The organism is Mesorhizobium sp. M1334, assembly GCF_040317995.1.
GTDB lineage: Bacteria > Pseudomonadota > Alphaproteobacteria > Rhizobiales > Rhizobiaceae > Mesorhizobium.
The window spans coordinates 164,321-219,290 of sequence record NZ_JAMYLM010000005.1 but is presented as its reverse complement, the minus strand read 5'-3'; the positions used below and the strand labels follow the sequence as shown (position 1 = coordinate 219,290).

62 protein-coding genes are annotated in these 54,970 nt (G+C 62.3%); 46 read left to right on the top strand and 16 right to left on the bottom strand.

Translation table 11 applies throughout. The annotated features are described in order from the left end of the window. The first annotated feature begins 61 nt into the window (after positions 1–61). From NKH17_RS12605 to NKH17_RS12450, 32 genes are all read left to right on the top strand, one after another. Positions 62–433 (top strand): hypothetical protein, encoded by a 372-nt coding sequence (locus NKH17_RS12605; RefSeq protein WP_352970946.1) that lies wholly within the window; start codon positions 62–64, stop codon positions 431–433. Continuing rightward, positions 430–762, top strand: a complete 333-nt coding sequence (locus tag NKH17_RS12600; RefSeq protein ID WP_352970943.1) for a GIY-YIG nuclease family protein — start codon at positions 430–432, stop codon at positions 760–762. The genes NKH17_RS12605 and NKH17_RS12600 overlap by 4 nt, the downstream gene beginning before the upstream one ends. Beyond that, a complete protein-coding gene (locus tag NKH17_RS12595) occupies positions 759–2,045 on the top strand; it encodes a helix-turn-helix domain-containing protein (RefSeq protein WP_352970940.1) in 1,287 nt (428 codons plus the stop codon). Before NKH17_RS12600 ends, NKH17_RS12595 begins: the two co-directional genes overlap by 4 nt. Then, on the top strand, positions 2,014–2,670 hold the full coding sequence (nusG, locus tag NKH17_RS12590) for a transcription termination/antitermination protein NusG (RefSeq protein ID WP_352970937.1): 657 nt from the start codon (positions 2,014–2,016) through the stop codon (positions 2,668–2,670). The genes NKH17_RS12595 and nusG overlap by 32 nt, the downstream gene beginning before the upstream one ends. A 123-nt stretch (positions 2,671–2,793) precedes the next feature. Continuing rightward, positions 2,794–3,126 (top strand): HNH endonuclease family protein, encoded by a 333-nt coding sequence (locus tag NKH17_RS12585; protein ID WP_352970934.1) that lies wholly within the window; start codon positions 2,794–2,796, stop codon positions 3,124–3,126. 90 nt (positions 3,127–3,216) lie between these two features. After that, on the top strand, positions 3,217–3,678 hold the full coding sequence (locus NKH17_RS12580; RefSeq protein ID WP_352970931.1) for a hypothetical protein: 462 nt from the start codon (positions 3,217–3,219) through the stop codon (positions 3,676–3,678). Between the two features lie 106 nt (positions 3,679–3,784). Beyond that, positions 3,785–5,449: a terminase large subunit domain-containing protein gene (locus NKH17_RS12575; RefSeq protein ID WP_352970928.1), complete on the top strand. Its 1,665-nt coding sequence runs from the start codon at positions 3,785–3,787 to the stop codon at positions 5,447–5,449. Beyond that, a complete protein-coding gene (locus NKH17_RS12570) occupies positions 5,449–5,667 on the top strand; it encodes a hypothetical protein (RefSeq protein WP_352970926.1) in 219 nt (72 codons plus the stop codon). Before NKH17_RS12575 ends, NKH17_RS12570 begins: the two co-directional genes overlap by 1 nt. Next, positions 5,568–6,950, top strand: a complete 1,383-nt coding sequence (locus NKH17_RS12565) for a phage portal protein (RefSeq protein WP_352970923.1) — start codon at positions 5,568–5,570, stop codon at positions 6,948–6,950. The genes NKH17_RS12570 and NKH17_RS12565 overlap by 100 nt, the downstream gene beginning before the upstream one ends. Next, on the top strand, positions 6,943–7,641 hold the full coding sequence (locus NKH17_RS12560; protein WP_352970920.1) for an HK97 family phage prohead protease: 699 nt from the start codon (positions 6,943–6,945) through the stop codon (positions 7,639–7,641). The genes NKH17_RS12565 and NKH17_RS12560 overlap by 8 nt, the downstream gene beginning before the upstream one ends. 14 nt (positions 7,642–7,655) lie before the next feature. Continuing rightward, the gene (locus NKH17_RS12555; RefSeq protein ID WP_352970918.1) at positions 7,656–9,041 is read left to right on the top strand and encodes a phage major capsid protein; all 1,386 of its coding nucleotides are present in this window, start codon (positions 7,656–7,658) and stop codon (positions 9,039–9,041) included. Positions 9,042–9,124: 83 nt separating this feature from the next. Continuing rightward, entirely contained in the window at positions 9,125–9,565 is a 441-nt protein-coding gene (locus NKH17_RS12550; protein ID WP_352970916.1) for a hypothetical protein, read from the top strand. Positions 9,566–9,652: 87 nt separating this feature from the next. Next, positions 9,653–10,168 (top strand): hypothetical protein, encoded by a 516-nt coding sequence (locus NKH17_RS12545; protein WP_352640703.1) that lies wholly within the window; start codon positions 9,653–9,655, stop codon positions 10,166–10,168. A 12-nt stretch (positions 10,169–10,180) separates the two neighbouring features. Beyond that, complete coding sequence (locus tag NKH17_RS12540; RefSeq protein ID WP_352640704.1) at positions 10,181–10,552, top strand: hypothetical protein; 372 nt, start codon at positions 10,181–10,183, stop codon at positions 10,550–10,552. 6 nt (positions 10,553–10,558) lie between these two features. Then, on the top strand, positions 10,559–11,065 hold the full coding sequence (locus NKH17_RS12535) for a hypothetical protein (protein ID WP_352970914.1): 507 nt from the start codon (positions 10,559–10,561) through the stop codon (positions 11,063–11,065). 3 nt (positions 11,066–11,068) lie between these two features. Beyond that, positions 11,069–11,719, top strand: a complete 651-nt coding sequence (locus tag NKH17_RS12530; RefSeq protein ID WP_352970911.1) for a hypothetical protein — start codon at positions 11,069–11,071, stop codon at positions 11,717–11,719. Beyond that, positions 11,716–12,129, top strand: a complete 414-nt coding sequence (locus NKH17_RS12525) for a hypothetical protein (protein WP_352970909.1) — start codon at positions 11,716–11,718, stop codon at positions 12,127–12,129. The genes NKH17_RS12530 and NKH17_RS12525 overlap by 4 nt, the downstream gene beginning before the upstream one ends. Beyond that, positions 12,126–12,479: a hypothetical protein gene (locus NKH17_RS12520; RefSeq protein WP_352970907.1), complete on the top strand. Its 354-nt coding sequence runs from the start codon at positions 12,126–12,128 to the stop codon at positions 12,477–12,479. Before NKH17_RS12525 ends, NKH17_RS12520 begins: the two co-directional genes overlap by 4 nt. After that, entirely contained in the window at positions 12,479–13,273 is a 795-nt protein-coding gene (locus NKH17_RS12515) for a hypothetical protein (protein WP_352970905.1), read from the top strand. Before NKH17_RS12520 ends, NKH17_RS12515 begins: the two co-directional genes overlap by 1 nt. Next, entirely contained in the window at positions 13,273–13,683 is a 411-nt protein-coding gene (locus tag NKH17_RS12510; RefSeq protein WP_352970902.1) for a phage tail terminator-like protein, read from the top strand. Before NKH17_RS12515 ends, NKH17_RS12510 begins: the two co-directional genes overlap by 1 nt. After that, a complete protein-coding gene (locus NKH17_RS12505; RefSeq protein WP_352970899.1) occupies positions 13,680–13,874 on the top strand; it encodes a hypothetical protein in 195 nt (64 codons plus the stop codon). The genes NKH17_RS12510 and NKH17_RS12505 overlap by 4 nt, the downstream gene beginning before the upstream one ends. A gap of 71 nt (positions 13,875–13,945) precedes the next feature. Beyond that, complete coding sequence (locus NKH17_RS12500) at positions 13,946–15,412, top strand: phage tail tube protein (protein WP_352970896.1); 1,467 nt, start codon at positions 13,946–13,948, stop codon at positions 15,410–15,412. A 91-nt stretch (positions 15,413–15,503) separates the two neighbouring features. Continuing rightward, a complete protein-coding gene (locus NKH17_RS12495) occupies positions 15,504–15,941 on the top strand; it encodes a hypothetical protein (protein ID WP_352970893.1) in 438 nt (145 codons plus the stop codon). Positions 15,942–16,036: 95 nt separating this feature from the next. Then, a complete protein-coding gene (locus NKH17_RS12490; protein ID WP_352970890.1) occupies positions 16,037–16,294 on the top strand; it encodes a phage tail assembly chaperone in 258 nt (85 codons plus the stop codon). Positions 16,295–16,298: 4 nt separating this feature from the next. Further along, positions 16,299–20,261, top strand: a complete 3,963-nt coding sequence (locus NKH17_RS12485; RefSeq protein WP_352970888.1) for a phage tail length tape measure family protein — start codon at positions 16,299–16,301, stop codon at positions 20,259–20,261. 5 nt (positions 20,262–20,266) lie between these two features. Beyond that, entirely contained in the window at positions 20,267–21,019 is a 753-nt protein-coding gene (locus NKH17_RS12480; protein WP_352970885.1) for a hypothetical protein, read from the top strand. Positions 21,020–21,022: 3 nt separating this feature from the next. Beyond that, positions 21,023–21,655, top strand: coding sequence for a hypothetical protein (locus NKH17_RS12475; RefSeq protein WP_352970882.1), 633 nt, complete (start codon positions 21,023–21,025; stop codon positions 21,653–21,655). Positions 21,656–21,661: 6 nt separating this feature from the next. After that, on the top strand, positions 21,662–22,078 hold the full coding sequence (locus tag NKH17_RS12470) for a DUF6950 family protein (RefSeq protein WP_352970880.1): 417 nt from the start codon (positions 21,662–21,664) through the stop codon (positions 22,076–22,078). Then, the gene (locus NKH17_RS12465; RefSeq protein ID WP_352970877.1) at positions 22,063–24,087 is read left to right on the top strand and encodes a hypothetical protein; all 2,025 of its coding nucleotides are present in this window, start codon (positions 22,063–22,065) and stop codon (positions 24,085–24,087) included. The genes NKH17_RS12470 and NKH17_RS12465 overlap by 16 nt, the downstream gene beginning before the upstream one ends. A gap of 8 nt (positions 24,088–24,095) precedes the next feature. Continuing rightward, entirely contained in the window at positions 24,096–24,788 is a 693-nt protein-coding gene (locus NKH17_RS12460; protein ID WP_352970876.1) for a hypothetical protein, read from the top strand. 104 nt (positions 24,789–24,892) lie between these two features. Further along, positions 24,893–25,711, top strand: coding sequence for a hypothetical protein (locus NKH17_RS12455; protein ID WP_352970874.1), 819 nt, complete (start codon positions 24,893–24,895; stop codon positions 25,709–25,711). Positions 25,712–25,769: 58 nt separating this feature from the next. After that, positions 25,770–28,598, top strand: a complete 2,829-nt coding sequence (locus NKH17_RS12450) for an SGNH/GDSL hydrolase family protein (protein WP_352970872.1) — start codon at positions 25,770–25,772, stop codon at positions 28,596–28,598. On the opposite strand, the gene NKH17_RS12445 is transcribed toward NKH17_RS12450, so the two are convergent. After that, positions 28,595–29,656, bottom strand: coding sequence for an acyltransferase family protein (locus NKH17_RS12445; RefSeq protein ID WP_352970870.1), 1,062 nt, complete (start codon positions 29,654–29,656; stop codon positions 28,595–28,597). The two genes, NKH17_RS12450 and NKH17_RS12445, sit on opposite strands and share 4 nt — an antisense overlap. A gap of 8 nt (positions 29,657–29,664) precedes the next feature. After that, positions 29,665–30,306, bottom strand: coding sequence for a GDSL-type esterase/lipase family protein (locus NKH17_RS12440; RefSeq protein WP_352970868.1), 642 nt, complete (start codon positions 30,304–30,306; stop codon positions 29,665–29,667). 112 nt (positions 30,307–30,418) lie between these two features. Here NKH17_RS12440 and NKH17_RS12435 point away from each other — a divergent pair, with 112 nt between their 5' ends. The 8 genes from NKH17_RS12435 (at position 30,419) to NKH17_RS12400 (ending at position 35,080) form a co-directional block, all read left to right on the top strand. Continuing rightward, complete coding sequence (locus NKH17_RS12435) at positions 30,419–31,126, top strand: hypothetical protein (RefSeq protein ID WP_352970866.1); 708 nt, start codon at positions 30,419–30,421, stop codon at positions 31,124–31,126. Between the two features lie 237 nt (positions 31,127–31,363). Then, complete coding sequence (locus tag NKH17_RS12430) at positions 31,364–32,497, top strand: peptidoglycan-binding protein (RefSeq protein WP_352970864.1); 1,134 nt, start codon at positions 31,364–31,366, stop codon at positions 32,495–32,497. Beyond that, positions 32,494–32,904, top strand: a complete 411-nt coding sequence (locus NKH17_RS12425) for a hypothetical protein (RefSeq protein ID WP_352970862.1) — start codon at positions 32,494–32,496, stop codon at positions 32,902–32,904. The genes NKH17_RS12430 and NKH17_RS12425 overlap by 4 nt, the downstream gene beginning before the upstream one ends. Continuing rightward, the gene (locus NKH17_RS12420; protein WP_352970860.1) at positions 32,904–33,197 is read left to right on the top strand and encodes a hypothetical protein; all 294 of its coding nucleotides are present in this window, start codon (positions 32,904–32,906) and stop codon (positions 33,195–33,197) included. The genes NKH17_RS12425 and NKH17_RS12420 overlap by 1 nt, the downstream gene beginning before the upstream one ends. Then, the gene (locus NKH17_RS12415) at positions 33,184–33,351 is read left to right on the top strand and encodes a hypothetical protein (RefSeq protein WP_352970858.1); all 168 of its coding nucleotides are present in this window, start codon (positions 33,184–33,186) and stop codon (positions 33,349–33,351) included. The genes NKH17_RS12420 and NKH17_RS12415 overlap by 14 nt, the downstream gene beginning before the upstream one ends. Before the next feature lie 26 nt (positions 33,352–33,377). Then, entirely contained in the window at positions 33,378–33,707 is a 330-nt protein-coding gene (locus tag NKH17_RS12410; protein WP_352970855.1) for a hypothetical protein, read from the top strand. After that, entirely contained in the window at positions 33,704–34,219 is a 516-nt protein-coding gene (locus tag NKH17_RS12405) for a hypothetical protein (protein WP_352970853.1), read from the top strand. Before NKH17_RS12410 ends, NKH17_RS12405 begins: the two co-directional genes overlap by 4 nt. 144 nt (positions 34,220–34,363) lie before the next feature. Next, on the top strand, positions 34,364–35,080 hold the full coding sequence (locus NKH17_RS12400) for an ATP-dependent DNA ligase (protein ID WP_352970850.1): 717 nt from the start codon (positions 34,364–34,366) through the stop codon (positions 35,078–35,080). A 164-nt stretch (positions 35,081–35,244) separates the two neighbouring features. Here NKH17_RS12400 and NKH17_RS12395 read toward each other — a convergent pair whose 3' ends face one another. Next, positions 35,245–35,448, bottom strand: a complete 204-nt coding sequence (locus tag NKH17_RS12395) for a hypothetical protein (protein WP_352970848.1) — start codon at positions 35,446–35,448, stop codon at positions 35,245–35,247. A 97-nt stretch (positions 35,449–35,545) separates the two neighbouring features. Here NKH17_RS12395 and NKH17_RS12390 point away from each other — a divergent pair, with 97 nt between their 5' ends. After that, on the top strand, positions 35,546–35,761 hold the full coding sequence (locus tag NKH17_RS12390; protein ID WP_352970846.1) for a hypothetical protein: 216 nt from the start codon (positions 35,546–35,548) through the stop codon (positions 35,759–35,761). A 23-nt stretch (positions 35,762–35,784) separates the two neighbouring features. Here the strand turns inward: NKH17_RS12390 and NKH17_RS12385 are convergent, their stop codons facing one another. Next, positions 35,785–35,967 carry a hypothetical protein gene (locus tag NKH17_RS12385; RefSeq protein ID WP_352970844.1) on the bottom strand — a complete coding sequence of 61 codons (183 nt, stop codon included), beginning with the start codon at positions 35,965–35,967 and terminating at the stop codon, positions 35,785–35,787. Positions 35,968–36,983: 1,016 nt separating this feature from the next. Here NKH17_RS12385 and NKH17_RS12380 point away from each other — a divergent pair. After that, complete coding sequence (locus NKH17_RS12380; RefSeq protein ID WP_254817609.1) at positions 36,984–37,310, top strand: hypothetical protein; 327 nt, start codon at positions 36,984–36,986, stop codon at positions 37,308–37,310. Between the two features lie 201 nt (positions 37,311–37,511). On the opposite strand, the gene NKH17_RS12375 is transcribed toward NKH17_RS12380, so the two are convergent. The 8 genes from NKH17_RS12375 to NKH17_RS12340 form a co-directional block, all read right to left on the bottom strand. Next, positions 37,512–38,168: a GNAT family N-acetyltransferase gene (locus tag NKH17_RS12375; RefSeq protein WP_352477325.1), complete on the bottom strand. Its 657-nt coding sequence runs from the start codon at positions 38,166–38,168 to the stop codon at positions 37,512–37,514. Then, a complete protein-coding gene (locus tag NKH17_RS12370) occupies positions 38,165–38,935 on the bottom strand; it encodes an SDR family oxidoreductase (protein WP_352477327.1) in 771 nt (256 codons plus the stop codon). The genes NKH17_RS12375 and NKH17_RS12370 overlap by 4 nt, the downstream gene beginning before the upstream one ends. Next, the gene (locus NKH17_RS12365) at positions 38,932–39,927 is read right to left on the bottom strand and encodes an ABC transporter permease (protein ID WP_352477328.1); all 996 of its coding nucleotides are present in this window, start codon (positions 39,925–39,927) and stop codon (positions 38,932–38,934) included. The genes NKH17_RS12370 and NKH17_RS12365 overlap by 4 nt, the downstream gene beginning before the upstream one ends. A 162-nt stretch (positions 39,928–40,089) precedes the next feature. Continuing rightward, positions 40,090–41,130 carry a sugar ABC transporter substrate-binding protein gene (locus NKH17_RS12360; RefSeq protein ID WP_352477329.1) on the bottom strand — a complete coding sequence of 347 codons (1,041 nt, stop codon included), beginning with the start codon at positions 41,128–41,130 and terminating at the stop codon, positions 40,090–40,092. Between the two features lie 39 nt (positions 41,131–41,169). After that, on the bottom strand, positions 41,170–41,934 hold the full coding sequence (locus NKH17_RS12355; protein ID WP_352477330.1) for an ATP-binding cassette domain-containing protein: 765 nt from the start codon (positions 41,932–41,934) through the stop codon (positions 41,170–41,172). After that, a complete protein-coding gene (locus NKH17_RS12350) occupies positions 41,931–43,097 on the bottom strand; it encodes an ROK family transcriptional regulator (RefSeq protein WP_352477331.1) in 1,167 nt (388 codons plus the stop codon). The genes NKH17_RS12355 and NKH17_RS12350 overlap by 4 nt, the downstream gene beginning before the upstream one ends. Positions 43,098–43,231: 134 nt before the next feature. Beyond that, positions 43,232–44,512, bottom strand: a complete 1,281-nt coding sequence (locus NKH17_RS12345) for a M23 family metallopeptidase (RefSeq protein WP_352896642.1) — start codon at positions 44,510–44,512, stop codon at positions 43,232–43,234. A gap of 137 nt (positions 44,513–44,649) precedes the next feature. After that, complete coding sequence (locus NKH17_RS12340; RefSeq protein WP_352649106.1) at positions 44,650–45,117, bottom strand: peroxiredoxin; 468 nt, start codon at positions 45,115–45,117, stop codon at positions 44,650–44,652. A gap of 96 nt (positions 45,118–45,213) precedes the next feature. Between NKH17_RS12340 and NKH17_RS12335 the strand changes: the two genes are divergently transcribed. Next, positions 45,214–48,591, top strand: coding sequence for an AsmA-like C-terminal region-containing protein (locus tag NKH17_RS12335; protein WP_352896644.1), 3,378 nt, complete (start codon positions 45,214–45,216; stop codon positions 48,589–48,591). Between the two features lie 263 nt (positions 48,592–48,854). Here NKH17_RS12335 and NKH17_RS12330 read toward each other — a convergent pair whose 3' ends face one another. Beyond that, positions 48,855–49,718, bottom strand: a complete 864-nt coding sequence (locus NKH17_RS12330; protein WP_352896646.1) for a LysR family transcriptional regulator — start codon at positions 49,716–49,718, stop codon at positions 48,855–48,857. A 98-nt stretch (positions 49,719–49,816) separates the two neighbouring features. On the opposite strand from NKH17_RS12330, the gene NKH17_RS12325 reads away from it, so the two are divergent. Continuing rightward, positions 49,817–50,479: an FMN-dependent NADH-azoreductase gene (locus tag NKH17_RS12325; protein ID WP_352896648.1), complete on the top strand. Its 663-nt coding sequence runs from the start codon at positions 49,817–49,819 to the stop codon at positions 50,477–50,479. A 478-nt stretch (positions 50,480–50,957) separates the two neighbouring features. Here NKH17_RS12325 and tyrS read toward each other — a convergent pair whose 3' ends face one another. Continuing rightward, on the bottom strand, positions 50,958–52,211 hold the full coding sequence (gene tyrS / locus NKH17_RS12320) for a tyrosine--tRNA ligase (RefSeq protein WP_352896650.1): 1,254 nt from the start codon (positions 52,209–52,211) through the stop codon (positions 50,958–50,960). A gap of 231 nt (positions 52,212–52,442) precedes the next feature. On the opposite strand from tyrS, the gene NKH17_RS12315 reads away from it, so the two are divergent. Both NKH17_RS12315 and NKH17_RS12310 read left to right on the top strand, forming a co-directional pair. After that, entirely contained in the window at positions 52,443–53,171 is a 729-nt protein-coding gene (locus tag NKH17_RS12315; protein WP_352477338.1) for a glycosyltransferase family 2 protein, read from the top strand. Next, positions 53,164–53,496, top strand: coding sequence for a lipid-A-disaccharide synthase N-terminal domain-containing protein (locus NKH17_RS12310; RefSeq protein ID WP_023674681.1), 333 nt, complete (start codon positions 53,164–53,166; stop codon positions 53,494–53,496). The genes NKH17_RS12315 and NKH17_RS12310 overlap by 8 nt, the downstream gene beginning before the upstream one ends. Before the next feature lie 39 nt (positions 53,497–53,535). Here NKH17_RS12310 and NKH17_RS12305 read toward each other — a convergent pair whose 3' ends face one another. Beyond that, positions 53,536–54,204, bottom strand: coding sequence for an FMN-binding negative transcriptional regulator (locus NKH17_RS12305; protein ID WP_352896652.1), 669 nt, complete (start codon positions 54,202–54,204; stop codon positions 53,536–53,538). Positions 54,205–54,210: 6 nt separating this feature from the next. Next, positions 54,211–54,885: an alpha/beta hydrolase gene (locus NKH17_RS12300; RefSeq protein ID WP_023674683.1), complete on the bottom strand. Its 675-nt coding sequence runs from the start codon at positions 54,883–54,885 to the stop codon at positions 54,211–54,213. Positions 54,886–54,970: the final 85 nt, after the last annotated feature.

Below are 54,970 nucleotides of genomic sequence, written 5' to 3'. Positions count from 1 at the left end.
TTCCCCTCATTGTCGCCTGTAGGGCAATGTCTCCGGCAGCGGCAATCGTGCCGCTGTCAAGATGGAGATGGTCATGACCATAGGCTCAACAGCAAACATCGCCTTCGCGTTCGAGACGATCCGTAAAACAGGTCGTCCTTTTCTTCTCGGTCCAGAGCATCGGCTCGCCTTGATCCTGTTGTCCGACCGGTTCGGCATGGGAGCGTCAATGATCGACATCGGCGAGATGCACCGACTGCTCGGCACCGAGGATCCATCGCATGTGAAAGGCATTCTTGCGCGTCTTGCAGTCGCTGGGGTCATACGCCTCACTCAATTCGTAGACGACACGGTCTTTGCCGGATCGTCGATCGCGACCGAGGCGGAAATAGCGGACGTCCGACGGCATCTGCGCTGCGACTGGCCATTCCACAATTGGGCGGGGGAAACGTGACGGAAGCAACAAAGTCATTCATTTACATTGCTACCGCTGAGCATGGGGGCCTGAAGGTAGGCTACTCGACGAATCCGGTTCGGCGACTTGTTGCCATAAACCGCCGCCGGCATATCGGCGCAAAAATCGCGCATGTGGTGGAAACTGATCACCCCCAGCAGTGTGAGTTTCTCGCTCACCGGGCGCTAAAGACGTATCGGTTGGACGGTGAATGGTTCAGTTGCCCATTGGCCGTTGCGATCGAAGCTGTGGAATCTGCGAGCAGAGCCGTCCTGATTCCGGACACCCGCGTGCCCGTGCGGGTTTTCAGGAGTGGAAAACCCGAATGAGCCGCGAAGCCTCCATAGCTTGGTCGTGGCGCCATGCCTTCGCGTTGTCGGGCCTGCCGGCAACGACGAAAGCGGTCCTGCATACGGTCGGCATGTTCATGAACGAGGTGGGAGAGAGCTGCTACCCATCTGTGGCCGATCTCTGCCGCTACAGCGGCCTCGACAAGAAGACTGTGCTGAAGCACCTCGCTGTGGCGAGCGAGGCTGGCTGGCTGGCGATCTCGCAGCATGGGTTCCGGGGCCAGAAATGGAAGCGCAACCAATATGCGCCGCGATGGCCGGAGCGCGACCTGGTTTCGCCGTGCCCGCCGGATGACGATGAAAAAGGTGGTGGAACTGCTCCACCACCTTCCGAGGCCGAAAAGGTGGTGGATTCCGCACCTGAAGGTGGTGGACCTGAGGGGTCGAAGGTGGTGGAGCACGTCCACCAGGATAAGACCAGTCCAGTAAACACTCCAAACACCAGTCCAGTCGAGAGAGAGCGCGAGCGCGAGGAAACGGGTGAAGAGACGCCATCCGGTGATGCAGCGCCAGTCATCGGCGAGGACACGCCTGGCACCGCGGCCTTCGAGAAGCGGGTTATGCGGTTCTGCAACGGCCGGGGCTTCATGGCTGGCCCTTGGCCAGATTGGGATACCTCGTCGCCGGGGTGGATTGCGGCCCGGTTCGCCTCGCTGAGCAGCGAGGAACGGCTGGAGGCCGAACGCTGGCGTGATCCGTATCTGCTCGACCTCGTTGCCCGGAAAAAGACGCCGGTGCCCGTCGGTGTGTTCTTCAAGGGGAAGACGTGGACAGGGCTCGACGCCGGTGTGCTGGAGCGCGCCGAAAAGCAGCGGATTGCACGTCTGCCACCGGATGAGCGGGCTCGGCCGGAAGGCTGGGCCAAGTGCCTCGGGCCGGTTGGAATGGCCCGCCTGTTCGCTGAATTGCTGGACGGTCAGGCCAAAGGCCTCGCGTTGTCGAAGCCATTCGTTTCCGACGCCGAGTTGCGCGAGGCATGGCCATTCCTTTGGACCTTCCGCGCCCTCTTGCGGCAAAAGGGCGGCGCCGAATTCGGGCCACGCTGGCATGTACTGAAAGCGGCCATGGAGCCGGTGCCGCAGGGCACAGACACGCTGGCAGCATGGAAAGCGGAGTTCCTTGAGCGCGGATGGCTATGGCTGGCCGAGTTCGATCGGATCGACGTGGTGTATTGCCCGGCTGGCGGGCCGGCAGGACTGGAAGCATTCGAACAAGCGGTGCGAGGGAACCATGATGCGGGCGGACGTGAAGCGGCTGAGTGAGGCGGAAGCAATCGGCCCGACAGACAGGCAGTTGGACGCGGTCGACAAGGTGCGGGCCATGTCACGCCGCAGCCAGGCGCTTCTAGCGGCGGCTGGTCAGAGCGAATCGGCGTTGCACTGGTATGTGATCCGAACCGATGCTCATGCCGAAATGGCTGTGGATAACCTTCTGGTCGAGGCCAATGTAGAGCATTGGCTTCCGTTCATGAAGGTGGCGGATCGGCGTCGTGGCGGTCGCAAGCGGACCAGCCGCGAGGCGGTGGAGATGCTCGCCTGGCCCGGCTACATGTTCGTTCGCGTGGTCCCTAAAGCGGAGGCTTGGGCCGGTCTGCGGACGGTCAGAGGCATCATCGGCGTGCTTGGTGCGGACGAGAAACCTTTCCCGGTAAAGCACGAGAAAGTCTTGCAATTAAAGGTTTTCCTCGAAGGCAACGTGATTGCCATTGGTGAGATAGCGAAGGGGCTTAAGGTCGGCGAGATGGTGAGGGTGAACCAAGGGCCATTCGCAAGCTTCCCGGGCACTGTGAGCGAGCTCTGTGATGACGGACGTGCGCGCGTCGAGGTGATGATCTTTGGGCGTGCGGTGCCCGTCACCCTCGGTCTTGATCAAATCGACAAAGGATAGTAGCGAGTCCCACCCAGGATGACCTGACAGAGTCGCACGCCGTAGATGGTGGCAGCGCCAGCAGGACCCAGGTGAAGCGAAGGGCGCGGCCCGGCATGCTTCCCCGCAATGGAAAAGATTCCCTTGGCAAAGCTGAAGATGATGGTTCCGGGTATCCGGACCATGGACACGCGCACGGTCAAGGTCGCACCCAAGACGGCGGAGCCGTTCTACCTGTCGCCTGAGTGGCGCAAGCTGATGGCAGAGATCGTTGCCGAGCGAGGTCGCAGATGCGAGGACCCGCACTGCGATGGCAGGACGCACCGGCCAGGCATGCGCGTGTTCGGTGATCACGTGGTCGAGCTCAGGGACGGCGGCGCGCCGCTCGACAAGCGCAACATCATGCTCCGCTGCGGGGCATCGCACACCAAGAAGACGCTGGCCGAGCGGGCCAAGAGGATGGCCGCCCGACCCTGACCAAGGGGGGGCGGGTCAAATCTCTGGGGGTCGATGGGGCCCCTAACCGCTTGGGGCTCATTCAGAGGTTTTTTTTCGATGAGTGAGATTTTGGACCTCTTTGGCGAGGCCGTTCCGGCGAACTGGGGTGAGCGCGGTCGACCGCAGCACATCGCCAGCCAGAAAAACCGGAATCGAGTCAGCATGTTAGTGTCGCTTGGCTGGTCGAATGCACGGATCGCCTCGGCGCTATTCGTGACACTGCCGACTTTGCGGAAGCATTATTTTTCCGAGCTCAAGTTCCGGGATGTGGCTCGGGATCGTCTCAATGCGACCATGGCGACCAAGCTGTGGGAACTGTTCATGGCGGGCAATGTCGCAGCCGGGAAAGAGTTCCGGGACTTCGTCGAGAAGAACGATCTCATGCTGTATGGCCAGGCCGGGCAGCCGGTGAAGCCCACCAAGACGCCCAAGCTCGGCAAAAAGGAAGCGGAGGCGGCGGCGGCTCATCAGCCGGATCGGGGCAACCGCCTTGGCGACCTGATGGCGCGCCGGCAGGATCCAGTGAACTGATGCGTCGCGGCAAATGTGGGATTTAAGCTGCCCGGACTGGGAAGAGCGGATCCGTACTGGACGGTCGCTCATACCGGACCTGCCGTTGATCCGATCCGAGGCCGACATGGGCCTCGCATTCTTCGACGAGCTGAAGCTTCCCGACGTTCCTGGCAAGCCGCGGCTCGCCGATGCTGCTGGGCAGTGGTTCCGCGATATCGTCGCGACATCGTTTGGATCGTGGGACCCGGTCTCGCAGCAGAACTTCATCCGTGACATCTTCGTCCTGGCACCCAAGGGCTCTTCGAAGACTTCATACGGTGCCGGCCTGGCATTGGCGGTGATGCTGATGAACCGCCGGCCCCGGGCAGAGGCCCTGTTCATCGGGCCAACTCAGGCGATTTCCGATCGCGCTTACGAGCAGGCGGTCGGCATGATCGAGGAATCGCCGGACCTCAAGCGGCGCTTTCGGCCGCGCGATCACCTCAAGACGATCGAGGATCTGGTCAATCGCTCTGAAATGAAGGTCAAGACGTTCGACCTGAATATTCTGACCGGGGCGATCCTGATCTTCGCGCACCTGGACGAAATTCACTTGCTCGGCAAATCATCCTACGCCGGCAAGGTGATCCGGCAAATTCGCGGCGGCATCGACAAGACGCCCGAAGGCAAGTTCTTGATTACGACCACCGAGAGCGACGACATCCCGGCCGGCGCGTTCAAGGATGAACTGCACAGCGCGCGCAAACATCGCGACGGTGAATTCCGCGGCAAGGAAGCAAGGCCGACGCTGTCGGTGATGTTCGAATTTCCGCAGGACATCGCCAAGGACCCGGCACAATGGCGTGATCCAGCCAACTGGCCGATGGTGCAGCCGAACCTAGGGCGGTCGGTTCACCTGAAGGACCTGGTCCAGGGCTGGAATTCCGACAAAGAGAAGGGCGAGCGCTCGATCCGTGAGTGGGCGTCACAATATCTCAACATCGAAATGGGCGTTGGCCATAAGACCGACGGCTGGCCCGGCGCCGAGTTCTGGGCCGGAGCTGAAGAACCGGAGCTGGATCTCGACAGCTTGATTGAACGCTCGGAAGCAATTGTCGTCGGCATTGACGGCGGCGGCCTCGATGACTTGTTCGGCGCTAGCGCGCTCGGCCGCGAGAAGGCGACGAAGACCTGGTTGTCGATCTCGAAAGCGTGGTGCCACAAAAGCGTGCTGGAACGGCGGCTGACGATCGCCGCACAGCTGCTGGACTTCGCCAACCTCGGCGAGATCGAGATCATCGACGATGAGTTCGTCGATGTCGCCGGCACTGTGCCGCTGCTCGAACCTTGCGATGCTCTGCTGCTGCCGAAGGACGTCGCCGGAGTCCTAATCCTGGTCTCACGCATCCTCGAAGCTGGGCTGCTGGCGGCGGTGGCGATCGACGTCGAGGGGCCATACGGCGAGCTCGCCGACGCGCTGGCCCTCATCGGCGTGACGGAGGGAAACAAGAACCTGGTCGGTGTCGGTCAGGGCTATCGGTTGATGAACGCCATCAAGACCTCCGAGCGAAAGGTTGCGAACGGCACGCTGAAACACCAGCCCAGCCAGCTCATGAACTGGTGTGTCAGCAACATCAAAATCGAGCCGACGGCCACGGCCATTCGCGCCACCAAGCAGAATGCCGGCGATGCCAAGATTGATCCCGCCATGGCGCTGTTCGACGCTGTATCGGTCATGGTCACCAATCCTGACCCGATCGTGATTGCCGACAGCTCCTATCTCGACGACGAAGACATGATGGTGATGTGATGTTCGGCAAAATCGGCGCGGCATTGACCGCGATCGGCAGACCTTTCGGCCGCGCGCTACCTGTCGTCGTCCGAGACGGTGCAGGGCTTGCCGCGGTTGGGCTCATTTCCTACGGAGCTTGGCAGATATCGCCGCCTGCCGGCTTCATCACGGCCGGCTGCCTGCTTCTGTTCGGCGTCATCCTGATCAGCGCCAAGAAGCCGGGCAAGGCCGAGTGATGGCCGGACTGTTTGGTGCCATCGCTGACGGCCTCCAGATCAAGAGTGACGGTGGCGACATCAGGTATGGCCCGCTGGAGGAGATATGGTCTGGCCTCTTTGGTGGCGGTCTGGCGAAATCCGGGCCGAACGTGACGTGGAAGACCGCGCTGCAGTGCACCACGGTTTTGGCTTGCAGCCGCCGCATCGCCGAAGGCCTGATGGTCCCCTGCAAGGTCTACCAGCGGGAACCCGGGAGCAAGACTCGCAGGGAAGATCGCGAGCATCCTCTTTACGCTGCGCTCGAGGATGCGCCGAACCGCTATCAGAGCGGACTGGAATATCGTGAGACCATTGGCCTTCACCTCGCTCTGACGTTCAATCACTATTCGTACATCAGCCGGGTCAACAACCAGGTCGACGAACTGGTCCCGCTCTGCGATGTCCATCCCAAGCTGGAGCGCGACGGTCGTATGACGTATCGCGCCCAGCTGTTCGAGGGCGTCTACGGCACCTTCGAATCCGATGAGATCTGGCATATCCGCGGCCCGTCATGGAACGGCACCGTCGGAATGGATGCCATCAAGCTCATGCGCGAAGCGATCGGCCTGTCGATCGCCTCCGAGGAAACTCATGCCAGGCTGCACAGCAACGGGTCACAGCCCGGCGGCATCCTGACCACCGACAAGGAACTGAGCAAGGCGGCGCGCGATCGTCTCCGCGTCCAGTGGACCGCGCACCAGGTCGGGCTGGCGAACCGCTTCAAGACGGCCGTCCTCGACAACGGCCTGAAATGGCAGCCGCTCGCCATGACAGGCGTCGATGCCCAGCATATTCAGGTCCGGCAATTCCAGGTCGAAGAGATCTGCCGCGGCATGTGCGTAATGCCGATCATGGTCGGTTTTTCCGGAGACAAGGCCCCGACATACGCGTCGGCGGAACAGCTGTTCCTTGCCCATCTGGTCCACACGGTGCGGCCCTGGCACGACCGCGTCGCCGCATCGGCGAAGCGGTGGTTGCTGACCCCGAAGGAACGCAAGGCCGGCTACTACCTCGCCTTCACGGAGCAGGCGTTCCTCAGCCCGGCCATGAAGGACAAGGCCGAATACTACAAGATCGCGCTGGGCGGTGGCGGCAACCCCGGATGGGTCACGCCGGACGAGGTCCGTGGCTTCGATGAGATGCCGCCGATTCTTGGAGGCAGCCGGCTCTACGTGCCGATCACGGCTTCCCCCATCGATGACGACGGCTATCCGCGTCCAACGAAACAGCCGGCAGCCAGCAAGGAGTCCGCCAATGGATAGGTATCAGGCCGACTTCGAGTTCAAGTTCTCCGCCGGTGCGAAGGATGGCACGTTCTCCGGCTATGGCGCCATCTTCGGCAACGTCGACAGTTATGGCGATGTCATCGAGCGCGGTGCCTTCAAAAAGAGCCTTAGCGATTGGGAAGCCAAGGGCAAGCTGCCGCCGATGCTACTGCAGCATGGCGGCTTCTTCGGTCCAGTCGACGACATGCTGCCGGTCGGCAAGTGGACATCGATGGAGGAAAACTCCAAGGGCCTGAAGGTCGATGGCGAGCTCTTCGCGCTCGGCACCGACCGCGGCCAGTTGATCTACGAAGGCATGAAGGCCGGATCGCTCGACGGTTTGTCGATCGGTTATCGCGCCAAGAAATTCACGGTCGGCACGAAGCCGACCGATCCGACGCGCACGCTGCATGAGCTCGAGCTGCGCGAGCTCAGCATCGTGACGTTTCCTGCGAATGACAAAGCGCTAGTCGGCTCCGTCAAGGCGGTCGACATCGACGCAATCGCCACTCTTTCGGATTTCGAAGACTTCTTGCGAGAGGCAAGCGGTGGACGAATTTCGAAGAATGCGGCTCGTGACGTGACGAGCCGTCTCACCAAGATCGTACGGCGCGAGGCTGGGGACGATCAAGTCAAGGGTCTGCTGGATCGGCTGCGTTCCACCAGCAAGCTCATTATCCCCAACTAGCCAAGGAGGCAGATATGCCCGAAATGAAGGAAGTTCTCGAGGACGTCGAGAAAGAGGTCAAGAAGATCGGCGACAACGTCACCGAACTGAAGACCTCAATGGAGAAGGACCTCAAATCGGTCCGCGAATATGCCGAGAAAGTCGGCAAGGATGCCGGCGACGGCACCCAGCTGAAGAAGGACCTCGAAGCTCTGACCGCCGGTGTCGAAGCCAAGCATGCGGCGATCGAAGCGCAGGTCAAGAAGATCGTCGAGGAATCGATCAAGGGCGCCGGGACCCGCATGGACGAGTTCGAGCGCAAGCTCAACCGCGCCAGGTTGATGGGCGGCTCCGCACTGGACGGACAGGATGAACTGAAGCTCGCCCGCGATTTCACCAAGGCGGCCATGGCCTCGCGCGGCGAACTCAAGACCAGCACCGATCTGTCCGACGACAAGATCGACCTCGAAGGCATCAAGGCCTACAGCGAGGCGTTCAAGCGTCATCTGCAGGTAAATGTGATGAACATTCCGGCAGAGCAGCAGAAAGCGATGTCTGTCGGAACGGATCCGTCGGGTGGCTACCAGGTCAGCCCAACGGTCATGAGCCGAATGCTCGCGGTCCAGTATGAATCCTCGCCGATGCGGCAGCTCGCATCCGTCGAGAATATCGGAAGCGACGTTGCGGAATTTCCGATCGACGACGATGAAGCTGGTTCCGGGTGGGTTGGCGAAAATGAGGATCGCGACGAGACCGATACCCCGGAAAGTGGCGTCCAGCGCATTCCTGTTCATGAGATCTATGCCATGCCCCGCGTGTCGGCCAGGCTGCTCGAGGACGCCGACTTCGATGTCGAAGGGTTTCTCGCGAGAAAGGTCGGAGAGCGGTTCGGCCGGCAGGAAGCAACAGCTTTCGTAGCCGGCAACACGCCGCGCAGGCCGCGCGGTTTTCTGACCTATCCGGCAGGCACCACTCGCGGAAAGATCGAGCAAATCGTCAGCGGCGCCGCGACCGACATGACATGGGATGCCTTGATCAACCTGATGTCGTCGCTCAAGGACTTCTACGTGTCGGGTGCCGTATGGGTCATGCGCCGCGCCACGGTCGGCAATCTTATGCTGAAGAAGGACGGTGACGGCCGGTATATCTGGCAGCCCAACCAGCAGGCGGGGAAACCTTCGATCCTCATCGGTCACGAGGTCTACAACGCGGCCGATATGCCCGCTGTGGGAGCCGGCGCTCTGCCGATCGCCTTCGGCAACTTCAAGGCCGGCTACACCATTATCGACCGCCGCGGGTCGGTAACGCTCCGCGATCCCTACACCAAAAAGGGTTCGGTGAAGTTCTACACGACCAAGCGCGTCGGTGGCGACGTCACCGAGTTCGAAGCCATCAAGCTCATGAAGATCGCGGCTTCGTAAGAAGACCCAGATCCCCACGAAAAACCAGCGGGGCGACCGTCGTCGCCCCGTCCACCCTTTCATCGTCCCAGGAGGACACCGAAATGAACATTCATGGGCTTCTGGCCAATCTGGAAAGCCGCTGGGCGAAGGCTGCAGTCGCTCTCGCCAGTAACACCGATGACAACTCCGCCCGTATCGACATGATCGACTACGAGTCGGCGATGTTCATCACTTCGATCGAGGACAGCGTCGCCACCGGCGTCGGCACTCTGAAAGTCGAACAGAACGATGATGACTCCGATACTGGGATGGCGGCGATCACCGGCGCCACCGCCACCAAGACTTGCGTCGTCAATGACGACATCAACGGTCAGCTCCTGATCGTGGAAGTCCGGAACCCGTCGAAACGATACATCCAGGGCGTCCGCACCAGTGCGACCGCCAACATCGCTTTCGGCAGCGTCATCGTGCTCCTGAAGCCGCGCATCTTCCCGTCCGTGCAGGGCGCCACCGTGGCGGCATCCACCTACGTCTCCGACTAACCGGCGGGCCTCCGGGCCCGCTCCCTCCCTCCGAAGCGCACAGCGCTAGAGGCGCCCACGGCGACCTCGTAGCAAAGGAGAATTCCCATGGTTGATACCTCTTACCAGCCGAAAGTCTATCGCAAGCAGGGCGGCGACGAACTCGTCGTCGCATCGGGCGGTCTGCTCACCGTCGAGAGTGGCGGCGCCCTCGTCGTCGGCGGGGTCACGGTCGACGAAAACACGCTTGCCCTTACCGGCCTCACCGCTTCTGCCGCCGAGCTGAACGCCTATCCGATCTCGCTGGATATCGCGGATGGATCGGCTGAGGCGTCCTATTTCGCGGTGGCGCCGCATGCCGGCGACATCAGCAAGATCTACACCGTCATCGATGGTGCCGTCTCGACCGCCGATATCACCGTTACGGCCAAGATCGCAACCGTGCCCGTAACCAACGGTGTTGTGACAATCGCGACGGCGGCTTCTGCCGCCGGCGACGTCGATGTCGCTACGCCAACGGCGGCAAGGACCGTTACCGCTGGCCAAGCCATCGAGTTCGTCGTGACTGGTGGCGGTGCCGGCGGTTCGCCGCGCATCCATCTCGTCGCCCTGATCACGCGCTGATCGGAGACCGACATGCATGTCGAGCGCAAGACCGTCGCCATCACCACAGCCGCCGACGGTTCGGCGACGGCATACACAGAGGGTGCGGCCACCGGCCGCATCCTGCAGGCCAGGTACGTCAAGACCGATTTCGCCGACGGCGTCGACTTCACGATCACATCAGAGGCCACCGGCGAGACGATTTGGCAGCAATCCGACGTCAATGCCTCCGCGACCGTCGCGCCGCGGCAGCCGACACACTCCACGGCCGGTGTCGCGGCTCTCTTCGCCGCGGCCGGCGCGGCCGTCAACGACCACATCGCAATCGCGAACGACCGGATCAAGATCGTTATCGCCGCTGGCGGCAACGCGAAGACCGGCACGTTCCATTTCCTGATCGGATGATCCCCCATGCACAAGGTATTGAAAGCATTCCCGTGCTCGTTCGACGGCATCAAGGCCATCAACCTCAATCCCGGCGACGAGCGCGAGTTCGGCTCGATGGCAGAAGGTCTGCAGAAGGCTGGCCTCATCGGCGAGCCGGATACAGCGAAGACGACCAAAGACGACCTGCGCGATGATGGCCCCACCGTCACTGAGTACGTGGCAGCCGGTTATTCGGCGTCGCAATATCCTCCGCATGGCTATGCCTCGCGGAGCACTGCCGAGGAAATCGCGGAAGCTGCGAAGGCTGAAGCCGCAAAGGCTAAGGCAGACGAGAAAGCCGCAAAGGCCGCCGCAAAGGCCGAAGGCGAGAAGGCCAAGATGCGCGATGCCATCCTGGGGGACCTCATGAAGCTTTCGGACGAAGATCTCGCCAAGATCGTTGAAGCCGAGAAGATCGCCGTCGTCGACGGCGACAGCAAGGATGTCGTGCTCGGCAAGATCGCCGACGCTCGCATGGCTGCGCAGGGCTGATCAATGCTGTCCGTCCTGGCGGTCACGACACCGGCGAGTGACCGCTCGCTGCTGACCCAAGCCGAGCGTCGCGAGGCAATCGGCGTGACAGATTCCAGCCAGGATACGAGACTGGCCGCGCTCGACCTGCGGCTTGGGGCCGCGATCATGGCCGAGTGCAACGTCGCAATCGGGGCGGGGGCCGAGCCGACGCTGTTGCAGGAAACGCTGACCGAGACGTGCCGCAGGGTCGATGCTGCTGTTTTGGTTCTGGCACGCCGGCACAATGTCGAGATTACGAGCCTGATCGAAGATGGCGTTACGCTGACAAACGAGGTCAGCTTCACGGTCGATCCGGAATCAGGCCTTGTGACTAGGCTTTCCGACGACTGCCCGCGTCACTGGTGCGCCGGAAAGGTCGTGGCCGTCTACAAAGCCGGCTTTACCGTCGTTCCCGGCGACCTCAAGCAGGCCGCGATGGATTTCATGCGGCTGGCCTGGGCCGAAAGTAAGCGAGATCCCGCGCTGAAATCCGAGGTCGTCGACATCCCTGACGTCCGCCGGGTCGAGCGCGGCTACTGGGTCGGCTCCGTCCCCGGCCAATCCAACGAGGGCGCTGTCCCCGACATCGTCGCCGGCCAGCTCGCCCGCTTCCGCAACATGATGGTGGCATGATGGACAATCCTGGCCTCTACTCGCTCGGCGATCTCGCTGTTACCGTCGCCGGGACACAGGTCGGTGACTGGATCACCGACCTTGAAGGCATGCTGGCGGCGCTGGCCAACCTGCGGCTCGCCTATGGCAGTGGCGGCACCACGATCCGCGCCTACCTGCAAACCAGCCTCGATGGTGGAACCACGGCAGTTGATATCGCCTGTGTGCTGTTCCAGACGGCAAGTGAGACGGCGGTGCTCAACTTCTCGGCGCTGACGCCGAAACTGACGCAGGTCGTCCCGACCGATGGGGCTTTGGCTGACGACACGGCGATCGACGGCGTGCTCGGTGATCGCTTGCGGCTGAAGCTGGTCTCCACCGGGACCTATGCCGGCAGCACCGTGCTGTCGGGCCGGATACACGCCAGGTGACGACGCCGGCCGAACTGATCGCTGATCTCGACGCCGCGCTGCTCGATGCCGGCGAGGACGTGAAGCTGCGCCGCCTGACGCTTGGTCCCAGCGCGATCCAGATCCCGTTCGATGCCGATGTTCGGGCTTCGATCCGGCCGTTGCGGCCGGAGGAGCTCGTCGGCGCAGTCGATCAGTCCTGGTCGCGCGTCGTGCTCAGTCCGACCGACATCAACCGGGCGCAGTGGCGTCTGCCGGTCAAGAAAAACGACAAGATCGTGCAGGACGGCAAGGTCCGGAATGTCGAGTTCGCCAAGCATATCCGGGTCCAGAATGAGCTGGTGCGGATTGATTTGACGGTGGCTGGCTGATGGCCCGCTTCGAAACCTTCGAGCGCGACCTCAAGCTGGCTACGGCCGGACTGGAGCCGGCGGCCATCAATGCCGCGCTTGCGAAGTACGCGAAGGCCGAGCTGCAGCTAGCGATCTCTGCCGGCGCGTCACCGCAATACGACCGCTATGTCAACGGTGTCGCCGGGTTGCCGGAGGAAGCCGTCGTGGCTCCGGGCTCGATCCTCTATGTGTTTTCAAACTGGCCGCTCGTCATCAACGCCGCGCTGGCAGAGCTGGCAAAGCGCAGCCCGCGCAAGTCCGGCCGGTTCGCGGCGTCCTTTATCGTGATCGTCGGCGGCCAGCCAGTCACCAACTACGCCTCGATCCCGAGCGAGTCCGAGGTCATCATCACCGACTTCCAGCCCTATATCCGCAAGGTCGAGGGCGGCCTGTCCGGCGTCAAGCGCCGTCGGGTCTTCGACGGGACCAAGAATGCGATGAGCAACCGGTTCCGTGGTGCCTTCAACTTCGAAACCAAATTCCTCAATATCGCGTCCGGTGTCCATCCGACGATCCCGTATGTGCTCAAGGGGCAGCAGCGCAGTGCATCAACCGCCGCGCTGGCGACATGGCACGGCGTTCCAAAGCAGGTGATAGAGGGCTGGCGCGCGCAGGGTAAGCGGCTGGGGACCGTGAACATGGCGGCGCGGCTGGCTGCGCAAGACCGCAGATCAAGTGCGTTTCGCGCCGGGCGCGAAACGCTTGCCGGCCGTTCCGATAGCCAGGCCGGCCAACCGATCACCTATCCCTCGATCATCATCAACGCGCTCTGATGTCCAGCCTCACCGCCTACGACACAATTGAGCAATACCTCTCCGCTCAGTGGACGACGACGCCGCTCGTCTTCGAGAATTTCGACACCGAACTGCCCGACGATCCGGCACACTTCGTCTTCGTCGAGATCTATGGCGACAGCTTCGACCAGGAATCGATCGGCGCCGAACCGCGAACCGGCAATCTCTTTCGCGAGTGGGGGCAGCTCTACCTGAACGTGATGACCCGCAACGGCATCGGGACACGGCTGGCACGGCAATATGCGACGGCGCTCGTTGCCCTGTTCCAAGGTCTCGACATCGGCACCTTAACCTTCCGCGCCGCTTCGATCGGCGCCGGCGAGCCCGGCAAGAACGACGGGAATTATTATCGCATGACCGCAACCATAGATTGGAGACGCGACCAATGATAAGGGTTCTGAAATCCTTCAAGACGAGGCTGCAACGGTTCGCCGCCGGCGATCATGTGGCGGAAACCGCCGATCTGTCGCCGCATACGGTCGAAGGCCTGATGGAAGGCGGCTTCCTGAATTCGCCCGCGGCGGCGAAGCCCGCCAAATCCAAGCCCGCCGGCGCCGACCAAAGCCGCGCTTCCGAGTAACCACCTCCCCAAGATCCCCGCAGCCCTCCGCCCCGGCCTGACCGCGGCGCTATTTGCCATGGAGAAATGTCATGTCGGACGCAAATCGCCTGCGCCTCTCTCACGTCCGGGAGGCGACCCTCGGCACCACGCCGACCACGCCGCGCATGCGCACCGCACGCCTGAAAGGTGAGACGCTGCGCTTCGCCCCGGCCTTCGTCACCTCGGAAGAGATACGCGAAGACCGCATGAACAGCGACCCTATCAAAGTCAATGAGATGAATGATGGGCCGATCAACGGTGAGCTGTCGTGGCCGCCCAATGGCTCGCCTTTCTCCGACTGGCTGGAATCGCTGTTCTGCAACACCTGGGTGAATACCCCATCGCGTGACAATGACGGCACCGCCGACAGCGTCATAACCGCTCTGACCGGCACCACCGATGTCGTCACCTGCCTCACCGGCGCCGCGTTTGTTGCCAGCCAGATCGCCAAATTCACCGGCTTCACGGATCCGGCCAACAACGGCATCTTCAAATGTACGACCGGCCACGCCACCTCGCCGGTGTTCCTCGGCGCCGGCTTCGTCACCGAAGCGGCACCACCTGCCGCCGCGCGCATCAAGGTCGTCGGCTTCCAGGGCGCCTCTGGCGACATTCTGGCCGCCGCATCGGGCCTCACCTCGACGGCGCTCAACTTCACGCTGATGGGGCTTGCCGTCGGCCAGTGGATCAAGATCGGCGGCACTGCAGCGGGCGACAAGTTCGCTACCGCCGCCTGCAATGGCTGGGCGCGTATCACCGCCATCGCCGCCGCGGCACTGACGCTCGACAACCTGCCGACGGGCTGGACGACCGACGCCGGCACCGGCAAGACGGTCAAGGTGTTCTTCGGCGATCAGCTGAAGAATGGAGTCCTGACGCTCGGCCAGACCATCGAGCGCGGCTTCATGGACCAGGCTGCGCCGACCTATATCGCGCAGCGCGGCATGGTCGTCGACCAGGGTGTCTTCAACTTCGTCAAGGAGCAGGTTGTCACCTGGACGATGACGTTCGCCGGCTTGACCGGCACCCAGGATACGACATCGCTGGATACATCGCCGGATGCGGCGACAACCAATGCGATCATGGCGGCGGCTGTCAATGTCGGCCGCATCGCGGAAAACGGCACGCCGGTCGGTGGTCCGAATTTCATCGAATCGGCCACGTTCACCGTCAAGAACAATCTCCGCATGATTGGCGGCATCCGCTCCGACGGTCTGGTCGGCCCAGAAGACATCGGCAAGGGCTCGGTCGACGTCAACGTCAATATGGGCACGTATTTCGGATCGAATGCCTTGTTGGCGAAGCTCTTTGCCGGCACCGCGACCAACATCAACGTCCGCATCGCCAAGAACAGCCAGGCGCTGATCTGGGCGGTACCGCGCCTGACCTACACCGACGGCCAGGCCAATGCGACGGCGAAGAACACCGACACCAAGCTGCCGCTCACCTCGCAGGCGTCGTTCGATACGCTGACGTCCTCGCACATCATGCTCGACCGCCTCGAATACTATGAATGACAGATCCCGCCCGACAGCGGGACAGAGCTTGCGCAAGAAGGCGGCGGGTTGTCGGACCCGTCGCCACCCTTCCGACAAAGGAACTTCCCACATGACGGTCAAACTGGGCAGCCTGGCTGCCGATCTCACGAAAGAGCGCGAAGGCGACTGGATCGAGCCAAAGGAATGGCCGGGTCTCAATCCCGAAAAGCCATATGAGCAGGTCCCATTGCCGGGTCTCTCATTCCTGACGCGGTCGATCAACTATCCGCCCTATGCCACGGCATACCAGGCCGAGCTGGAGAAGCTGCGGCAAGCCTATCCGAGCGGCACCATCCCTGCCGATGTGCAGGCAAAGGCCGAAGGCAAGCTGGCGATCGAACATCTTCTGCTCGGCTGGCGCGGCCTGGACGTGCCCTATTCGGCCGACATCGTCGGATCGGTTCTCGTTGCAGAAGAACATCGTGTGATCCGAGCCATGGTCAGATGGTGCGCCGGCATCGTCGGCAAGCGAAAGGTCGAGTTCGAGGAAGCAGCCTCAAAAAACTGACCGCGGCCTTCCGCTACGACCTCGAGCGGAAAGGCCATCATGACTGGCTGGCTGATCTGGCCAGGGAATACCCTGACGAAGTCCCGGCCGAGACGGTGCCGAAACGGCCGGAGGAGGCCCGGTCAGAACGCTGGCACGAGTTCTACCGTCGTGCCTGGAATGCGCTTCAGTTCGATCGCCAATACGGGGCGATGGGCGGCGAAATGCCGATCAGCTTCGTCGCCTACGATGCCTACGCGCGCCGTTACGGCATCGAAGGGGAAGCCTTCGAGCGCTTCCACGCATTCATGATCGCCATCGACACCGAATGGCTCAACCACGTCGCCGAAAAGGCCAAGGAAAAGGGAGGCTGAGACATTGAACGACATTGCACTGTCCAGCCTCCGCGTCGGCGCGGAGATCGATTCCTCGAAGTACAAGACCGGGGCGGCCGACAAGGTCGCCGCCGATCGCGCGATGGTCGCCTCGGCCCAGGCCGTCGGCGAAGCGATTGCGGCGACCGAGACCAAGATCAGTGCTTCCGGCAACGTCGTATCGATGCTGACGCGCCGATACGTCGAGGGCCAGAAGGAAGCGCAGGCCTTTGAGCGCGATCTTCGCGGTCTCAATCGCCAACTCGAAACCGGCAAAGTTTCGGTCGAACAGGCAGCCACCATCCTGGTCGGCATGAACCAGAAGCTCGGCATCAATGCCAACGCTTCCGAATTGGCGGCAAAAGGCCAGGTCCAGCTTGCGGCTGCGGTAGGCGCCGCCAATGCTCAGATCGAAGGTCAGGTGACGGCTCTGGCGCAAGCCGCCGTTGCGCATCAGGCGATGATCGCGGCGGCCCGTGCCGACCAGCAGGCCGAAAACGGCCGTCAGATCGCGGTAGCGAACCAAGGCAAGTTCAACACCGTCCTGGGCGTGCAGACTACACCATCGACTGGCGCCCGCTCGTCGGCCTCGATTTTCGAGGCCGAGTTCGCCCATCTCGATCAGATGGCGCAGCTGCGTGCGCAACAGGCCGGCGCACTGTTCGCCGACCAGTTCAATTCGTCCGTGATGGCGAACTCCGGCAAGTCGGCGCGCGCCTCAGCCTCCGTTTTCGAGGAGGCCGGCGCCGAAGCCGATCAGATGGCGGCGCGGGTTGCCGCTCTTCGCGCCGAGCTCAACCCGCTGGCTGCGGCGCAAGATCGCGTCAACGCCGAGCTGGCCGAATATTCGGCGCTGGCGGCAAGGGGCGCGATATCCGCCGATGAGTTGGCGCAGGCGCAAGCCATGGCGCGAAGCCGGATGGCCGCCAATCAGAATGGTAGCGGGAACCACCCCGCGATCGCCAACGCGACATATCAGTTTCAGGACATTGCCGTCACATCGGCGATGGGCACGTCGCCGATGATGATTGCGCTTCAGCAGGGCACTCAGCTCGGCATGGCAATGGAGACTTCGCTTGGAGGTCGGGGGGCAGCCGGCGCCGCCAAGATGCTAGGCTCGGCCGTGCTCGGCCTGTTCAGCCCGATTAATCTCGTCGCCGTCGGTCTCACCGCCGTTGTTGCCGTCGGCATCCAGTTCGGCTCGAAGCTGCTGCCACAGACCAAATCGCTGAAGGATGCCACGGAAGCCCAGCGCAAGGCTGTCGACGAACTTGCCGAGGCCTACGGCATGGCTGGGGTCAAAGCGGAGGACTTTGGAAAGAAGTCGCAGGCCGCAGCAGCAGCGGCGGCGCGGCGCGAGAACGAGACGCTCAGCGAAGCCGCGAAGGCAACCAATCGAGACACTCTCGATCAGCTCGCCCGATTCGTCGTGCCCGGCTACCATCAGTCCGGCTCGTACCAAGCCCGATCCGAGTTCTCCGATTTTGCCGCTCCTATCGCGGACCTCAGCAAAGGGCTCCAGACCGCCCATCCCGATTTCCAAACCTTCGAACGGGACACGCAGGCGATCGTCGACAAGAACCCAGGCCTGCAGGGCATCCGTGACAAGATCATGGGTATCGCCGAAGCGGCCATGTCGGCGTCGGGGAACCTCGACGGTACCGCCAAGGTGCTCGATCGTATCAACCAGATCCGGCTGCCGGAGAAAGGCATCCTTCCGAAAGGCGCCGCCGGTGACGAGCTCGCCGCAATGGAGATAAGCGCCAAATATCGCATGCAGCAGCAGTTCAACGCGGATCAGCTCAGCCTCGACGCGAAGTCGCCTCAGGAGCTCGCCGCGGTCGCACGTGCCCATGCTGCCGCAACCGTCAACTCGGACGAGACCGCAGGCACCAGGTCAACCAGGATCGAGCTCGCCGGCAAGCAGGCTCTGATCGAAGCCGAGCATGCGCTGAAGGAAGCACAAGACCAGCGCAAGCGCTCGCTCGACCAGACCTTGGCCTCGGCAAAGCTTGACGCCGATCTCATCGGCAACACAACGGCGGCCACAGAAGGTCTCCGGATGGCGTTCCAACTCGAGCAACAGGTCCGCGAAGAGGCCGCGCGTAACAACGTAGCAGCCGATGAAGCCGAGATCGCCCGCATCAAGGAGAAGGCCGCGGAATACGGCAAGCTGCGTGCCCTCCAGCAGGCGCGCGACACCATCCACGGCCAGGAGATCGACCTCGAGACGCAGCGCGCCGAGCTCGGCCTGATCGGCGAGAACACGCTAGCGCATGACCGCGCGATCGCCGTGCTCAAGGCGGAGCAGGAAATCCGCAAGCTCGGCATCCCGCTCTATGGCGAAGAGGCCGAAGCCATCCGCAGGAACACTGCCGAGCTCGCCGCTCTGGCGGAGGCGTCAGCCAAGGCGAAGCTGGCGGCCGACCTCAATTTCGAGCGGGAGCAGCAGTTCCGCTCGGCGCAGGATCAGCAGATCGCCTCGCGCCAGCAAGGCGCAGGCCTCGACGTCGACCTCAATTCGCCAGCCGCGCAGCAGATGCGCGACATCGCACGTTTCGCCGATGCCAAGGGCCTCGCCGTCGGCTTCCTGACCGACTTCAAATCGGAACTGCTGCGCAATGGCGGCGATGTCGGCAAGGCGCTTGGGGAAGCGGTTCTCAGCGCCTTGACGGCGTCGATGGACAAGTCACTGGCGAACATCTTCGACCGCCTGGCGACATGGTTCGCCTCATGGCTGACTGGTCAGATGCCTGGCGCCGGCGGCGCTGGTGTTGGTGCTGCTGCAGCCAGCACCGTTGGTACCTTCGCCAACGATAATTATGCGCCGGGCGCGGTGACGCGCGCGCCGCTCGCTGCAGCCGGCGGCAGCGCTCTGTCGATGGTCGGCAACTACAAGGCTGGCGTTGATCCCAGGCTGACCGACATTCTGAACTCGGCCGCTCTCCAGACCCCAGGCTACAAGGTTGATGCCTTCTCAGGATATAGGCCTGGCGACCCCCGCTTCCACGGTCGGGGTCTCGCGACCGACGTCAACCTGACTGATCTCGCGTCGGGAAAGAGCCTCGGAAACTATCAGGACGCGAGCAGCTTCCGCGCGTACGAGGAGTTCGCCCAGAACGCTCGCAAGGTTCAGATGGCGAAGTATCCGGAGCTGAACGATGAGTTCCGCTGGGGCGGCTACTTTGGCGGGCCAAAGGGCAAGTATGGCGCCATGGACCAGATGCACTTCGATCTCGGCGGCGGCAAGGTCGGCATGGGCGGCGGCTCGTGGGCGGGCGGTCTGAACGACAACCAGCGTGCGCTCTTCCCTGGTGCCGAGAGCTACGGCATCGGCGCATCGGCAAACACGGCAACGACGGCGCTCGACAAGATGTCAACTAATGCCATCACCGCATCCCAGAACCTTGGGGGGCTTGGCGGTTCCGTCACCAGCGCGGTCGATGCACTGACGGGCGGCGTCGGCGGCAAGGGCGGCCTCGCCTCCATCCTGGAGGGTCTCAAGCCTGGCAACTTTACGCCGGACCCCGGTGGCTTTGCGGCCATGTTGGGTATAGGCGCAGGAACTCCAGCACCTGCCGCCGGCGGCGGAGGGGGCATCTTTTCCATGCTGCTTAGCTTCCTGCCAAAGCTTTTCGGCTTTGCCGACGGCACCGAAAACGCTCCAGAAGGCTGGGCATGGGTCGGCGAGCGCGGCCCGGAATTGCGCAAGCTGCGCGGCGGTGACGTCATTCGCAGCCACGGCCGTTCGATGGATATGGCTGCAAACGCGAACATGAGTGCAAGCGGCGGCGGACGCGGCCAAGAGGTCAATCTCCACGTCAATGTCTATGGCGGTAGTGGCGACGAACATATCCGCCTTTTGGCCCGGCAGGGTGCGCAGCAGGCCATCGGCGATTATCACGAGGCGCAGGCCAGCGGCGGCTTCGGCGAACTGCAGCGCCGCTACAACTCCCAGAAGGCTTGAGCAGCATGGGTCGCTATACGGGCCTGCCGACGCTCGACATTGGCTTCATCAAGGCGTCGGAAATGTCGTTCGACACCAAGGGCGGCGGCCTCGAGAGCGGCAGCAACGGGCTTGGCGAATCCGTCACGATCGAAACCACCGGCGGTGGCGTCTTCGTCGCCAGCTATGAAAACTGCTTTGCGCAGCGGCCGGAGGAGCACGAATACATCAACTGGGTGTCGGCCCGCATGAACGGATCCTTCCGCTTCATGAACGTGCCGGTGCGATCGGACTGGATGGGGCCGTTCCCGCTGTTCAATGGTGTTCCGAAGCCGATCATCGGCGGCATTCCGCATTCCGATGGTTCGCTGTTTTCGGACGGCGCCGGCTACAGCCAGGCGACGGTGTTCGGCACCGTCGCCGCCGATGCTGGGCTCACCGGCCAAGTCACCATCAACATCTATGGTGCGAGCCGCCGGCTGCGTTGGTCAGACTGGTTTTCGATCAGCCATCCGAACAAAGGTTGGCGGATCTATCGCTACTGGGAGACATCGGATCCCGTCGACGTTACCGAGACGATCGACGGCGTCGTCTACACCGGCTCGCAATATCTGCTCTCGCTCGACCGCCCATTGCGCGAGGCGGCTGTGGCGGGCACCCGCATCGAATTCGCCCGGCCGCGCTGTGTCTGCAAGTTCCCGGTCGGCTTCACGCTGGCCTGGCGGGCAAAGGGCTTCATGCAGGCGAGTGTCAGTTTTCAGTTTGTCGAGGCGTTCTGACCAATGGCATGGCAGGATCTGATCGGCTCTTACTCGGTCAACTATGTGCCGCAGCCGGTGCTCGACGCGATGGCGACAAGCCATATCCTCGGCATCTTCTTTCGGCTGGAGACCGATCCCGGTCTGCATATCTGGGCGGGCGTCAACGACATCCCGGCCGGCTTCGACAGCATCGACGAGGATGACACCGTCTATCTCGGCGGTGGCAGGCTGCTGAACATCCCGACGTTGGAAGTGCTGGTCAACGGCCAGTCCAGTTCGGTCGAGTTTGGTATCTCCGGCATCGATCCGTCCACCGCACAAAAGGTGTTGGACACCATGCCGGATGTGCGCGGCAAGGATCTTAAGATCGGCTTCACCACGCTCGATCAGCATTACCAGCCGATGTCGAGCATCGTGGCGCTGTGGAGCGGGACGGCCTCGCACCCGACCGAATCATCTCCCGCCGTCACGGGCGGAGAGAACAAGAAGACCACCCTGAGCCTGGCCGTCGTGTCGGGCACCAACACCAGGTCGCGGGCCTCTCAGTCGCTGTGGACGCCGGCGCACCAGAAGGCGTTCTATCCGACCGACGAGTTCTGTTCGAACATCGCGCGACTTGGCCGCGGCGTCGCTCCGGCATGGCCGAACTACTGAGGCATCATGACCCTCGAGGAATATATCAGGCTGCCGCACCGGTGGCGGTGGGGCGGCATGGGCGGCGAGGATTGCACCACGTTTTGCGCCGGCTGGGTGCTGGTGAGGACGGGCAAGGATCCTGCTGCAGACTTGCGCGGGACATACTTCGACGCCGATGGCGCTGACGCCGTCCTGCGGGCCGCTGGCGGGGTTGTGGCGCTGATCGGGGCCAAGCTCGGCGCCTTGGGCTTCCAACGCGTCCAGCAGCCGCAGGACGGCGATATCGGCATCGTCAGCGCCATGACTGGCTTCGATGCCGCCGGCATGGTGGTCAAGCACATTCCCGGGATCAAGTTCGGTCCGCTCTGGGCGGTGCTGTCGGCGCGCGGCCCGATGGTCAAGAAACTCGACTGGACGGGCAGGGCATGGCGCATCGCATAACCCCGCTCGAGGCGGCCATCCGCGAGGCGCTGAAGGGCAAGCCGGTCTCTTACAATCCGGGCATTGGCGCGTTCGAGACGACGACGACGCAGGAGTTCTTCGCCTCCGGATGGAACGGCGAATACCAGTGGCCGGTTCACAAGGACCCGATCTTCGTTCCGATCTTCACCGCCATCCTCGGCGGGGGCGGGATCACCTTCGGCAGCACGACCATCACCTACGCTGCGATTGCGTCGGCCATTGTCACCACGGCGTTGACAGTCGGTCTTTCTTACCTGCTGGCTCCGACCCCGCCGAAGCCGGAGGATGGACGCCAGCCGCTGACACAGGCCATTCCCTACCGGTTCTGGGGTGTCGGGCGGGCAAGGCTGGCCGGAGCGATGATGCTCTGGGAAACCGCCGACGATCTGATGATCTCCGTGCAGGCGATCGTCGCGCACCGGATCAACGGCTACATCGATTACTACTTCAATGACGACAAGATCGTGTTGACCGGCAACGATGTCAGCGCTGCCCATGGCAATCGCTACGGCACAACGAGATGTCAGCTGTACACTCGGATCGGATTGACGCCTGAAACGGCCATCTCGGAAATCGTCGCCTATTTTGGGGCGGATGATATCTGGACCGACAACCATCGCGGCGATGGCCAGGCGTACATCGGCATGGTTGCCAAATCGCCTCAGGCCGAAGATTTCCAGTCGTTGTTCCCCTATGGCAAGCCGGCGCTGTCCGTGGTTGCCGAGCTGGCGCTGTGCTGGGATTTCCGGGAGCCGTTGCAGGACCCGGAAGACCCGTCGACATGGACCTTCACTGAAAACCCCGCCATCCAATTGGCCTGGCACGAGTGCTTCAATCCGTTCGGGACGAAGCGTGATTTCAGGAAGGCGCTGCTGCCGGTGCTCGACATGTGGCAGGAGGAGGCCGACGTCTGCGACGAGCTCATAGCGCGCGCCGTTGGCGGGTCCGAGAAAAGATATACCTGCGGCGGCTTCGACACCACGGAGCATGATCCAAAGGCCGCCACCAATGCCATTCTCGCGGCTTGCGATGGATGGATGTGCGAGCGCGGCGATGGCGCGCTGCTGTTCGTCGCCGGCAAGTTCCGCGATAAATATGTCGCCACGCTGACCGATGCCGATATCGTCGGGTATACCATCCAGCACGACGTTCTGCCGGAAGAAGAGGTCAACCGCCTCGTTCCGAAGTTCACCTATCCGGCGACGGATTACACTTCGACGGATACGGACTTCTTCGAAGATGTTCCTGCCCAGCTGCTGGCCGGCCGGCCGCTGCCGCGGGATGCGACCTATCTTTGGGTCAATCAGTGGCGCCAGGCGCGTCGTCTGGCCAAGCGCGAGTTCGCCCGCCTGCGACAGAAAAAGCGCGGCTCGCTCGATGTCCGCTTCACCGGCATTAACGCAGTCTACGCGCCATGGGTACGGCTGCAAACGCCCCTGAGCATCCCGTCGATGAACGGAAAACTGATCAACAACCGCCGCTCGGTTCTATCGGTGCAGCGCGGCGGCTTCCAGATGACGTTCATCGTCATGCCGACCGACATCGATGCCTGGGACCCGGCGATTGATGAAGGATCGGCGCCGCCGGTGCCGCCGAAGCCGGAATCGGATGGCGTGCCGAGCGCTGTGATCGACACCGTCTACGCCGTGGCGTCTGCCGGTTCCGCCTATATCCGCGTCGCGATCATCGACCCCAACACCGCCGATGTCACGACCGTGCTGCGCTATCGGATCGTTGACACCGGCGGCGGCGTTCCCGGCGCCTGGATCGAACAGAAATACCCGGATGCCGTGCCGGCTGCCGGCCTGATCGTCGTCAACACCAATGCGGTGCCACTGGAAACCCAGATCGCAGTGCAGGCCGCGTTCATCGGGTCGAACGGGAAGTATGGCACCTGGTCCGATTCCGAAATTGTCTACACGACCGGCACCGATGCCAGCTTCGACTTTTCTGTAGCCACCAACAGCCAATTTATCTTTGACGTCTAGGAGCCGACATGGCCGGAACAGCAGCAAGCTACAAAGACGCCTTGGCGGCAACGCGAAACCGCTCCGTCACGACTGCCGGCGGTCTCGATATCGCGCGTCAGATCCTGGTCGATGAGACCGACACGCCGTCGCTGGGCGCCGCGGCGGATGCGGCGGCTTCGTCGGACACCGGCACGTTCTCGCTGATCTCGCTGTTCAAGCGGCTGCTCGGCAAATTCCCGACCCTTGGCCCAAAGGCCGCTTCCGGAAGCGTCAGCGTCACGCTATCGACTGATGACGATCTGCTGATCGGCTCGCTGACCGAGACGGCGCCTGCCACCGATACGGCGTCGTCAGGCCTCAATGGCAGGCTGCAGCGCATCGCGCAGCGCCTCACAACCTTAATGGCATCGACACTGAGGGTGCTCTCGCCCGCAAGCGCGACATCCACTCCCACTAATGTCGCCGGCGCGACAAGCACGACGACCTTGCTGGCCGCCAATGCCAATCGGCTCGGCGGCTCGATCGTCAACGACTCGACGGCCATCCTCTACATCCTGCTCGGATCAGGAACGGCGTCGGCGACCAACTACAGTTACGTGCTCGACGGCAAGACCACGGTCGGCGGAACCTTCGAAATACCGGAAGGCTGGACAGGCGCCATCCAAGGCATATGGGCCTCTGCGACCGGTTCGGCCCGTGTCACCGAAAGGACCGCTTGATCATGGGTCAGGTATCACAGCCGCCCCGTCCTCTCACAGATGTCCAGGTCTTCACCGCCTCCGGAACGTGGACAGTGCCCGCAGGCGCAAGGGCTGTTCGTGTCGTGGCCCAGGCATTTGGCGGATCGGGTGGCGGCGGCGCGCGCGTCGCATCCGGCATTACCGCCAGCGGCGGCGGCAGCGGTGCGGGTGGCGCTCGGTTTGACATGCTCCTCGACCCATCCGTCTTGGGGTCCTCCGTCACTGTTACATTTGGGGCGGCGGCAACCGGCGGTGCGGGCGCAACAGTCGATGGAAACCCCGGATCGAACGGCGCCCAAGGTGGCAATGTCACGTTCGGCTCGTGGACAGCTTACGGCGGCGGCGGCGGGGCAGGCGGACAGGTCGCAGGCAACTCCGGCGGCGGTGGCGGCCCTGGTGTGATCGGTGGCGGCGGGACTGCGACGAGTGGCGCGGGCGGCGTGGCGTCAACCGGCGGTGCGACAGGTGGTGCGGGCGCGGCTGGAGCAACATCCGCCTCCCCATTGTCAGGTGCTCCAGGAAGCGGCTGTGCCGTCGCAGCAGCTGGCGCTGCCGGCGCCGCCTCGATGGTGACTGCGGCCAGCGGTGGAGCCGGCGGCGGAATCTCCGCGACGCCAGCGGCGTTTAACGGCGGCGGTGGCGGCCGCTGTCTAGGCACATCGGCATCTGCCGCTGGCGGTGCAAACACGGGTGTCAATGGTGGCGATGCAGTCTCGCTGCATGCCTGGCTGCCCGGCGGCGGTGGCGGCGGCGGCGGTGGAAACCCTGCCGGCAATGGCGGCAATGGCGGCGCCGGTATCAACGGTGGCGGCGGCGCTGGCGGTGGTTCGGCAGTTGGCGGCAATGGCGGCGCCGGCGGCAACGGAGGTACCGGGTATCTCGTCGTGACCACCTACTTCTAGCCGATCCCCGGACACTTACCCAACAAACCTCTCTCATCATCGTTAGGACACCAACGACATGGCGAACGAAATTCGCGACGCCTTCAATGAGGTTTACGCCGATGGCCCGGTAGGCTCGCCGTCGGAGCCGCCGAAGAGTGCTATCAGGTCGCAGGTCGGTGGCGCGATCCAAACGGCAGTCGACGGTCTTGATACTCGTGTTTCTGCCGTAGAAGGGGCGGTCGGCGGGCTGCCTGGGCAGGTCACGGCTCTCGGTGTTCGGGTCGATGCCGTCGAGGCTATCGCTACCGCGGGTGTCCTTTGGACCACTCAGATCATCAAGGTACGCTCGACGGCCAACGTCGTTCTTGCAAGCGGGCTGGTCAACGCGGCTGTAATCAATGGCGTGACTCTGGCGACCGGCGACAACGTCTTCCTTGGCTCGCAGACGTTGCCGGCCGAGAACGGCCTCTACACCGTCGTGCCGTCAGGAGCGGCGTCGCGTGCGACGTTCGCCGATAGTGCAGCAGAGCTGGCGCATATCGGCTTTGTTGTACAGAGCGGCACGGTCGGCACCGGCGAGCGCTGGACGCTGGCGCTGGCTGCGGCTGCCATCACGCTTGGCACGACGGCGCTCAACTTCTCTCCGGAGGGCATCGAGCCGGGCTATGCGGCCGAGGTGCAGACTGCACGCGGTCCGTACACGGTTCTGAACGATCGTCTCGACGCTCTGCAGCTCGCGACCCTGAACGACCTCTCGCAAACACTGCAGTATGACGACAGCGGCGTCGCCATTGCCTTCGATACCCCGATCCCAAGCATCCTGATCAAGGACGCCGCCGCTCCAGACAAGCGGTTCTTCGGCAGTTTGACGTCGAAACTCACCACGACGCGTACGACCGCTGGCTGGTACTTCGACAAGCTGGGGCTGCTCAAGCAGGCTGGCGTCAACGTTCCCCGCTTCACCTACGACTATAAGTCGCTTGCGGCCAGAGGCCTGCTTTGCGAGCCGGCGCGCGTTAATCGCGTTCTTTGGAACCGCGACCTCACCAACGCAGCCTGGGTCAAATCAAATATCACTGCGGCGCTAGACCAGATTGGGCTCGATGGCAACGCCGCTTCGGCATCATCCATCACTGCCACAGCGGCCAATGGGACGGCTCTGCAGACAATTACAATAGCCTCTGCAGCCTATTTCCAGACCGCCTACATCAAGCGCCTGGTCGGCACCGGGCCGATCTCCATGACCATGGACGGCGGCACGACGTGGACCGATGTCACGCCCACCGACGGCTACTGGAATCGGATGAGCATCCCGTCGCAGACGCTCCCCAATCCGAATGTCGGGTTCAAGATCGGCACCAGCGGCGACAGTTTCGCCATCGATCTCGTCCAGAACGAGAACGGCAACTACAGAACTAGCCCGATGGTGACGACGACTGCGGTCTTCTCGCGCGGCGTCGACACCAACAGCATTGCGCTTTCGGCCCTTCCCTTCAACACGGCTTTGGGATCGATCTACATTGAGGGCCGCACACAGGCACCCGACAACGTTCAGCGCACGATGGCCCGGATCGACGACGGTGGTGCCACCAACCTTATGATATGCAACATGTCGTCGCTAGGCGGCGGACAATTCTCCATCACAACGGCCAGTGCTGTCGTGGCCAACGTCCTCGCTGGTCTCACGACTGTGGACAAGACGTCGCGATTGGCCGCCTCGTGGGGTCCAAACTACGCGCAGGCGGCGTTCGACGGGACGATCGGAGCGCAGGACAGTTCGTTGACCGTTCCGTCTGGGCTCACCCAGCTGCGCATCGGAGTAAGTCTCTCTGGTAGCTTCCCGTTCGGGGGCACCATCGCAAGGCTCAACCTTCGGCTCAGAACGCAGGACGCATCGGAACTCACCGCGTTGTCGAACTTCGGTTTAGCTGGAGCGGAACCGGTTGTTGACGTTGTCCCGAATAACTCCAACATCGAGGACAGCGATTACGCCGCAACGCTTACGGCGACTTCGTCTCAGGTCAGCGGCGTCAGGCCCATCGTCTTCAGCGGCTACGAATATGCAAACCCGGGCTGGCGCCGTCGCTTCAAGACACGCGCCACCTCTGTCGTGTTGCACTTCCAGAACCTTAACCTTGTCGGCGGTTCCTACAATGGCAAGGGCCAAATCCTCGTCGACGGGGTGCACAACACCTACTTCACCTCGGCGCAGGCGCTCGGCAAGTTCTTCGTACGACTGGATTTTGCCTCCAATGCGGATCGCCTGATCGAGATCGTCATGCCCTATTCGTCGTCGGTCGCGCATCTTGGCGTCACGACTTACGGTGCGCCGATCACCTTGCCGACGCCGCGATCGACGCTGCCACGTGCTGTGTTCCTTGGAGACAGCCGCGACCAGGGCTTCAACGCCACAGGCATAGACAAGACCTGGATGGAGATACTCTGCCGCGCCAAGAGCTGGCAGCACATCAATCTCGGCTATGGTTCTTCCCTGGTGAATCCGGCTTGGGGAACCGATCTCGGCAATGCCAATCCTGGCGTCGCCTTTGTCACGTTCGACTTCAACAATCGCACCGCGCAGACTGCACTCGCCACCTTCAAAGCTTCGCTGAAGGCACTTATAGCCAACGTCCGGGCGATCAAGCCGACGGTAAAAATCTATGTTGTGTCGTCGAACTGGATTTCGGCAGCTAACGACGCGCTTACCCTCAAGATCGCCGATTACCGGCAGCAGGAGCTCGATGCAGTGAATGAGCTGACGGCTACCGGCGATGCCAACATCTTCTATATCGATGGCCTGACGCTGACCACCAACGGCACGGGCTCGATCGGCGACGGCATCCATCCGAACGACACCGGCTCTGCGGAGTTGGCTGCTGCTATCGGGCCGCTGGTGAGCGTCTAGGGATGAGCCGGATTGGGCTGGAGCTTCGGTTGCGTTTTGATCGGCTCAAAGTAGCGCTGAATTCTCTTTTCAATGAGAATGTGCACGACGTAACCGACTGCGATCCCGACCAGTGAACTGATTAGCGCCGCCACAGTGGATGGCAGCCACGGCATTGTCTTGGCCAGGATCAAAAGTGTGACGGGCATGCATGGTTGATGGAAGAGAAAGATGGAATAGGATGCGTCGCCGAGGGCCAGGCCCACGCGACTCTCGCTCGTCGTCTTGGTGCCAACCGCAACCAACATGGTAACCAGTAGCAACGGTGATATTGAAAGCACCATCGTCAAGGTCCTGATCTCCAGGCCGAAATGCACAACAAACGCGCGTATCGCCAAAGACAAAACGATCAGACTGAGTATCTGGCCGGAGAAGGTGAAGTGTGGCTTCCATTTGCGAATTGACAACGCGAGCAGAACACCAATGCCGAACTCGATGTTGAACGGGCTCATAATGAAGGACGCCAAGCTATCTGTCTCTGCCGATGGCCCGGTCAGGACGTATCGCGCCAACGGCAATGCCGCCCAAAGCAGAAGAAACCACCAGAACTGCGGGCGGACTAGAAAGCACAGGGCAAAAACAGCGTAGAAAACGACCTCATACCGGATCGTCCAAGCTACTGATGGGGTTACCTCTCCAACGGGCCATATTATGAGCGTACGAAGCGATCCCCAATGATCGGGCTGGGCGCCGGAAATTATGAGCGCGACATTGAAAAACGCCACGGCAAGATAGAGCATTGGCAGCAAGCGAACCGCTCGCCTGAACAGAAATTCCAGCGGTGTATATCTCGGGGCACCAGTCGCGGAATTCGTAGCCGTCACGACCATGATGAAGCCGCTCATCATGAAGAAGAAATCGACTTCTCCGCCGCCACTCGTGAAAAACTTTGTGAGCATTCCTGGCCCGAAATACTTGTCCAGAGATGCGGCGGTCACGTTGTGAGTCACAACCACCAGCACGGTGGCTATCGCCCGAAGATAGTGCAATCCAGAGATTGTCGGGACTTTTTTGATCATAAGAAATCCTAAGCCGCTCGAATGGCGTCGACGAGCGCGAGGGTCGCGCCACGGGCCAAGTGGATGCCATCCTCGGTCACGTCGTTCGAGCCGCGAACTGCGATGTACGGGTCTACAAAAGGAACGCCGCTTCCGAGACACGCCAAGCGTGTCGCATCATTGATCGCGGCGGCCACGGAAGCTGATCTGAAGGCGGTTTTCTTCTCTTCGATTGGCGGGATCGCGAACACGATAGCCTCGGTGCCGATGCTCCGAAGCAGAGAACAAATCGCCATGGTCTTTTCAGCGACCGCGACCGGGTTGGCGCCTGTCTTGCTGTCGTTCGTTCCGACCTGGATCACAGCCTTTGCCGGCGGGTTTGCTTTCAGAGCCAACAACACGACAGAAGATGCAATGGAAGCATAGACGTTGGCCGCTGTCGCACCCCCAAAGCCAGCGTTTACTACTTTGAGACCTTCAAGCGGGTGCGGCGGAACAAGTTCCAAGAGCGAGTCCCCGACAAGCATAAGGCTATTTGGACCTATCCATTGCAGGTGCGCCGCGATCGCAGCCGTCCGAACGGTCCAGTGATCTGACCACGGAACAATATTCCTCGGGATAACGCGCCCCTTCCATATGGAAAGGATGCCCTTGATTTTGATGAGTCCCATGTGCCTTAAATCCCCTAACCCGCTGCGGTTGTAGACGACTTCTTCGGGCTCGGCTAGATCACGCCGAGTTGAAGGGCTAGTTTGTAGATTGTGCCAAAAAGGTGCCTGTTAAATGCCGCCGATCTACCACATTCACATCAGGAAGACTGGTGGAACGACCATCAATCATTGCTTCATCGCGGCGATGACCGGCGTTCCTTCGGAGCCTATCTATGACGGCCTCGCCAAGGATGAGCACAACCGGCTCTCGATCGGCGGCATCGGCTTTGCCGGCTGGAACAAGGACACGATCTCTGCTGGCGGCTGGGATTACGCCTTCGGCCATAAACCATTGGAAATGCTGTCGCTGCCCGCCGACGCAGTGCTGATCACCTGCTTTCGCGACCCTGTGGCTCGTTTGGCTTCGCACTATCGCATGCTGCGCGAGATGATCGATGATGGCAGCGACCACGTGATCATGGAGAAAGAGGCGCCTTGGGCGAGCGGATCGTTCCGGACATTCGTCGATGCGGTGCCGGATCGGCACAGGCTCACCCAACTCTATATGTTCTCGACGGTTCTCGATCTTGACGAAGCAGGCGCTCGGCTCGCCCGCGTCGACTACGTGTTGTGGACGGAGCAATTGGCAGACGGGCTGTCCAGCCTTGCTGCCGCGACGGGGCTGCCGCTCGCGGCCGGCGCGCATCTGAGGGCATCAACGCAGTTCACGATCGACGCGGCCGAACTGGATTACGCGCGGGAAGCCCTGGCTCTTGAATATGCCTGGCTGGAAAGGGTGCGGGTCACGCTCTCGTCTGGTCACTGTCCGGCTTCTGTTTAGCCGACCACCAGATGAAATACATTGATCCCATCCTCCACACCGGCACCCTCCGGTCGCGCTCCCGGGTCCGCAGTTCACGATAGGTTTTGATCTTCAGCGTGCCGCCAGGCAGCCTGATCCGCAACGTCATTTGATTACCCGCCATATTGTGCAGCGCAACACAGGCGCCGGTCTGGCCGTCGAGTCAATTCACTTAACTGCGAAAATTATTCAGCCTTAGGGCGGAAAGGAACTGCAATGGACCGTAACGTTCCGAAGGGAGCGGCGATGCTGCTCGACTTCATCGGAAGCATCGAGGCGCCGCACGGCTATGACACCGTGTACGGTAACAACCAGGCAAAGCTGTCGAAGGCGGTCACCAGTATGACGATCGATCAGGTGATCGCGGCCGGGCCGGGTTGGACCAAGCGCTTCGGCAGCTCGGCCTGCGGCAAGCTGCAGTTCATGAAAGCGACGCTTCAGCGTCTCAAGAAAGTTCTGGGCTTGACCGGCAGGGAATTGCTCGACGGCCCGATGCAGGAGGCGCTCGGCTATCAGCTGCTCAAGGAGCGCGGCTTTTCCGAGTTCATCGCCGGCCGGCGCTCTCGAACCGCTTTCGGCTTGGCCCTGGCGCAGGAATGGGCGTCATTCCCGGTGCTGCAGGCGACCAAGGGTGCGCATCGCAAGGTGGCCCGTGGCGAGACCTATTATGCCGGCGACAGGCTGAACAAGGCCCTGCTGGCGCCGGAACGGGTCGAGGCGATGCTGGACAAGGTCAAGGCCGCCGGCCAGTCGTCCGCCGCTGTTCCAAAGCCGCCGGTCGCCGCAACGCCTCCCGCGGACCCGTCCGTGGCCGCAGATCCGGCCGTGACGGACACTCCCACTAAGGAAACGATCTTGCGCGTGCAGCAGCAGCTCAAGGATCTCGGCTACACCGAGGTCGGCGGCGTCGACGGCAAGGGCGGCACGATGACGTCGACCGCGATCCGCGCCTTCCGCGCCGAAAACGGTCTGCCCGAAGGCGACGGTATCGACGATGCGCTGCTGCTGGCGCTGCAGAAGGCCAAGCCCCGGGTGCTGGCGCCGGCGCGCACCGATGCCACGCCAGACGTCGTGCGCGAAAAGGTGCCGGAGGTGCGCACCAACTGGCTGACCAAGGTGGGCGCGTTCTTCGCCAGCATTTTTGCGCTGATCGGCAGCTTCTTTGACGGCATTCTCGGCAATCTCGACCAGGCTTCCGGCGTCATGCAGCCGGTGAAGGATGCCGCCGGCGACGTGCCCGGCTGGGTGTGGATGCTGGGGATCGCCGTGGTTGCCGGCGGGCTATATCTCATTGCCCGCCACGGCGAGGCCAAGGGTGTCGAAGCGTTCCAGAGCGGAGCGCGGCGATGAGCGAGTATCGCTGCACCTGGTGGGAATACACCGGACGTCATTCCCAGTTCAAGGAAGGCGTTGCCTCACCAATCATGCGCAACTTGGAAACCGGGGATGAGATCATCAGCCGCGATCTGCCAATTGGCGCACTGTGGGTTGCGGAAGGCGATGGGTATCCGAAAGGTCCAGATGGGCTTGCGATCTGCTGCCGCCTGCATGGCCATCATACGTGGTTCATCGACGGCCGGGCCTCCAACTGCACGATGAAGGATGATGCCACTCATCGTTGCTGGGTTCGGCACGGTACCGTTGGTGAGGCACTCCACGTCGACAAGGCGGGGAATACCTGTGCCGCCGGCGCCGGCTCGATCGCCATAACTGGCTTTCACGGCTTCCTACATCACGGCGTCCTGAGGGATTGCTGATGTCCGCGCTCATCGGAATCGTCGCCGGGTTTGTGGGCGTTCCACGCCCGATCGCCGGCATCCTGGCATGGGCCGTCATGCTGGTCGCGATCTCTGGCGCCGCCTTTGGCGGCTACGAACTCATCAAGCATTGGGGTGCGCAGGAAGTGCGCGACCAGATCGAAAAGGACAACCAGGATGCGATTCGCAAAGGCATTGAAGCCAGCCGGTCTCTTGACGACTGCGTTGCTGCTGGCGGGGTGTGGGACTTCCGGCGTCAACGGTGTTCCGGCGCTGCGCTTGGCCCTCGGTAACAGCCTGGCCGGCGCGCAGGGCAAGACCGTCGAGGATCAGAACCGGATCGACCACACGGTGGCGCCCGGCTGCGCCATCGCCCTCTACAGGCCCGCCGAATGCGACCGCCACACCAAGGCGAGCGCCGCGCGGCGCGCCGAACTGAAAAACTGAGCAGTGCAGAGCAGGGGCATGAACCGATGGCGGAAAGAGCTCACAGCGAACTGCCGGATCGATGGCGCGACCTCGACAAGCGCACGATCGAGATGGTCTACCGCTGGAACGAGGATGAGCGCGAGCGCATGATCCAGGTCAGCCATCTGACCAAGAAGCAGATGGATCGCCTCGATCAATTCCTGAAGCTGCCAGACGACAAATGGGAGGCGGGCTTCAGGATCGTGACGCGATCGGTGCTCTTCACCAGGACGCTGCGCTCCGCCCCGAAAATCGTGCTTGGGCTTGCCGCCGTGCTGGTGGCGCTGAACCAGCTCTGGACCATGCTGGCACCCTATCTGAGATCGGTCAAATGACGGTTCTGGAAAGAACACGCGCCTTCGACTGGCTGTCGTCGGCGATCGCTTCGCCCTTCGCCGTGCTGCTGGCCTGGCTGGTGATCGCCATCATCGATCGAGAACCGCCGACGGTCTTCGAAGCGGCGGCAGTGCTGACACAGGAAGTTCCGCAGGGCGGGGTGCTGGATATCCAGTACACGGTTATCCAGAACCGCATTTGCGCGGCGACCGTCGAGCGCTACGTCACCGATTCCGATGGCATCGTGCATGTGCCGTCGACCTACACGGTCGGCCGCCGGCCGCTGATCGACGGCTACCCGCCGGAGGGCCGCGAGACCTATCAGCGCTCCATCACTATCCCGCTGGCGACGGCGCTCGGCCGGGCGCATTACGAAGCGCGCTTCACCTACGCCTGCAACATCCTGCAGAAGCTGGCCTTCCCGATCGTCGTGACGGCGCCGACCGTCTATTTCGACATCGTGCCGGCGCCGGCGCCATTGATGCCGCTCACGCCAGAGCTGAAGCCTTAAAAGGCCGCCGAGCAGCGCTGATCATTCTCCTGACGTTAGCAGCATGATCGCCCGCCGTGCCGAAAGGTGCGGCGGGCTTTTTGCGTTCATGGAACCGAAACGTTCAAAGTTTATTGAATCGGGTTGGTGTGGCGTGGAGTTTGTATGCCCGGGGCGAGGCTGGCGTTCATCCCTCCGATGATCCCGAGGCTGGTCGCCAAGCCGCCCGAGGGTGAAAACTGGATTCACGAGATCAAGCTCGACGGCTATCGAACCCAGATCGTCATCAACAGCCCCGATGACATCCGCGTCTTCACCAGAAGCGGGGCGGACTGGACGAGCAAATACACAGGTCTTGTCGAAGCGGCACGCGAGCTCGAGGTCAAGAACGCGATCTTTGAGGGCGAGGCGGTTGTCACCGGCGCGAATGGCCTGCCCGATTTTGCCGCACTTCAGAAAGCCGTCCACAGCGATCCCTACGCGACCATTCTGGGCGCCTTCGACATCATGCATCTAGACGGCCACGATTTGCGTGACATCGGCTGCAAGGCACGCAGGGAGCTTCTGTTCGGTATCATCAAGCCGAACAGCAGGATCCAGTTCAGCGAGGCTCTACCAGGCGACCCTAAGGCGATCTTCTACCTCGCCGACCAGGCTGGTCTCGAAGGCGTCGTCTCGAAGCGCGCCGACAGCCCATACCGTAGTGGCCCGACATCGAACTGGCTGAAGACGAAGAGCTTCACGGTCCAGGAATACGAGCTGATGGGCGTCGAGCGGGAGCCGGGCAACGCGGCTATGGCCTTGCTGGCGCAGCCTGGCACCGGGAAGTATATCGGCACCGCCTTCATCACCTTGGGCCGCGACATGAAAGAGCGCCTCTGAAGGCGCGTCCAGGGCCATGCTGCCCGGCCGCCCGAGGGCATGAAGAAACGGCCGGCGACACAATGGGTCCAGCCAGGGGTGAAGCTGCGCGTCAAGCATCTCCGCGGCGAGCATCGATATATCCGTCACGCCTCATTGGTAGGTTTCGGCGACGACGAGTGACCTTAGTCGCTGGCGTGACGCGTCAGCCGTTCGACCGTCTCGATGATCGCCTTGGCCAGTGCTTCGCCCTCATGCACTGGCAGCGGGCCGTAGAGGCTATTCACGGCTTCCTCGCTCGGCAGCACGCCGGCCGGGCAGGTCATCTCAATCGCCATGCGGACCAGCTGCAGGCCAGTGCGCTCACCGTAGATGTAGTTCTTATCCATCGAAGGGACTCTGGCGCTGATCTGGCGATCGTCAAGGTCTGGCGTTATCATCCGCGCGATGGCAAAATGGACAGTTCAAGGTCTAATCGAAGCGCGCATGAGGCTCCAGGCGTTCTGCCACAATTCGAGATGCCATCATAATCAGCCGCTCAATCTAGAGAAGCTGAAGGCGAAGCTCGGTCCTGATGCGCCGGCCATGGCTGATGATCTCATTCCGAAACTGAGGTGTGCGAAGTGCGGCGGCAAAGCCGTCGGCCTGACCTATGCACCGGACAATACCAAAGTCTCGGGAATGGGCCATCGCATCGACTAGACCGCGCGCCCGGGGGCATGCGTTTATGGCCACGACCTCTTGCCGGCAATCACGGATGCAATCAAATCCGAGACGTCATAGTACCCGTCATTGTGAACCTTGCCGATCGCGCGGCAGATTGAGAGACAGCGCTCCCGCTCGGCGAGGATGGCGCGGGCGATAACCTCGACTGCATTCTGCTCCCAATCGGCAGTCGGCACGCTCAACCATGCGTCCAATGCTGCCTTCTCTACTTCTTCGGTATCTCACTCATGCCGGCTCCTATCGTCCTGAACTATACCATCGGTCTGCCTCATCGCCAGCCCTTCTAAGCGAGTGCCCTTGCGCCCAGAAACCGCCCAGATACGGGGCCTAAGCGCCCAGTTTCAGGGGAAATAGCTGGGCACAAACGGCACAAAAAAGCCCGGAAAGCCGCCATTTCTGCGGTTTGAACGCTCGTTTACACCGAAGATGTCGGCGGTTCGAGCCCGTCATCGCCCACCACTTTCCATCGACGTGTTCATTCAGGCATTGTCTTTTTGCAATGTCCGGTTCACACGCCTGCACTGTCAGAAATCGTCCAACTGGCGGTTGGTAGACGCAACTATCTGGCATCCCTTATCATTTCTGCTTGATCGCCCCGCCGCATCGGAAAGACGCGGCGGGCTTCTTCGTTGCCAGGCACTGGTCTTCGCGATAATGTCGGCGTGGTTTGGAGGTCGGAGCGTGAAAGAATTCCCTCGGAAGCCCGACAATAACCAAGTAGCACGTGCTCGTCAGGCCACTGAACACGGAACCGCGCTGATTGAAGAGCTTCGCTACACGATCGCCCTATCGCGTCGGCTGATCGAGGCGTCACATTCGCTGGTGAAGAGGTCGCAGAGCCAGGGCAGGCCTCTCGAGAGTGATGGTATCGAGATTGGCTAACAGGCACGTGGTCTGTCGACGCTAAGGTCCCCCCGTAGTGCAGATGGACCCTTCGATACTGAGTTGTCCCGGCAAACAAACCAGCGATCGACGCAACTAGTGGTTTCGTGGTTGTTGCGGTATCTCCGCTGCCAAACGCTTCACAGTGCGGGGTGGGCGCATAAACAGTAGGACTTTGGTCTGATCGGACTTGTCTTTCCCATGGGACCTAAGTCTGATCTGCTGGCTCCTTGGGTGGCAAACGATTGCCGAAAGTTAAAGCTTACAGTAATTTAAGGGAGCACAAAAGAAAGCTAAAATCTTACTGCACATGGGCATGGGTGGGCGCGAAAATATTCCTGGATGGCTTGCGAGTCATCTTCCGGATGATGCGGTGATCGCAGGAGATCTCGCCGATAAGATATCTAAGGAGGCTGAAGGAAACCGGCTTCCGGGCGAACGGGTTGTGGAGACAACCCGTAGCGCAGAAGACACCTTCAAGAAGGAAAAAGGCGAACCGTATCGCCGCGCCACGATTGCGGGAATCTTGGCCAGCGGCTCATTCCTCGCGCTGTTGGTGTTAGCGATCTATCTGCTTTATGTGTTCTCGATCGTGGCCGGGGAAACGGTTGCGAATGTTCCCCTGCCGCCCACAGTGAACTAGTAGCCGCTCCGCCAACACTCGAATTAGCCCCGCACTGTGTTGATGCTGGTGACTTTCGTGTCTGCGGTGGAGCACGCGAGGAAGGTTTCGTTCCCGCGGCAAAGGTGTTCACACGGGGCAACTGGCTGCTGCAGAACGGCAGCATTGTACTTCCATCGGCCTCCCGGTTCTTTGCAACTTGGGCGATTGGCTTGTCGCAGATCAGCCTGCAATCGCCGGAGCGTGAGCAATCAGTTTCGCCACATAAACACAACGCTTCGATGAATCAGCGTCCTGCACCACCTCAAATCCAATCGCCTTATAGAACTTCAGCGCAGCATCGTTCTCCGGCATGACTTCGAGGTGAATGCCGGTCGAGCCGCTCGCGGCAAGGCGCTGCTCGAGGAACGCCATCGCGCGCCTGCCGATGCCTTTCCCGCGCGCTTGCGGCAACAGGTCGATATGGCCGTGCGACGGATAGGCGGTCAGCGCAGGCGGGACAGCGAAATCGGGATGATGGACCCGGTGCCGCGCCCAGTCGCTGCCACGCCAGCGCGAGCTGTCGGGTCCCGGGTCTGCCACGCGCCGCTGTAGGTCCGGGTACCAGTCTGATGCCAGGCTGGCATTGAAAGCGGCTGTTTCGGCTGCGCCAAGCAGATAGCCGGCCGCACCTGTCGGGCTATCGATAATAAAGGCCAGATCGGGTTCGAGGGCCTGGTAGGGAATGGTGTAGAGCAGGCCGAGCAGGTCCGGGTCGTCCTGTCGGCCGCTGGCGTCCTTGCCAGCATCGCCGGTCTTGAGACAGATCATCGCAAGTGCCGGATGATCGGCGGCGGTCGCCCGGCGCAGGAAGAAACCGCCGCCGAAATCGAGGATCATGGCGGTAGCAGCCGGAAATCCTTGCCCTCGGGCAAAAGCTGCCCGCCGTCGACGATGATGGTCGTGCCGGTGATGTAGCCGGCGTCATCCGAGGCCAGGAACAGGAAGGCATTGGCCACATCGCGTGGGCTGCCGAGACGGCCGAGCGGGATGGCGTCTTCCATGTTCTTGATGAAGGCCGCACCGCGATGCTGCTCTATGCCTTCGGTGAGGATGTTGCCGGGCTCGACGCCGTTCACGGTGATGCCGTACCCCGAGAATTCGAGAGCCGCCGAACGGATGAGGCCGTTGATACCGGCCTTGGTCGCCGAATAGTGGCCATGACCGGGGCTGGTGACGTGCGGGCCGGTGATGGAGGAGGTGAACAGCATGCGGCCAAAATGCTGTGCCTTCATCGGCACCAGCACCGCGCGTGCGGCGATGAAGCTGCCACGCAAGTTCACCGCCATGACCCGGTCCCAATCGTCGGGACTCGTGTTTTCCAGCAATTGCCAAGGATAGATTCCGGCATTCTGCACCATGATGTCGAGGCGGCCGTGACGGTCGAGCGCCAGTGCAACAGCAGCCTCGGCATCGGCCATCTGCGAGATGTCGGTGCGAATGAAGGCGGCGCCAAGCTCGTCCGCAGTCGCTTGCCCGGCCTCAACCTCGGTATCGGCCAGGACCAGCTTCGCGCCCTCCTCGGCAAAGCGCTGTGCGATCGCCTTGCCGATCCCGCGTGCGCTTCCGACGATCAGCGCGACCTTATCTTCCAGACGGCCGGTCATGCCAGCCTCTGGCGAATGGTCTGCTTGAATGCGTCGAGCAGCACGGCGGCGAGCACCAGCAGGCCGTGGATCACCTGGGTGAAGTTGGCCGGCAGGCCCATCAAATTGATCGCCGTGTTGATGGCCGAGAGCAGCAGCACGCCGGCATAGACGCCGGGCAAGGTGCCGACGCCGCCCTTCAGGCTGACGCCGCCGATGACGACCGCGGCGAAGGCATTGAACAACAGGCCGACGCCGAGATTGGCGGTTGCGCCGGAGGTGCGGATTACCAGCAGCCAGCCAGCAAGACCGGCAATGGCGCCGGCGAGAACGAAGGCTATGACCAGGTTGCGGTTGACGCGGATGCCGGCGCGAAAGGTCGCAGTCTCGTTGCCGCCGATCATGACCAGGTGCCGGCCGAAGGGCGTCTTGGCCATGATCAGCGAGAAGACGATGAAACAGGCGATGGCGATCCAGGCGGTCAGCGGCAGGCCGCCCAGGCGCTGGATGGCGAACCAGCGGATTGCCGGCGCAAGGTCCTGTGCCGACCGGCCGCCGGAAATGACCAGCACCAGGCCGCGCACCCAGATGTAGGAGGCCAGCGTGATGATGAAGGCACTCATCTTCACCTTGACCACCAGGTAGCCGTTGATGACGCCGATGAGGCCGCCGACGGCAAGGGCGATGAGCAGCGAAACCGGAACCATCAGCCATTGCGGCTGCAACTGGATGCCAAGGCCGATGCCCGACGAGCAGAACAGAATGCCGACCGCCATGGCGCTGAGCGCCGCCACCGATTCGACAGACAGGTCCATATGGCCGGCGATGATGACCAGCGCCAAGCCGATCGACATGACGCCGAGCACGCTCGACGCCTCGATGATGTTCGCGAAAATGCCGAGCTGAAAATAGTTCGGGATAAGGATGGAAAAGACCACCAGCACGAAGACCAGCATGAACCAGACGAGATTGTCGAGGATGAACTCGAGGGTTTGGCGCGTGCGGGGGTTCATCTCAGGATCCGGTTGGCGCCGACCCCGAAAAACCACCCGGTTTTCGGACTATCAGGCGCGGTTGAAAATTGCTGCAGCATTCCCGTGCGCGTCCATTCGAACGCACCGGAGCTGCAGGGCAGGGCTCCGGGCCGGCATGGCCCGGAGCTTCTGGTGAGTTCGCTATTCGACCGGCTTTATGGTTTCGGTCGGCGGCTTCATGTTGCCCCAGAAGGCCGGGTTATCGACGTTTTCCTTGGTGATCGCAGCGCCGGGGATCTTGATGTTCGGCCCCCACGCTTCCTTGGTCAGGGTCGATTTCAGGCCAAGCACATCATATTCGCCTGGCTTGATCTCCTGCTTGCTGACCACCTTGTCCATGAACATCGCGACCGCCGCAGCCTGAGCGTAGAGCGGCTGCTCGACTTCGACATTGAGCCAGCCCTTGCGGATCAGGTCGAGGCCGACCGGAGCGCCGTTCGAGCTCATCAGCATGACGTCGCCCGCTTTCTTGCCGGCGGCCTCGAGCGAGGCGACGGCGGCGACCGAAAGATGCGCGGCGTGGCTGAAGATCAGGTCGATGTCGGGGTTGGCGAGCATCTGGTCGGCAACGATGGTGCCGGCGTTACTGGCCTCCCATTGCATGGCCGGCAGCGAGATGATCTTGACGTCCGGGAACGCCTTCATCTTCTCCTCGAAACCCTTCTGGATGTCGAGCGTGTAGGGGTCGCCCGGATCGCCGAGCACCTGCAGGATCTTGCCCTTCACCGAGCCGTTCTTCGCGGTCAGGAGCTTTTGCGCCTGATCGGCGGCGACGTAGCCGATCTCGACGGTTCCGGCCACCGAGGTGAAGTCGGACGGGGTCGAGGTTATCTGGCGGTCGAACTCGACGACCGGGATGCCGGCGGCACGGGCCGCCTCGACCGACGGCTTCAGCGCATTGAAATCGACGGCGGCAAGGATGATCGCCGCCGGCTTCAGCGCGATGACGTCGTTCATCTGCGATTGCTGCGCGTCGGTCTTGTTGTCGGCGTTCAGCGTCTTCATCTCGTAACCGACCTGCTTCAGGAACAGTTCCAGCGCGCTCACCGAGCCGGTCTGGAACTCATCGAGCAATGTCGGCACCATGTAGTAGACGGTGCCCTTCGACTGAGCGAATGCCGGCGTGAGCGTGGCAAAGGCCAGTGCCAGGATACCGAAGACGGAAAGAAGTATTTTCTTCATGTCGTTCGCTCCTCTTGCGCCGGACCCCTCATTTGTCCCTCAGTTCGCCGGTCCGGCACCGGCGAGCGTCTCTCCGGTGATCATGTTGATCACCGCGTCGGGACTTGTTTTGTTGCGTGCGACATCGCCAGCCACGACACCTTGCCGGATCACCACGATCCGATCGGCGACCTGGAAGGCCTGTTGCATGATATGGGTGATGATGACGACGCCGATGCCCTGGCTCGCCACCTGGCGGATCATGTCAAGGCCGCGCCGCGTCTGCTCGACGCCGAGCGCCGCGAACGGCTCGTCGAGAAGCACCAGCTTGCCGCCAAAATGCACGAACCGATTGAGCTCGATGGCCTGCCGCTGGCCGCCGGAAAGATGCTCGACATTGGTGCGAAGCGAGGGAATGCGAGTGCCGGCGCTGGCCAGTGCCTTTTGTACCACCTGCTCCATCGCGCGCTCGTCGAGTACCGGAATGCCGAGAACCTTCCTGGTGATCTCGCGGCCCATGAAGAAATTGGCGACCACGTCGACGTTGGTGCAAAGCGACAGGTCCTGGTAGACCGTCTCGATCCCAGCGGCCTTGGCCTCGGCGGGAGATTTGGCCAGGAATTCCTTGCCTTCGAACAGCATGCGGCCGGAGGTCGGCTCGAGGCCGCCGGCAATGATCTTGACCAGCGTCGATTTGCCGGCGCCGTTGTCGCCCAGAAGCGCCACCACTTCGCCCTTGCCGATCGAAAAGCTGATGCCTTTCAGCGCTTCGATGGCGCCGTAATTCTTGGCGACGTTGTCGAGCACCAGCAGCGGTTCACTCATGCCGCGATCCCCTTGTTATGCAAGAGATCCCGACCGCGTTCGCGTTCGGCGGTAAAGATCTGGCCGAAGCGCGGCGAAAGCACCCCCGAAACGGCAAGTGCGGCGGCGCCGCGCAACACCGCATGCTGGCCGCCGCGTGCGACGCTGACGCGGGGCGTCGTGCGATCGCTTCGCGCCGAGACCGAATTGGGCAGGTGCGCGGCCGCGCCGGCAAGCCTTTCGAGCAGGTCGGTGGACGCCAGCCCGCCGAGGATGATGGTTTCGGGGTCGAACAGGTTTTCGATGATGGTGACGGCGTTGCGGAAGATCGGCGCAATCTCGCTCACCCACGCGGCGTCGGCGATTTTGCGGCGCCGCAGCGCCTCGAGCGAGAGATACCGTTCGAGGCAGCCGCGATTGCCGCACGGGCACGGCTCGCCGCCCGGCACAGCGGGAATGTGGCCGATCTCGCCGGCATTTCCCCAGGCGCCGCGCAATGCGGCCCCATCATGCACCATGACGCCGCCGAGGCCGACACCGAAATAGAGATAGTAATATTCGGAATACGCCGTCCCGAGGCCGTAGAGGCGCTCGCCGATAGCCGCCGCCGCCATGTCGGTTTCGAAAAAGGCCGGCAGCCCGGTTGAGGCGGCCAGCCGCTCGCGCAGCGCCACATCCTTCCAGCCGGTCATGGTGGTCGGCCCCACAAAGCTCATGGACTCCACGCCGAACGGTCCGGGCAGCGCCATGCCGATGCCGAGAACGCGGCCACCGGGCCGCAATGCCGTCAATTCGAGCACCATGGCGCCGATCAGCTCGAAAGCGTGGTCGGGCGTTGCATTTGGGGCTTCGCGGTAGGTGCTCTCGATAACATCGCCGCTTAGGTTGATCAGGGCGGCATTGATGCCCAGCGGGGTGACGTGGATACCGACGGCATAGCCGCCTTCCGGATTGATGCGCAGCGTCGCCGGTGGCAGGCCGCGCCCCTTGGGCTCTTCGCGGAGCGACAACACGTAACCGTGCTCTTCCAGCTCGCGAACGATAGTCGACACCGTCTGCACGGTGAGCCCGACGCGTCTTGCAATGTCGCCGCGGGCAATCGGTCCGTGAAGGCGGATGGATTCGAGCACGATACGCCGATTATATGGCCGCCCGAACTCCTGATTGGTTCCCCGCAGTGCCATGCCTTGTGCCCCCGAGAGAGGCTAGACTGGCACCGAAGATTTATTCAGTCAAATGGAATTCAAAAATAAAATTGACCAGCCCGTGCAGAGCGAATCTGGCGTCATGCCGAGCCCGAAGGGAGCAGCCCGGCTCCCTAGAGGTACCGCTCGACCTTCTTGCCGACGGTCAGAAACCGTAGCGGATCGATTGCCTCGCCGTTGTGGCGGACCTCGTAATGCAGATGCGGGCCGGTTGAGCGGCCGCTGTTGCCGGTCTTGCCGATGATGTCTCCGGCATCGAGCTTCTGTCCGACGGCGACGTCGATTTCGCTGAGATGCCCGTAACGCGTCACAAAACCGTTGCCGTGGTCGACCTCAATCATGCGGCCGTAGCCGCCGTTCCAGCCGGCCTTGACGACCACGCCGGCTGCCGTGACCTTGGCCGGCATACCGATCGGCGCCCTGAAATCCATGCCGGAATGCAAGGCGGCCGTGCCGAGGATAGGGTCGGTGCGCACGCCGAACGGGCTGGTGACGCTATGGCCGGGCGCGGGGTTGGCGAGCGGCAGCCGCCGCGCTTCCTTTTTAAGATGATCCAGCGCATCAAGAGCCTCGTCCAACTCCTTGACCTTGCTGTCGAAGACCAACGAGCTGTCGAGTGGTATCAGCGGGCCACCGACGTCGCTCTTTTCGAAGTCGCTATCGACGGGCAGGCCGGCGGCCTCGAGCGCCTGCGAGATCGCGTCGGCGCTTTTGTAGGCATTGTCGGCAAGTGTGGCGATGCGGGTGAGCTGCTGGCTCTCGATGGCCTTCAGCGAGTTGTTGATCGAGACGAAGAGCTTGTCTGCCCGGTCGGCCGCGCTTTCGCTCGGCAGCGGATCGGCGCGGGTCGACCACAGTGAGAACGGCCTGGTGTCGTTGCTGGGAAGGGGGACAGCAAGGCTGGCGACGGAATAGGCCATCGGCTGGATGCTGCCGGTCGCGGCGGCATGTTCGTCCGGCTTTGCCGTCGGCACGGGCGGCGTTGCGACCTCGTTTTCGGCTCGTTCGAGGATCGGCCCGAGGCGGCCGTGACGCAGGCTGAGCTGGCTCTGCCGTTCCAGCAGCTCGCTGACCTTGGTTTCCATCAGCTGCTGATCGAGTAGCTGGCGGCTGGTGATGCGGTCGACCTGGCTGCGCAGTGCCGAGATGCGGTCTTCGTAGGCCTGCTGCATGCGCGCCTGCCGCGCCGTCGTGGCGCCGATCAGGTCGTCGCGCAGCACCAGATAAGAGGTCGCCAGCAGGTAGCCGATGACGATCGCCGCCAGCGCCGAGCCGCAAAATGCCGCAAGCCACGGGCGTATGGTGAAATGCCTTATCTGGTCGCCCCGGGCGATGATGACCGTGTGGGGCTCTTTGCGTCTGCCGAAGACCGCTGACTGACTGGCTACGTTCACGGGACCAAGCTTTCGTTACGACACCAACGACGAGCCTGATTACACATTATTAGGGTTAACAAAGTTTTGTCGGATCGAACGAAGGCAAAGGTCTTCGCGTAAAACGGGCATCGCATTGCAACGGCCTGGCGCAGATCTCAAAGCGCGCGAACCGCCTCCAGCACCTCTTCGGCGTGCCCCTTGACGCGGACGTTGCGCCAGATCCTGGCGATGCGCCCGTCGCGGCCGATCAGGAACGTCGCCCGCTCTACGCCCATATAGGTGCGGCCGTAGAGCTTCTTTTCCACCCACAAATGGTAAGCCTCGATCACTTTGCGCTCTTCGTCGGCGACAAGATCGACGCTCAGATCGTACTTCGCCTTGAATTTGTCGTGTTTCTTGGCGCTGTCCGGCGAGAGCCCGATGACGACAGCACCGGCCTTTTCGAACTCTGGCTTCAACTGCGAAAAGCCGATCGCCTCGTTGGTGCAGCTTGTGGTGTCGTCCTGTGGGTAGAAATAGAGTACGATGGGTTTTCCCAGCAATGCGGCGAGGCTGAGTGAACCGCCGCCGTCGCGCGGAAGATCGAATTGCGGCGCAACATCGCCCACGTCGAGGTCAGCCATACCGATGCCCTTGTTTGAAGTTACGCGCCAGGCTGCACCGATATAATGTCGAGCGGGGATTCGTCCACGATCGAATTCGTTTCAACGGAAGATTGCGTGGATCAGGAGCTACCGCAGCACGAGAAGATCAGGTTCAGGCGTGACGAGATCACCGACCTGGGAACCTTTCCGTCCGCGTGCCGCGTCCCGCCGCTCGGCCAGGCGTCGATCGGTCGCGGCGTCCGTTTGATGGCGCGGCTGTTTGCCGGCCTCGTCGCCCTTGTGCTGCTGGCTGCCGCCGGCGTCTACGCGATCGGCGTGTCCGGCTTCGGCTCGGAGCGGCTTCGCGCGGAAGCCGAAACGGCAATCGAGAAGTTGGCAGGCTTCGATGTCGACGTTGCCGTCGGGCCGGCCCGGCTGACGCTTGACGGGTCGAGCTTCATTGCGCTGCAGGTCAGCGACGTCAGCCTCAAGACCGCCGACGGAAAACCGATGGCCGACGCCGGCCGGGTCCGCTTTGGCATCCGGCTGATCCCGTTGCTTTCGGGCGAGGTGCGGCTGACCAGCGCCCGGATTTCCGACGCGCACATCGTCATGGCGGCAATGCCGTCCGGCGGTAACTGGACGGCGGAGCTGCGCAACCAGGACGGCCTCATCGATCCGGAAAAACTTTCCGCCGCCGTCTTCGCCAACCTCAACCGTGCGCTCGATGCGGTGCGCGAGGATTCGATGCGCCAGATCGATCTGCGCAACGTCGAGCTGGCACTGCCCGAGGCCGGATCGGTCGAGTCGGTCACCATCGCCGACGCCTCAGTCTCGCAATCGGGACCGGGAAGCATGGAGTTTTCATCCGACGCGGATGTCGACGGCAGGGCGCTTACCATTGCCGCTTCCGCCACCCGCGATCCGGCGACGCGACGCATCACCACGCTGGACGCCAGCATCCAGGCGGCGGATGCCGACGCTGCGGCAGCAGGTGGCAAATTGGGCGCGATCGCCTTGAAGCTGGCGGGGTCGGAAGGGACCGGCGACAACGGTTCGCGGCTGACCGCTGCCCTGTCGCTGACCGGATCGGTGCTCGATCTCGGTTCGCGCGGCCTGCTTCCGGCCGATATCGATCTCGATGCGACGCTCGTCGCCGGGTCGAACAAGATCCAGGTCGACAGTTTGCTGGTGAAAACCGGCCGCTCGACCTTCGATTTCGCCGGTTCGATCGGGCCGAAGCCGGCTACCGGCACAGCCGGCGAGGAGCCATCCTATCGTTACGACCTGACCAGCGACGGTTCGACCCTGGCGCCTTCGGATTCGCCGGAGCCGGCGCTCAGCTTCATCGCCCGTATTGCCGGCGTCTACCAGCCGACGAGCCAAAAGCTGATCGCCGAGCAGATCGGCGTCCGGTCCGGACCGGGCAGCGAAGTGCTGGGCACGGCTTCGGTTTCATTCGTCGCCAACCAGGCCCCGGGCATATCGGTGGCGCTCAATGTCCACGACATGCCGGTCTCGCACGTCAAGCAATTATGGCCGTGGTTTTCGGCGCGCAATGCCAGGCTGTGGGTGCTTAAGAACCTGTTCGGCGGCCGCGTCGCCAATGGCAGCCTGCAATTCCAGGTCGTGCCCGGACGGCTCGGCAACGGCGTGCCGCTTTCCGCCGATGAAGTGTTCGGCCGTTTCCAGGTCGAAGGATCGCGCTTCGATACGGCCGGCCGCATTCCGCCGATCCGCGATGCCGTCGGCGTTGTCGGCTTCCACGGCAACGACGTCGACGTCGCGCTGTCCTCGGGCAGCGTCTATATGCCTAGCGGCCGCACCGTGGCGGCAAGCAACGGCACGCTCACCGTCAAGGCGGCGAACCATCCGCCGGTGATCGGCGCGCTCGACATCGACGTCGCCGGCGAGGCGCCGGCAATCGCCGAACTGGCATCGTTTGACCCGATCAACGCCATGCGCCATGTCGGCCTGCTGCCGGACGACCTGTCCGGCACGGTGACCGGCCACGTCAAGGCTGATATTCCGCTGCAGTCCGGTGTCGACTCGTCCAAACTCGATTGGCTGGTGGCGCTCGACTACAAGGACCTGTCGCTGGCCAAGCCGTTCGAGGGCCAGACGGTCAGCCATGCCGACGGCTCGATCACGGTCGCGCCCGACCGGGCGGTGATCTCGGCCAAGGCACTGCTCAACGGGATTCCGGCCGAGCTCGACCTGATTGAGCCGCTGAGGGATGGCGGCCCGCCGCGCAGTCGTAAAGTAGCGCTGGTGCTCGACGACAAGACGCGCGCCATCGCCATGCCTGGCCTGTCGACGCTGCTTTCCGGAACCATCAAGGTGGCGATCGACAAGAGCGGCGCCGGCAACCAGAACGTGTCGGCCGACCTGACCAATGCCAGGCTGGACATTCCCTGGGCCGGCTGGAGCAAGGGCCCCGGCATTCCCGCCAAGGTCGTCTTCGCCATGGCGAAGACCGGCGACACCACGACGCTGTCCAATTTCGAACTCGACGGCAAGACCTTCTCCATCGACGGCAGCGCCGTGCTGATTAACGGCGCCTTGTCCTCGGCCCGGTTCAGCAAGGTCACGTTGAACAGGGGCGACGACGTCGCCGTCTCGGTGAAGCGGTCGGGCAAGACCTATGCGGTCGAGGTCAGCGGCAGCGCGTTGGACGCACGCTCGCTGATCAAGCAATTCACGTCCGATGTCGATACCGCCACCAAGACCACCGGCGTCGATGCGATCTCGGTCAGCGCCGACGTCAGCTCCCTGACCGGCTTCCACGACGAGGTGCTGTCGAATTTGAAGCTCGACTACAGCGCCGCCGGCTCCCGGGTGAACGGGCTCAAGGTGAGCGCCACGGCAAGTTCGGGGGCCGCGATCACCGTCAGCAACACCACCGGCGGCGGCCTGCGCACGCTCAACATGAAGTCGGCCGACGCCGGCGCCATACTGCGCTTCCTCAACATCTACGAGCATATGGAAGGCGGCTCGATCACGCTGGCGCTCACCGGGGCCGGCGACGGGCCGATGAAGGGCCAGGTCGACGCCAGGAATTTCGTTGTCGTCAACGAGCCGAAGCTCGCCTCGATCGTGTCGACGACGCCGGCCGGCGACAGCCGCAGCCTCAACGAGGCGGTCAAAGGCAATCTCGACACGTCGAGGGTGAAATTCGAGCGCGGCTTCAGCGAGATCGACAAGGGCAGTGGCTATCTGAAGCTGCGCAACGGCGTGCTGCGCGGCCCGCGCATCGGCACCACCTTCCAGGGCACGCTCTACGACCAGAACAACAACATGGACATGACCGGCACGTTCATGCCGGCCTACGGCGTAAACCGCATCTTCGGCGAACTGCCGCTGATAGGCGCGCTGCTCGGCAACGGCCGCGACCGCGGCCTGATCGGCGTCACCTACAGGCTCAAGGGCAACGCCAACAAGCCCAACCTGGAGGTCAATCCGCTATCGGTGATAGCGCCCGGGATTTTCAGGTCGATCTTCGAGTATCGGTGAGGTCAAAACCCAATTACCTCGAGCGACCGAGTTTTGATCTCAAGCGGCCGCTCGCCCGCCCGCGAATTCACGCCCATGATCCAAAGGCGACTGACGTCAGCCCGGGTTTAAATGGCCGCTTCCCGCCTAATCTCGGCCATTGAGGTGACCGTTACCATTGCCTGACAGCAGACATTGTTCTGACCATGATGGAGGTCGCGCGGTTGCGCCATTTCTGGACGTTTGGAACTAGGCATAAAGCAGACGTCGGTGCGAGTTCAGGATCACTCCTCGCCAGCGTGCCTTCGAGGAACGGCATTCATGATGGCCTCCGCCAGTTCTTCGAGGACGGAGGTATCGCCATTCGATGCGGCAAATAGCCTGAACTCCGCTTCTGGTAACTCTGGCAGACCGTAGCTTTCGGGTACCCTGACCAGGCCGTTTCTCAGCTGACTGGCGATCATCGGCGCTACAGCAAAGCCTGAGATGGCAGCCGCCCTCAGGCTGGAGTTGCTTCCGCAGATCATCACCGTGCGCTGGCTGATCCCGGCCTTGGCAAGCCGTTCAAGAGCAACTTCCCTGTAGGGGCAAGGTTCCGGCAACACCGCCAACGGCAGCGGGTCCGGAAGATTCACGCCGGTACGATCCGCCCATGCCCAGACAAGAGGCTCGCGCCACAGGAGGCGCCCCATCTCCTCACCCTCACATTGTGATCCGAGCACCAGTTCGATGTTGCCCTCCTTCATCTTCGAGAGGAGCGCACTCGGAATCCCGACTTGCACCTCGACCTGCAATCCGGGGCGATCAGCGCCGAATGCCTGCAAGGCGCGAAGGATGGGGACCTGTGCGAAGTCTTCCGAGAGGCCGACGCGAACCCTGCCGTGAAAGGGTGCCTGCGCCAGATCGGCCAAAGCATCCCGGTTAAGGGCGAGCATCGCCCGGGCATAGGCGAGCAGGCGCTCGCCATCGGGTGTCATCTCCAGCGAGCGCGTCGTCCTGTTGAGTAAGGGCTTTCCGACCTGCTCCTCGAGACGGCGCAGGTGCCCACTGACGGCCGACTGCGTAAGGTTCAGTCGCGCTCCTGCCCGACTGAAGCCGCCTTCGTCGAACACGGCGACGAACGTCCTGAGCAGGACCAATTCCAACATATATTCTGATCCATGATGAATATCGTCGATAATCTCAATTTCTATATCGAATTGAAATATGACGCAATGTGGTTCGTCACAATGAGCAAGGGTGATCCATGACCAGGCTACTGCATATCGTTTCCTCGCCCCGCAAAGAGCGTTCCGCCTCGCGTGAGGTCGCCGACGCCTTTGTTCAAACCTATCGTGCTCGGCGACCCGACTTGGAGATTTCAACGCTCGAGCTATGGGATGTCGACCTCCCCGAATTCGGTGAGGACGCGATGTTGGCCAAATATGCGGGGCTCAGCGGCACGCCGCTTACCCCTTCTCAACAGCAGGCATGGGCCACATTGCAAGAGTTGGCGCAACAACTGCACTGGGCGGATATTGTCCTGCTGTCGACGCCTCTGTGGAATTTCAGCATTCCCTACAAGCTCAAGCACTTCATCGACCTGGTATCGCAGAAGGATATCCTTTTCTCGTTCGATCCTGAACACGGGTTCGGAGGACTGCTCCGGGATAAGATCGCAGTGGTCGTCTATGCGCGAGGTCTCGACTATGCGTCGCAATCCATCACTCCGGCGCAGCGCTTCGACTTTCAAAAACCTTATATACAAGCGTGGTTGCGCTTCATCGGTATCGAAGATGTCCGCAGTCTAATCATCCAGAAGACCCTCTTTGGACCCGATATTGATCATGCGGCTCGCCAGGATGCGCGAGAGGCCGCGTCACGGCTGGCGGAAGACCTCCTGTCACGCACAACAGAGGCGATTGCATGATTATGAAGCGCTTGCTGCGGACAAGCGCGTTGATAACCCGTTCTGACCCCAGCTTGCACGTGCATCCCCGTCCACCGGGCGTAACAACTTTGGAGAACGGACGTCCGCAACGTCGCCTAAGCCGGGGCAGGCGCACCGATTCTACCTACGTCCGCTTTCAGGCAATGGATCAGTCCCGGCAAGGACCGTTTTGGATCAGATCAGGAGGCTGCTCGCGCGGAACTTAATGTCAGCTTGTATAGATCTCGCTTCTACGAGCAGCCGGTCCGCTTCCGGCCCCGAACAAGACGTTCGTCGAAGCGCCGCAGAACGTCCGCAATTTGCGCTACCTGCTCCTTCCGATCGATGAGACGAATGGCATCTCGGCCATTTCTCGGGAGCTAGCTGATTAACCTCGGCCGTGATTCCGAACCTAAGGTCCAGCGCCGCAAGATGAAACCGGTTTCGGAAAAGATCTAACAGGAAGGGCGGGCCCTGGTCAGACCGGCCGCACCAGAACGTGCTTCTTCTTGCCGAGCGACAGCTTTGCGACGTTTTCCTGGCCCACATCCTGCAGCGTCACCATCCGGCGGTCGTCTGACACCGGCTGGTCGTTGAGGCGCACGGCGCCGCCCTGGATATGCCGCCGCGCCTCGCCGTTGGACGCAGCCAGCCCGGCGGTGACGAACAGCGACAATATGCCGACGCCGGCTTCAAGTTCGGCCCTGCCCACCTCGACTGTTGGCAGTGTTTCGGCGAGCGCCCCTTCTTCGAACGTCTTGCGCGCCGTTTCGCTGGCCTCCTCTGCCGCCCCGCGGCCATGCAGCATGGCGGTGATTTCGGTGGCGAGGATCTTCTTGGCTTCGTTGATCTCCGAGCCGCCGAGCCGTTCGAGGCGCGCGACTTCGGCGAGCGGCAAGGTCGTGTAGAGCTTGAGGAAACGGCCGACATCGGCATCCTCGGTGTTGCGCCAATATTGCCAGAACGCGTACGGGCTCAACATCTCCGCATCGAGCCAGACCGCGCCCGAGGCCGACTTGCCCATCTTGGCGCCAGAGGAGGTGGTGAGCAGCGGCGTCGTCAGCGCATAAAGCTGCGCGCCTTCCATGCGATGGCCGAGATCGATACCGTTGACAATGTTGCCCCACTGGTCGGAGCCGCCCATCTGCAGCCGGCAACCGAGGCGCTTGTAGAGCTCGACGAAGTCGTAGGCCTGCAGGATCATGTAGTTGAATTCGAGGAACGACAGCGACTGCTCGCGATCCAGCCGGAGCTTGACCGAATCGAAGGCCAGCATGCGGTTGACCGAAAAATGCCGGCCGACATCGCGCAGAAAATTGACGTAGTTGATATCCATCAGCCAGTCGGCATTGTTGATCATGACGGCGCCGTTCGGGCCGCTGCCGAATTTGAGGTAGGGCGTGAAGTTGCGGCGGATGCCGGCGAGATTGTTCTCGATATCCTGCGGCGTCAAAAGCTTGCGCGCCTCGTCCTTGAACGACGGATCGCCGATCATCGAGGTGCCGCCGCCCATCAGCGCGATCGGCCGGTGGCCGGTCTGCTGCAGCCAGTAAAGCATCATGATCTGGATCAGCGACCCGGCATGCAGGCTCCTCGCGGTGGCGTCGAAGCCGATATAGGCGCTCACCGTTTCCGTGGCGAAAAGCTGGTCGAGGCCGGCATCGTCCGAGGTCTGGTGGATGAAACCGCGCTCGCTCATGGTGCGCAGGAAATCGGATTTGAAGGCGGACATTTTCTTTCCCGAAAAGCTTCCGGCCGAACGCGGCCCGGCTATGCATGAAGGCGGGCGTTTAGCACTCAAGCGCGATCAGCAAAAGTGGAATCCGGTTTTGCGTCCGCGCGGATAGCGTGCGGCCTGCTTGCGTCGTTGTTTCGGCTGGCGTAATGAGGCGCCGCGCCAGCGGGGCTATTCCTCTGGACCGCGCGGCATCGATCGAATGCCATATCCTGTGACAGAGTCGAGATGCCGGAGATATCCATCGTCATTCCTTGCCGGAACGAGGCGGCGAACCTGCCGCTTCTGCTCGACGAGATCGGCACTGCCATGGCCGGGCGGGACTTCGAGGTCATCGTCGTCGACGATGGCTCGACAGACGATACGCCTTCGGTGCTTGCCGCAGAGGCAGCGCTTCGCCGGTTTCCGCTGCGCCATCTCAGGCATGAAAAATCCGCCGGACAATCGCTCTCGGTGCGCTCAGGCGCCTGGGCGGCGCGTGGCGATATCGTCGCCACCATTGACGGCGACGGTCAGAACGACCCCGGTTACATCCCGGTGTTGATCGACGCGCTGCGGCAGGCTGGTCCCGAAGTCGGGGCCGCGCAGGGACAGCGTCTGAAGCGCCGCGACAGCAAGATCAAGCAACTGGCGTCGCGTTTTGCCAACGGGCTGAGAAAAGCCATCCTGCACGACGAGACGCGGGATACCGGCTGCGGCCTCAAGGCGATTCACACCGACATTTTGCGGAAATTGCCCTTCTTCGACGGCACCCATCGCTTTGTTCCAGCGCTGGTCATCCAGGAGGGCTACCGCGTCGTCCATTGCGATGTCGTCGACCGCTCCCGCCGTCACGGCAAATCGAATTACGGCATCTTCGATCGCGGCCTTCAGGGCGTGCTCGATCTTGCCGGCGTCTGGTGGCTGCGCCGCAGGCGCCGCAGAATGCCCAAAGTAGAGGAAATCAGGCATGGGTAACGTGCTTCAGGAATTGGCGACCTGGCTTCACGATGTTTTCGTCAAGCAATTCGATGCCTGGGTACTGCTCGGCTTCGTCGCCCAGTTCTTCTTCACCATGCGCTTTCTGGTGCAGTGGGTGGCGTCGGAAAAAGCCAAGCGCAGCGTCGTGCCGATTGCCTTCTGGTTCTTTTCGCTGTTCGGCGGCGGCCTGCTGCTGATCTACGCCATCCAGCGTCAGGATCCGGTGTTCATCGCCGGCCAGGCCATGGGCCTGTTGATCTATATCCGCAATCTCTGGCTGATCGCCAACGAGCGCAAGGCGGCGATGACCAAGGTCGATTGAGCCCGCCACCGCCTGAACCGGTCGAGCAAGCAACCCAGATTACTTGCCGTCCAGCCCGCCGTAGGACCTTACCAGATGGACCATGTCGGCCGAGTTGGCGGTCTCGCTCTCGAGCCCCTCGGCGACACCGATGCGGTCGGCGGCCGGGCGGTTCTGGCTGACTTTCCACTTGCCGCTGATTTCGGTGATTTCGATTTCCAGGCCGACGATGCCCTTGATCTGTGACTGGATGAAGGGTGCCGGCGCGTCGGTCACCGCCCATGGCGCCGAGCGGCTGCCCTCCTGCGACATCGTCAGATCGGAAATCTGCTCGGCCAGCCAATCCTGGTCTTCGATCACCGTGACGATGCCGCGCACCTGGACGATGGCGTAGTTCCAGGTCGGTACCACCTTGCCGGTTTCACGCTTGGTCTCATACCAGGACGGCGTCACATAGGCATCGGCGCCCTGGAAGACGACCAGCACCGGCGCCAGGGGATTGTCGGCCAAAAGCCGCCATTGCGGATTGGCCTTGGCCAGATGGGCGCGCAGCCTGCCGTTCGGCGGCACATCCGCGTTGAGCAGGGAGGGCGCGTCTAGAAGAAAGGGAATTGCGTTGGCGATCGGCCCCTCGGCGCCGTTCGAGACCAGCAGGCCAAGCGGATGCGACCGGATCAGCCCGTGCAGGACGTCCTGCCGGGTTTCCTGGAAGTGGGGCGGTTGGTACATCGCCGACTATCTCAGCCGCTTCGGCCGTGGGTCGGACAGTTCCCCGGCCAGCCGGCGGTCGAGGTAGTCCGCGCATTCCTCGATCAGAAGCTCCGCATGGTTGGCAAAGAAATGGTTGGCGCCGGGCAAGGTCTTCTGGGTGATGGTAATGCCTTTTTGCGTGTGCAGCTTGTCGACCAGGCCCTGCACGTCCTTGGGCGGCGCGACCTTGTCGGCGTCGCCGTGGATGATCAGGCCGGACGACGGGCATGGCGCCAGGAACGAGAAATCATAGGTATTGGGCTGGGGCGCGACCGAGATAAAGCCCTCGATCTCCGGCCGGCGCATGAGAAGCTGCATGCCGATCCACGAGCCGAACGAATAGCCGGCAACCCAGCAACTCTTGGAATCCGGATGCAGCGACTGCACCCAGTCGAGCGCTGCCGCAGCGTCGGACAACTCGCCGGTGCCGTGGTCGAACTCTCCCTGGCTGCGGCCGATGCCGCGGAAATTGAAGCGCAGCGTGGTGAAATTGCGCTTCTGGAACATGTAGAAGAGGTCGTAGACGATCTTGTTGTTCATCGTGCCGCCGAACTGGGGGTGCGGGTGCAGGACGATGGCAATCGGCGCGCTCTTTTCCTTCGAGGGCTGATAGCGACCCTCCAGACGGCCGGCCGGACCGGTGAAAATGACCTCAGGCATGAAATACTCCACTTGGCATAAATTGCGCGGCGCTCGGAACAACTTTTCCTCTGGCCCCAGTTTTCCCTAGGCCTTGACGCAGGGC

What these genes read in the sequence shown, in the direction of transcription:
- tyrS (WP_352896650.1), bottom strand. Translation starts at nt 52,211, where the DNA reads ATGTCCGCCTTCAAATCCGATTTCCTGCGCACCATGAGCGAGCGCGGT.
- NKH17_RS12575 (WP_352970928.1), top strand. Translation starts at nt 3,785, where the DNA reads ATGGGCCTCGCATTCTTCGACGAGCTGAAGCTTCCCGACGTTCCTGGC.
- NKH17_RS12375 (WP_352477325.1), bottom strand. Translation starts at nt 38,168, where the DNA reads ATGATCCTCGATTTCGGCGGCGGTTTCTTCCTGCGCCGGGCGACCGCC.
- NKH17_RS12545 (WP_352640703.1), top strand. Translation starts at nt 9,653, where the DNA reads ATGGTTGATACCTCTTACCAGCCGAAAGTCTATCGCAAGCAGGGCGGC.
- NKH17_RS12390 (WP_352970846.1), top strand. Translation starts at nt 35,546, where the DNA reads ATGAGGCTCCAGGCGTTCTGCCACAATTCGAGATGCCATCATAATCAG.
- NKH17_RS12340 (WP_352649106.1), bottom strand. Translation starts at nt 45,117, where the DNA reads ATGGCTGACCTCGACGTGGGCGATGTTGCGCCGCAATTCGATCTTCCG.
- NKH17_RS12440 (WP_352970868.1), bottom strand. Translation starts at nt 30,306, where the DNA reads ATGGGACTCATCAAAATCAAGGGCATCCTTTCCATATGGAAGGGGCGC.
- NKH17_RS12310 (WP_023674681.1), top strand. Translation starts at nt 53,164, where the DNA reads ATGGGTAACGTGCTTCAGGAATTGGCGACCTGGCTTCACGATGTTTTC.
- NKH17_RS12470 (WP_352970880.1), top strand. Translation starts at nt 21,662, where the DNA reads ATGACCCTCGAGGAATATATCAGGCTGCCGCACCGGTGGCGGTGGGGC.
- NKH17_RS12430 (WP_352970864.1), top strand. Translation starts at nt 31,364, where the DNA reads ATGGACCGTAACGTTCCGAAGGGAGCGGCGATGCTGCTCGACTTCATC.
- NKH17_RS12420 (WP_352970860.1), top strand. Translation starts at nt 32,904, where the DNA reads ATGTCCGCGCTCATCGGAATCGTCGCCGGGTTTGTGGGCGTTCCACGC.
- NKH17_RS12450 (WP_352970872.1), top strand. Translation starts at nt 25,770, where the DNA reads ATGGCGAACGAAATTCGCGACGCCTTCAATGAGGTTTACGCCGATGGC.
- NKH17_RS12460 (WP_352970876.1), top strand. Translation starts at nt 24,096, where the DNA reads ATGGCCGGAACAGCAGCAAGCTACAAAGACGCCTTGGCGGCAACGCGA.
- NKH17_RS12405 (WP_352970853.1), top strand. Translation starts at nt 33,704, where the DNA reads ATGACGGTTCTGGAAAGAACACGCGCCTTCGACTGGCTGTCGTCGGCG.
- NKH17_RS12515 (WP_352970905.1), top strand. Translation starts at nt 12,479, where the DNA reads ATGGCCCGCTTCGAAACCTTCGAGCGCGACCTCAAGCTGGCTACGGCC.
- NKH17_RS12365 (WP_352477328.1), bottom strand. Translation starts at nt 39,927, where the DNA reads ATGAACCCCCGCACGCGCCAAACCCTCGAGTTCATCCTCGACAATCTC.
- NKH17_RS12480 (WP_352970885.1), top strand. Translation starts at nt 20,267, where the DNA reads ATGGGTCGCTATACGGGCCTGCCGACGCTCGACATTGGCTTCATCAAG.
- NKH17_RS12500 (WP_352970896.1), top strand. Translation starts at nt 13,946, where the DNA reads ATGTCGGACGCAAATCGCCTGCGCCTCTCTCACGTCCGGGAGGCGACC.
- NKH17_RS12395 (WP_352970848.1), bottom strand. Translation starts at nt 35,448, where the DNA reads ATGGATAAGAACTACATCTACGGTGAGCGCACTGGCCTGCAGCTGGTC.
- NKH17_RS12540 (WP_352640704.1), top strand. Translation starts at nt 10,181, where the DNA reads ATGCATGTCGAGCGCAAGACCGTCGCCATCACCACAGCCGCCGACGGT.
- NKH17_RS12605 (WP_352970946.1), top strand. Translation starts at nt 62, where the DNA reads ATGGAGATGGTCATGACCATAGGCTCAACAGCAAACATCGCCTTCGCG.
- NKH17_RS12465 (WP_352970877.1), top strand. Translation starts at nt 22,063, where the DNA reads ATGGCGCATCGCATAACCCCGCTCGAGGCGGCCATCCGCGAGGCGCTG.
- NKH17_RS12370 (WP_352477327.1), bottom strand. Translation starts at nt 38,935, where the DNA reads ATGACCGGCCGTCTGGAAGATAAGGTCGCGCTGATCGTCGGAAGCGCA.
- NKH17_RS12360 (WP_352477329.1), bottom strand. Translation starts at nt 41,130, where the DNA reads ATGAAGAAAATACTTCTTTCCGTCTTCGGTATCCTGGCACTGGCCTTT.
- NKH17_RS12570 (WP_352970926.1), top strand. Translation starts at nt 5,449, where the DNA reads ATGTTCGGCAAAATCGGCGCGGCATTGACCGCGATCGGCAGACCTTTC.
- nusG (WP_352970937.1), top strand. Translation starts at nt 2,014, where the DNA reads ATGATGCGGGCGGACGTGAAGCGGCTGAGTGAGGCGGAAGCAATCGGC.
- NKH17_RS12525 (WP_352970909.1), top strand. Translation starts at nt 11,716, where the DNA reads ATGATGGACAATCCTGGCCTCTACTCGCTCGGCGATCTCGCTGTTACC.
- NKH17_RS12495 (WP_352970893.1), top strand. Translation starts at nt 15,504, where the DNA reads ATGACGGTCAAACTGGGCAGCCTGGCTGCCGATCTCACGAAAGAGCGC.
- NKH17_RS12535 (WP_352970914.1), top strand. Translation starts at nt 10,559, where the DNA reads ATGCACAAGGTATTGAAAGCATTCCCGTGCTCGTTCGACGGCATCAAG.
- NKH17_RS12555 (WP_352970918.1), top strand. Translation starts at nt 7,656, where the DNA reads ATGCCCGAAATGAAGGAAGTTCTCGAGGACGTCGAGAAAGAGGTCAAG.
- NKH17_RS12355 (WP_352477330.1), bottom strand. Translation starts at nt 41,934, where the DNA reads ATGAGTGAACCGCTGCTGGTGCTCGACAACGTCGCCAAGAATTACGGC.
- NKH17_RS12435 (WP_352970866.1), top strand. Translation starts at nt 30,419, where the DNA reads ATGCCGCCGATCTACCACATTCACATCAGGAAGACTGGTGGAACGACC.
- NKH17_RS12410 (WP_352970855.1), top strand. Translation starts at nt 33,378, where the DNA reads ATGGCGGAAAGAGCTCACAGCGAACTGCCGGATCGATGGCGCGACCTC.
- NKH17_RS12510 (WP_352970902.1), top strand. Translation starts at nt 13,273, where the DNA reads ATGTCCAGCCTCACCGCCTACGACACAATTGAGCAATACCTCTCCGCT.
- NKH17_RS12300 (WP_023674683.1), bottom strand. Translation starts at nt 54,885, where the DNA reads ATGCCTGAGGTCATTTTCACCGGTCCGGCCGGCCGTCTGGAGGGTCGC.
- NKH17_RS12595 (WP_352970940.1), top strand. Translation starts at nt 759, where the DNA reads ATGAGCCGCGAAGCCTCCATAGCTTGGTCGTGGCGCCATGCCTTCGCG.
- NKH17_RS12350 (WP_352477331.1), bottom strand. Translation starts at nt 43,097, where the DNA reads ATGGCACTGCGGGGAACCAATCAGGAGTTCGGGCGGCCATATAATCGG.
- NKH17_RS12425 (WP_352970862.1), top strand. Translation starts at nt 32,494, where the DNA reads ATGAGCGAGTATCGCTGCACCTGGTGGGAATACACCGGACGTCATTCC.
- NKH17_RS12475 (WP_352970882.1), top strand. Translation starts at nt 21,023, where the DNA reads ATGGCATGGCAGGATCTGATCGGCTCTTACTCGGTCAACTATGTGCCG.
- NKH17_RS12380 (WP_254817609.1), top strand. Translation starts at nt 36,984, where the DNA reads ATGGGTGGGCGCGAAAATATTCCTGGATGGCTTGCGAGTCATCTTCCG.
- NKH17_RS12330 (WP_352896646.1), bottom strand. Translation starts at nt 49,718, where the DNA reads ATGTTGGAATTGGTCCTGCTCAGGACGTTCGTCGCCGTGTTCGACGAA.
- NKH17_RS12305 (WP_352896652.1), bottom strand. Translation starts at nt 54,204, where the DNA reads ATGTACCAACCGCCCCACTTCCAGGAAACCCGGCAGGACGTCCTGCAC.
- NKH17_RS12315 (WP_352477338.1), top strand. Translation starts at nt 52,443, where the DNA reads ATGCCGGAGATATCCATCGTCATTCCTTGCCGGAACGAGGCGGCGAAC.
- NKH17_RS12560 (WP_352970920.1), top strand. Translation starts at nt 6,943, where the DNA reads ATGGATAGGTATCAGGCCGACTTCGAGTTCAAGTTCTCCGCCGGTGCG.
- NKH17_RS12550 (WP_352970916.1), top strand. Translation starts at nt 9,125, where the DNA reads ATGAACATTCATGGGCTTCTGGCCAATCTGGAAAGCCGCTGGGCGAAG.
- NKH17_RS12530 (WP_352970911.1), top strand. Translation starts at nt 11,069, where the DNA reads ATGCTGTCCGTCCTGGCGGTCACGACACCGGCGAGTGACCGCTCGCTG.
- NKH17_RS12400 (WP_352970850.1), top strand. Translation starts at nt 34,364, where the DNA reads ATGCCCGGGGCGAGGCTGGCGTTCATCCCTCCGATGATCCCGAGGCTG.
- NKH17_RS12505 (WP_352970899.1), top strand. Translation starts at nt 13,680, where the DNA reads ATGATAAGGGTTCTGAAATCCTTCAAGACGAGGCTGCAACGGTTCGCC.
- NKH17_RS12445 (WP_352970870.1), bottom strand. Translation starts at nt 29,656, where the DNA reads ATGATCAAAAAAGTCCCGACAATCTCTGGATTGCACTATCTTCGGGCG.
- NKH17_RS12325 (WP_352896648.1), top strand. Translation starts at nt 49,817, where the DNA reads ATGACCAGGCTACTGCATATCGTTTCCTCGCCCCGCAAAGAGCGTTCC.